General features: G+C 63.9%; 55 protein-coding genes, 1 other RNA gene, 1 pseudogene and 1 riboswitch (1 of these 58 running past the window's edge). Of the genes and pseudogenes, 32 read left to right on the top strand and 25 right to left on the bottom strand.

Going from position 1 to position 56,372, the window contains the following annotated elements; genetic code table 11:
* Positions 1-560: the 5' portion of a TasA family protein gene (locus NG697_RS12385; RefSeq protein ID WP_252614345.1), read on the bottom strand. It extends 85 nt beyond the left edge of the window; only the first 560 of its 645 coding nucleotides appear in the window; it begins with the start codon at positions 558-560; its stop codon lies beyond the left edge, outside the window.
* Positions 561-1,014: 454 nt separating this feature from the next.
* On the opposite strand from NG697_RS12385, the gene NG697_RS12380 reads away from it, so the two are divergent.
* Genes NG697_RS12380 through NG697_RS12370 form a run of 3 tightly spaced genes read left to right on the top strand, consistent with a single transcriptional unit; the run spans position 1,015 to position 6,880 of the window.
* Positions 1,015-3,717, top strand: a complete 2,703-nt coding sequence (locus tag NG697_RS12380) for a DNA methyltransferase (protein WP_252614344.1) — start codon at positions 1,015-1,017, stop codon at positions 3,715-3,717.
* On the top strand, positions 3,714-5,690 hold the full coding sequence (locus tag NG697_RS12375) for a DEAD/DEAH box helicase (protein ID WP_252614343.1): 1,977 nt from the start codon (positions 3,714-3,716) through the stop codon (positions 5,688-5,690). Before NG697_RS12380 ends, NG697_RS12375 begins: the two co-directional genes overlap by 4 nt.
* Positions 5,687-6,880, top strand: a complete 1,194-nt coding sequence (locus NG697_RS12370; protein WP_252614342.1) for a GIY-YIG nuclease family protein — start codon at positions 5,687-5,689, stop codon at positions 6,878-6,880. The genes NG697_RS12375 and NG697_RS12370 overlap by 4 nt, the downstream gene beginning before the upstream one ends.
* Before the next feature lie 151 nt (positions 6,881-7,031).
* Here the strand turns inward: NG697_RS12370 and NG697_RS12365 are convergent, their stop codons facing one another.
* Positions 7,032-8,111 carry a hypothetical protein gene (locus tag NG697_RS12365; protein WP_252614341.1) on the bottom strand — a complete coding sequence of 360 codons (1,080 nt, stop codon included), beginning with the start codon at positions 8,109-8,111 and terminating at the stop codon, positions 7,032-7,034.
* Between the two features lie 242 nt (positions 8,112-8,353).
* Positions 8,354-9,175, bottom strand: coding sequence for a hypothetical protein (locus NG697_RS12360; protein ID WP_252614340.1), 822 nt, complete (start codon positions 9,173-9,175; stop codon positions 8,354-8,356).
* Positions 9,176-9,466: 291 nt separating this feature from the next.
* Here NG697_RS12360 and NG697_RS12355 point away from each other — a divergent pair, with 291 nt between their 5' ends.
* From NG697_RS12355 to NG697_RS12280, 16 genes and pseudogenes are all read left to right on the top strand, one after another.
* Positions 9,467-10,228, top strand: a complete 762-nt coding sequence (locus tag NG697_RS12355; protein WP_252614339.1) for an NYN domain-containing protein — start codon at positions 9,467-9,469, stop codon at positions 10,226-10,228.
* 101 nt (positions 10,229-10,329) lie between these two features.
* On the top strand, positions 10,330-10,761 hold the full coding sequence (locus tag NG697_RS12350; RefSeq protein ID WP_252614338.1) for a hypothetical protein: 432 nt from the start codon (positions 10,330-10,332) through the stop codon (positions 10,759-10,761).
* Positions 10,762-10,990: 229 nt separating this feature from the next.
* Positions 10,991-11,299: pseudogene (locus tag NG697_RS12345) on the top strand (CpaF family protein); the annotation flags it as partial.
* Positions 11,299-12,153: a type II secretion system F family protein gene (locus NG697_RS12340; RefSeq protein ID WP_252614337.1), complete on the top strand. Its 855-nt coding sequence runs from the start codon at positions 11,299-11,301 to the stop codon at positions 12,151-12,153. The pseudogene NG697_RS12345 and the gene NG697_RS12340, both read left to right, overlap by 1 nt.
* The gene (locus NG697_RS12335) at positions 12,150-13,091 is read left to right on the top strand and encodes a type II secretion system F family protein (RefSeq protein ID WP_252614336.1); all 942 of its coding nucleotides are present in this window, start codon (positions 12,150-12,152) and stop codon (positions 13,089-13,091) included. Before NG697_RS12340 ends, NG697_RS12335 begins: the two co-directional genes overlap by 4 nt.
* A gap of 81 nt (positions 13,092-13,172) precedes the next feature.
* The gene (locus NG697_RS12330) at positions 13,173-13,439 is read left to right on the top strand and encodes a hypothetical protein (protein ID WP_252614335.1); all 267 of its coding nucleotides are present in this window, start codon (positions 13,173-13,175) and stop codon (positions 13,437-13,439) included.
* 24 nt (positions 13,440-13,463) lie between these two features.
* Positions 13,464-13,886 (top strand): TadE family protein, encoded by a 423-nt coding sequence (locus NG697_RS12325; protein ID WP_374209922.1) that lies wholly within the window; start codon positions 13,464-13,466, stop codon positions 13,884-13,886.
* A 73-nt stretch (positions 13,887-13,959) separates the two neighbouring features.
* A complete protein-coding gene (locus NG697_RS12320; protein WP_308293088.1) occupies positions 13,960-14,352 on the top strand; it encodes a hypothetical protein in 393 nt (130 codons plus the stop codon).
* 64 nt (positions 14,353-14,416) lie between these two features.
* Positions 14,417-14,830 (top strand): pilus assembly protein TadG-related protein, encoded by a 414-nt coding sequence (locus tag NG697_RS12315; RefSeq protein WP_252614423.1) that lies wholly within the window; start codon positions 14,417-14,419, stop codon positions 14,828-14,830.
* 63 nt (positions 14,831-14,893) lie between these two features.
* Positions 14,894-16,012: a peptide chain release factor 2 gene (gene prfB, locus NG697_RS12310; RefSeq protein WP_058931963.1), complete on the top strand. Its 1,119-nt coding sequence runs from the start codon at positions 14,894-14,896 to the stop codon at positions 16,010-16,012.
* Positions 16,013-16,187: 175 nt separating this feature from the next.
* Positions 16,188-16,982 (top strand): cell division ATP-binding protein FtsE, encoded by a 795-nt coding sequence (gene ftsE / locus NG697_RS12305; protein WP_252614333.1) that lies wholly within the window; start codon positions 16,188-16,190, stop codon positions 16,980-16,982.
* Positions 16,979-17,893, top strand: coding sequence for a permease-like cell division protein FtsX (ftsX, locus tag NG697_RS12300; RefSeq protein WP_252611675.1), 915 nt, complete (start codon positions 16,979-16,981; stop codon positions 17,891-17,893). The genes ftsE and ftsX overlap by 4 nt, the downstream gene beginning before the upstream one ends.
* 27 nt (positions 17,894-17,920) lie before the next feature.
* Positions 17,921-19,327 carry a peptidoglycan DD-metalloendopeptidase family protein gene (locus NG697_RS12295; protein ID WP_252611677.1) on the top strand — a complete coding sequence of 469 codons (1,407 nt, stop codon included), beginning with the start codon at positions 17,921-17,923 and terminating at the stop codon, positions 19,325-19,327.
* Positions 19,328-19,414: 87 nt separating this feature from the next.
* Positions 19,415-19,885 carry an SsrA-binding protein SmpB gene (smpB, locus tag NG697_RS12290; RefSeq protein WP_056343258.1) on the top strand — a complete coding sequence of 157 codons (471 nt, stop codon included), beginning with the start codon at positions 19,415-19,417 and terminating at the stop codon, positions 19,883-19,885.
* 87 nt (positions 19,886-19,972) lie between these two features.
* Positions 19,973-20,341, top strand: a transfer-messenger RNA (tmRNA) gene (gene ssrA / locus NG697_RS12285).
* Between the two features lie 203 nt (positions 20,342-20,544).
* Entirely contained in the window at positions 20,545-21,522 is a 978-nt protein-coding gene (locus tag NG697_RS12280) for a S1C family serine protease (protein WP_252614332.1), read from the top strand.
* A 4-nt stretch (positions 21,523-21,526) separates the two neighbouring features.
* On the opposite strand, the gene NG697_RS12275 is transcribed toward NG697_RS12280, so the two are convergent.
* The 11 genes from NG697_RS12275 to NG697_RS12225 form a co-directional block, all read right to left on the bottom strand.
* Positions 21,527-21,664 carry a hypothetical protein gene (locus NG697_RS12275; protein ID WP_185260969.1) on the bottom strand — a complete coding sequence of 46 codons (138 nt, stop codon included), beginning with the start codon at positions 21,662-21,664 and terminating at the stop codon, positions 21,527-21,529.
* Positions 21,665-21,745: 81 nt separating this feature from the next.
* The gene (locus tag NG697_RS12270; protein ID WP_056343264.1) at positions 21,746-22,114 is read right to left on the bottom strand and encodes a hypothetical protein; all 369 of its coding nucleotides are present in this window, start codon (positions 22,112-22,114) and stop codon (positions 21,746-21,748) included.
* Positions 22,115-22,157: 43 nt separating this feature from the next.
* Positions 22,158-22,553, bottom strand: coding sequence for a fluoride efflux transporter FluC (locus NG697_RS12265; RefSeq protein ID WP_252600147.1), 396 nt, complete (start codon positions 22,551-22,553; stop codon positions 22,158-22,160).
* Entirely contained in the window at positions 22,553-22,987 is a 435-nt protein-coding gene (locus NG697_RS12260) for a fluoride efflux transporter FluC (protein WP_252600123.1), read from the bottom strand. The genes NG697_RS12265 and NG697_RS12260 overlap by 1 nt, the downstream gene beginning before the upstream one ends.
* Positions 22,988-23,701 (bottom strand): metal-dependent transcriptional regulator, encoded by a 714-nt coding sequence (locus tag NG697_RS12255; RefSeq protein WP_252614331.1) that lies wholly within the window; start codon positions 23,699-23,701, stop codon positions 22,988-22,990. It lies immediately after the preceding gene.
* Between the two features lie 31 nt (positions 23,702-23,732).
* Positions 23,733-24,491, bottom strand: coding sequence for a class I SAM-dependent methyltransferase (locus NG697_RS12250; RefSeq protein WP_252614330.1), 759 nt, complete (start codon positions 24,489-24,491; stop codon positions 23,733-23,735).
* Positions 24,492-24,597: 106 nt separating this feature from the next.
* Positions 24,598-26,037, bottom strand: coding sequence for an aminotransferase class V-fold PLP-dependent enzyme (locus NG697_RS12245; RefSeq protein WP_252614329.1), 1,440 nt, complete (start codon positions 26,035-26,037; stop codon positions 24,598-24,600).
* Between the two features lie 35 nt (positions 26,038-26,072).
* Positions 26,073-26,186: riboswitch (SAM riboswitch) on the bottom strand.
* Positions 26,187-26,345: 159 nt separating this feature from the next.
* Positions 26,346-27,158 (bottom strand): histidinol-phosphatase, encoded by an 813-nt coding sequence (hisN, locus tag NG697_RS12240; protein ID WP_104061136.1) that lies wholly within the window; start codon positions 27,156-27,158, stop codon positions 26,346-26,348.
* A gap of 52 nt (positions 27,159-27,210) precedes the next feature.
* Positions 27,211-28,326 carry a ribosome small subunit-dependent GTPase A gene (gene rsgA / locus NG697_RS12235; RefSeq protein ID WP_058931974.1) on the bottom strand — a complete coding sequence of 372 codons (1,116 nt, stop codon included), beginning with the start codon at positions 28,324-28,326 and terminating at the stop codon, positions 27,211-27,213.
* Entirely contained in the window at positions 28,310-29,710 is a 1,401-nt protein-coding gene (gene aroA, locus NG697_RS12230; RefSeq protein WP_252614328.1) for a 3-phosphoshikimate 1-carboxyvinyltransferase, read from the bottom strand. The genes rsgA and aroA overlap by 17 nt, the downstream gene beginning before the upstream one ends.
* Positions 29,711-29,716: 6 nt before the next feature.
* On the bottom strand, positions 29,717-30,253 hold the full coding sequence (locus NG697_RS12225) for a DoxX family protein (RefSeq protein WP_252600117.1): 537 nt from the start codon (positions 30,251-30,253) through the stop codon (positions 29,717-29,719).
* A gap of 316 nt (positions 30,254-30,569) precedes the next feature.
* Between NG697_RS12225 and NG697_RS12220 the strand changes: the two genes are divergently transcribed.
* On the top strand, positions 30,570-31,394 hold the full coding sequence (locus NG697_RS12220) for a sigma-70 family RNA polymerase sigma factor (protein WP_252614327.1): 825 nt from the start codon (positions 30,570-30,572) through the stop codon (positions 31,392-31,394).
* Positions 31,391-31,651, top strand: a complete 261-nt coding sequence (rsrA, locus tag NG697_RS12215) for a mycothiol system anti-sigma-R factor (protein WP_185260958.1) — start codon at positions 31,391-31,393, stop codon at positions 31,649-31,651. The genes NG697_RS12220 and rsrA overlap by 4 nt, the downstream gene beginning before the upstream one ends.
* 167 nt (positions 31,652-31,818) lie before the next feature.
* Here rsrA and NG697_RS21345 read toward each other — a convergent pair whose 3' ends face one another.
* The 5 genes from NG697_RS21345 to NG697_RS12195 all read right to left on the bottom strand — a co-directional run bounded on the left by NG697_RS21345 (position 31,819) and on the right by NG697_RS12195 (position 38,122).
* The gene (locus tag NG697_RS21345) at positions 31,819-31,893 is read right to left on the bottom strand and encodes a 50S ribosomal protein bL37 (protein WP_104061284.1); all 75 of its coding nucleotides are present in this window, start codon (positions 31,891-31,893) and stop codon (positions 31,819-31,821) included.
* A gap of 154 nt (positions 31,894-32,047) precedes the next feature.
* Positions 32,048-32,659, bottom strand: a complete 612-nt coding sequence (locus NG697_RS12210) for a PadR family transcriptional regulator (protein ID WP_252614326.1) — start codon at positions 32,657-32,659, stop codon at positions 32,048-32,050.
* Positions 32,659-33,501, bottom strand: a complete 843-nt coding sequence (locus NG697_RS12205) for a DUF4097 family beta strand repeat-containing protein (RefSeq protein ID WP_252614325.1) — start codon at positions 33,499-33,501, stop codon at positions 32,659-32,661. Before NG697_RS12205 ends, NG697_RS12210 begins: the two co-directional genes overlap by 1 nt.
* 99 nt (positions 33,502-33,600) lie before the next feature.
* Complete coding sequence (locus NG697_RS12200) at positions 33,601-34,200, bottom strand: GDSL-type esterase/lipase family protein (protein WP_252614324.1); 600 nt, start codon at positions 34,198-34,200, stop codon at positions 33,601-33,603.
* Between the two features lie 121 nt (positions 34,201-34,321).
* Positions 34,322-38,122, bottom strand: coding sequence for a multifunctional oxoglutarate decarboxylase/oxoglutarate dehydrogenase thiamine pyrophosphate-binding subunit/dihydrolipoyllysine-residue succinyltransferase subunit (locus NG697_RS12195; RefSeq protein ID WP_252614323.1), 3,801 nt, complete (start codon positions 38,120-38,122; stop codon positions 34,322-34,324).
* Between the two features lie 500 nt (positions 38,123-38,622).
* Between NG697_RS12195 and NG697_RS12190 the strand changes: the two genes are divergently transcribed.
* The 5 genes from NG697_RS12190 to NG697_RS12170 all read left to right on the top strand — a co-directional run bounded on the left by NG697_RS12190 (position 38,623) and on the right by NG697_RS12170 (position 43,825).
* Positions 38,623-39,957: a hemolysin family protein gene (locus tag NG697_RS12190; RefSeq protein WP_252614322.1), complete on the top strand. Its 1,335-nt coding sequence runs from the start codon at positions 38,623-38,625 to the stop codon at positions 39,955-39,957.
* The gene (locus NG697_RS12185) at positions 39,954-41,024 is read left to right on the top strand and encodes a hemolysin family protein (RefSeq protein ID WP_252614321.1); all 1,071 of its coding nucleotides are present in this window, start codon (positions 39,954-39,956) and stop codon (positions 41,022-41,024) included. Before NG697_RS12190 ends, NG697_RS12185 begins: the two co-directional genes overlap by 4 nt.
* Before the next feature lie 115 nt (positions 41,025-41,139).
* A complete protein-coding gene (locus NG697_RS12180; protein ID WP_252614320.1) occupies positions 41,140-42,138 on the top strand; it encodes a metal ABC transporter solute-binding protein, Zn/Mn family in 999 nt (332 codons plus the stop codon).
* On the top strand, positions 42,135-42,950 hold the full coding sequence (locus NG697_RS12175; RefSeq protein ID WP_252614319.1) for a metal ABC transporter ATP-binding protein: 816 nt from the start codon (positions 42,135-42,137) through the stop codon (positions 42,948-42,950). Before NG697_RS12180 ends, NG697_RS12175 begins: the two co-directional genes overlap by 4 nt.
* Positions 42,950-43,825 (top strand): metal ABC transporter permease, encoded by an 876-nt coding sequence (locus NG697_RS12170; protein WP_252614318.1) that lies wholly within the window; start codon positions 42,950-42,952, stop codon positions 43,823-43,825. Before NG697_RS12175 ends, NG697_RS12170 begins: the two co-directional genes overlap by 1 nt.
* A 42-nt stretch (positions 43,826-43,867) precedes the next feature.
* Here the strand turns inward: NG697_RS12170 and NG697_RS12165 are convergent, their stop codons facing one another.
* On the bottom strand, positions 43,868-44,350 hold the full coding sequence (locus tag NG697_RS12165) for a Fur family transcriptional regulator (RefSeq protein WP_252614317.1): 483 nt from the start codon (positions 44,348-44,350) through the stop codon (positions 43,868-43,870).
* A gap of 110 nt (positions 44,351-44,460) precedes the next feature.
* On the opposite strand from NG697_RS12165, the gene NG697_RS12160 reads away from it, so the two are divergent.
* Positions 44,461-45,117: an MBL fold metallo-hydrolase gene (locus tag NG697_RS12160; RefSeq protein WP_252614316.1), complete on the top strand. Its 657-nt coding sequence runs from the start codon at positions 44,461-44,463 to the stop codon at positions 45,115-45,117.
* A 4-nt stretch (positions 45,118-45,121) separates the two neighbouring features.
* Here the strand turns inward: NG697_RS12160 and NG697_RS12155 are convergent, their stop codons facing one another.
* Positions 45,122-46,201 carry a PLP-dependent cysteine synthase family protein gene (locus tag NG697_RS12155; RefSeq protein ID WP_252614315.1) on the bottom strand — a complete coding sequence of 360 codons (1,080 nt, stop codon included), beginning with the start codon at positions 46,199-46,201 and terminating at the stop codon, positions 45,122-45,124.
* Between the two features lie 100 nt (positions 46,202-46,301).
* On the opposite strand from NG697_RS12155, the gene NG697_RS12150 reads away from it, so the two are divergent.
* The 3 genes from NG697_RS12150 to NG697_RS12140 are packed head-to-tail and all read left to right on the top strand — an operon-like array spanning position 46,302 to position 48,795.
* Positions 46,302-47,189, top strand: coding sequence for a sulfurtransferase (locus tag NG697_RS12150; protein WP_252614314.1), 888 nt, complete (start codon positions 46,302-46,304; stop codon positions 47,187-47,189).
* Positions 47,186-48,370: an NAD(P)-dependent alcohol dehydrogenase gene (locus NG697_RS12145; RefSeq protein ID WP_305884353.1), complete on the top strand. Its 1,185-nt coding sequence runs from the start codon at positions 47,186-47,188 to the stop codon at positions 48,368-48,370. Before NG697_RS12150 ends, NG697_RS12145 begins: the two co-directional genes overlap by 4 nt.
* A complete protein-coding gene (locus NG697_RS12140) occupies positions 48,367-48,795 on the top strand; it encodes an HIT family protein (RefSeq protein WP_252614313.1) in 429 nt (142 codons plus the stop codon). The genes NG697_RS12145 and NG697_RS12140 overlap by 4 nt, the downstream gene beginning before the upstream one ends.
* 65 nt (positions 48,796-48,860) lie before the next feature.
* Here NG697_RS12140 and hrpA read toward each other — a convergent pair whose 3' ends face one another.
* Both hrpA and NG697_RS12130 read right to left on the bottom strand, forming a co-directional pair.
* Positions 48,861-52,814: an ATP-dependent RNA helicase HrpA gene (hrpA, locus tag NG697_RS12135; RefSeq protein ID WP_252614312.1), complete on the bottom strand. Its 3,954-nt coding sequence runs from the start codon at positions 52,812-52,814 to the stop codon at positions 48,861-48,863.
* 207 nt (positions 52,815-53,021) lie between these two features.
* Complete coding sequence (locus tag NG697_RS12130; RefSeq protein WP_181037140.1) at positions 53,022-53,189, bottom strand: hypothetical protein; 168 nt, start codon at positions 53,187-53,189, stop codon at positions 53,022-53,024.
* A gap of 81 nt (positions 53,190-53,270) precedes the next feature.
* Between NG697_RS12130 and NG697_RS12125 the strand changes: the two genes are divergently transcribed.
* Complete coding sequence (locus NG697_RS12125; RefSeq protein WP_252600104.1) at positions 53,271-54,239, top strand: GlxA family transcriptional regulator; 969 nt, start codon at positions 53,271-53,273, stop codon at positions 54,237-54,239.
* 12 nt (positions 54,240-54,251) lie between these two features.
* On the opposite strand, the gene NG697_RS12120 is transcribed toward NG697_RS12125, so the two are convergent.
* Both NG697_RS12120 and NG697_RS12115 read right to left on the bottom strand, forming a co-directional pair.
* The gene (locus NG697_RS12120; RefSeq protein ID WP_252611714.1) at positions 54,252-54,575 is read right to left on the bottom strand and encodes a protealysin inhibitor emfourin; all 324 of its coding nucleotides are present in this window, start codon (positions 54,573-54,575) and stop codon (positions 54,252-54,254) included.
* Positions 54,576-54,635: 60 nt separating this feature from the next.
* Positions 54,636-55,694, bottom strand: a complete 1,059-nt coding sequence (locus NG697_RS12115) for a M4 family metallopeptidase (RefSeq protein ID WP_252600102.1) — start codon at positions 55,692-55,694, stop codon at positions 54,636-54,638.
* Positions 55,695-55,994: 300 nt separating this feature from the next.
* On the opposite strand from NG697_RS12115, the gene NG697_RS12110 reads away from it, so the two are divergent.
* On the top strand, positions 55,995-56,372 hold a 378-nt coding region (locus NG697_RS12110), incomplete at its 3' end, for a DUF222 domain-containing protein (RefSeq protein WP_252614311.1).

Here is a 56,372-nt window from a genome sequence, read left to right as displayed (position 1 = left end):
GCTGTGGAGGGCAACGAGATGACCGCGCGCAGGTTGTCGACCCCGCCACCAACGAGTGACTGCATGGTCGGGAGCGCCGTCGGGGCCTGAGCAGCCAGGGCAGCGATGGAGGTGGGAGGCACAACATTCCACTCATAGCCTGAGCAGAAGTCAGCGCCGGAGGGGTCGACCGTCCACGGGACGAGGCAGTTCGAGACGGAGACCTGAAGGCCGTTGACGGGGTCTGTGGTCAGGGCACTGGACTCATTGACGGTGACATCCAGGAGGACGTCCTTCAGCTCAGCGGTGCCCGGGTTGGTGAACGACGCGAGTCGCTCCACGGAGTCACCCGGCAAAAACCCGGATACAGGCTTATTGAAGGTGTTGTAGCCCATCGTGAGGCCGGCCGAGCCCGTGCTTACCTCTTGGCTGGCGTTGGTGCTGTTGGAGAAGTCGCCGAAAGTGCCGGCGCCGGCCAGGGCAGCTGCCGTAACGACGATGGCAACAGAACCCGCGATCTTCTTGCCGGTGGTCATGGAGAACTTCTTTGGAGCGGGGGCGGTGAGCGTTGAGGTGGTCATGTTGCCTTTCCGGGCGGCTGATAGACATTGCGCATGCCACAAATATGTTGCATATACAAAGTCTATCAAGGCAACTTAACTGTTGCAATAATCGAGCGAGGTCGAGCTGTCCAAGTATGGGCACCGCGACCCTGACCGATGAGTACAAGGACACCGCAGCCTTGAGTGAGGCTTCGGTGTGGCATCTGCCGTCGGGTCCTGACAAGTGCGCCTATCGGAGGCATGGATAACCGCTGCCCTCGTGTGACGCGCTGGATTGAAAACAACCGCCCCACAGTCCCGGATAAGATCACGAGGAGGTACTGGGCTTCCGCCCTGCCATGTAAGGAGTAACAATCGTGTGTGAACCGTGGTCGTCTGCCGACGGTATTTCAGCTTGCCTCAGGGAAAAGGGCCCAATCACCAAGAGCCCGGCGGCCCATGATGGGATCACGTTCGCGACGGTAACTCGTTCATGGTGAAGCTCAACCTGAAAGCCGTCGAGGAACGTGTTGCCCCGCTCGGGGGCCGTGAGTCTTACGATCAAGAGTTCATTTTCAGCTTGCTGCTGGCCTACGGCAAGCCACAAGGCAACGTGACCAGGTTGCGGAATGGCTCACTCAACGTCGCCCACGACCCGTCGACTGAAGTAGCACAGAAGAACGTCGTCTACTTCAAGGAGACGACCGGTGATCCTCTCGCGGTCATCGACGAACTGAAGACTTCACCGCTGGTCGTCCGGTACAACACCCGCTTCGTGATCGTCACCGACTACACGGAACTGCTGGCCATCGACACGAAGACCGGCGAGAACCTGATGATCCCGATCCGGAACGTCGACCAGCACTTCACGTTCTTCCTGCCCTGGGCCGGCATGGAAAAGGCACAATACGTCGCCGAGGCGCACGCGGACGTCAAAGCTGCCGAGCGGATGGGCAAACTTTTCGATGAGTTGCTGGCAGCAAACCCCGAAATGTTCGGCATGGCACACGGGCGTCATGCGCTCAACGTGTTCTTCACCAGGCTCCTATTCTGCTTCTTCGCCGAAGACACCGGGATCTTTGACGAGGGGGGTTTCACCAACTCAATCGGCTCGCATACTCAGCCCGACGGCTCTGACGTCGCTGACTTTCTCACGGAGGTCTTCAGGGCGCTCGATACTAAAGACGCCGCAAAGAAGCCAGTGCACCTGGCACGGTTCCCGTACGTCAACGGCCGGCTATTCACGATGTCACCAGAGCATGTTGTCCCGCAGTTCACGAAAAAGGCCCGCGACCTGCTGATTGAGTCGGGCACACTGATCTGGCGCGACATCAACCCAGACATTTTTGGCTCGATGTTCCAGGCCATTGTCACCCCGGGCAAGCGCAGCGACCTGGGCCAGCACTACACGTCGGTGCCGAACATCCTCCGTACCATCGAGCCGCTTTTCCTGGATGATTTGAAGGAACAGTTCGATGCAGGGTTCGACTCCGTCAAAAAGCTTGAAACACTGCTCGAACGTATCAGCGCAATCAAGGTTTTCGACCCTGCGTGCGGGTCCGGCAACTTCCTCATCATTGCCTATAAGGAACTGCGCCGTCTGGAGCATGCCATCCTGGAACGATTGTTTGAGATCGATCCGAAGCACCAGATGCTGTACGCCGAGTCGAAGATCAACATCGAGAACTTCTACGGGCTGGAGATCGACGACTTCGCTGTCGAGGTGGCGATCCTCTCCCTCTGGATTGCCAAGCACCAGATGAATTCCGAGTTCAAGGAGAAGTTCAACCTCTCCATCCCACTAATCCCCTTGAAAGAAACAGGGCAGATCCAAGCCGGCAACGCGACTCGCCTCGACTGGCAGCAAATTTGCCCAAACGATGGTTCTGGCGAGATATATCTCGTCGGAAACCCTCCCTATTCTGGCTACAGCATGCAAAGCAAGGAGCAGAAGATCGATTACGGGTATGTGTTTGGCAATCGCACATACTCGAAGACGCTCGACTACATTGCTTTGTGGTTCATCAAGGGAGTCGACTATATTCATAATACGCGCGCAGAACTTTCCTTCGTGACTACAAACTCTGTCACTCAGGGTGAGCATGTTGGCCTGATGTTCCCCATGATCTTCGAAATGGGAATTGAAATCGGCTACGCTTATACATCGTTCAAGTGGACGAATAGTGCCAAACGAAATGCGGGCGTGACCGTAGCAGTAATCAATCTGCGAAACACTCAGCTGAAACCCAAGTACCTCTACATTGATGGTGTGAGGCTTCAGGCAAGCAACATCAATGGGTATCTGGTGGATGGACTCAATACGTTTATTGGACGCCGTACGAAACCATTGTCTATTGCACTACCTGCTATGGGCAGGGGAAGTCAGCCGACAGATAACGGGACGTTGATACTTGAAACTCCGGAACGAGAGGCCTTGCTTTCAGAATACCCTGAAGCAGCGCCTTTTATTCGACGGTACATTGGCAGTCGCGAATACATCAACGATATTGAGCGCTGGTGTATATGGGTCGACCGGGAAACGCAGCATGCAGCTGAATGCATCCCGGCCCTCGCTAAACGCTTTGAGGACGTACGACTTTTCCGTTTACGAAGCCAGAAGGCTGCAACACGTGAAAAGAGCAAGACCCCCTGGAAGTTTGACGAGGTACGTTTCCAACGCTCAGAATTTGTGATTGTTCCGAAAACTTCATCTGAGCGCAGAGAATACATCCCACTGGGATACATGAGCGGCGCTGAAGTTGTTTCAGACCTAGCCTTCACTGTGTATAACCCGGCACCGTGGGTGTTTGCGTTCTTAACTTCGAGAATGCACATGACGTGGACTCGAGCTGTTGGCGGTCGTCTGAAAACGGACTATCGCTATTCGAACACGATCGTTTATAACAATTTTCCGGTACCGCCGCTTTCGGACACCGTGAAAGAGATGCTGACCTTTGCGGCGCTCCGTATTCTCGACGTACGTGAGTATCACTGTGAGCGGACGCTTGCGGAGTTGTACGACCCGGACTTGATGCCTGCCGACCTGCGCCAGGCACATGCCGAGGTCGACACCCTGGTGGATTCCATCTACTCCAAGCGCGTCTATGAAACCGATGAGCTGAGATTGTCAGACCTCTTTGCTATGTATGAGGCAATGACAGCAGCAGAATCTGTAAAAGGGAACAAAAAGAAGTGAACAAGCCGATAAACATCGTCAACGTGACCTATGCCCGCACTAAGGCATCGGTCAACACCGATGCCTTAGGTATGCGAGAGATGCAGCAGCGCGTCTTCGCCAAGAGAGATGCCCAGCACCTTCTGATCAAGGCTCCGCCGGCCTCAGGCAAATCGCGTGCGCTGATGTTCGTGGCGCTGGACAAGCTCTACAACCAGGGCCGCAAAAAGGTCATCGTCGCCGTCCCCGAGCGATCTATTGGAGCTTCCTTCTCCTCAACGAAGCTCACTTCACACGGATTCTTTGCCGACTGGGAAATCAAAGCCGAGCACAACCTCTGCGACGCCGGTTCCTCGCAGGGCAAAGTCGGAGCGTTCATCGACTTTCTTCAAGGTCCCGACGCCACGCTGGTCTGCACGCATGCGACGCTGCGGTTCGCTTTTGAAAAGCTCGCACCGGAAGCGTTCAACGGCACCGTGCTGGCAATCGATGAGTTCCACCATGTCTCCGCTGACACTGAAGCCAACCGCCTCGGTGCGCTCCTGCGTGAAGTCATGAACGGCTCGGACGTGCACATCGTCGCAATGACCGGCTCGTACTTCCGCGGAGACTCAGTACCGGTTCTGTCTGCTGAGGACGAGGCACAGTTCACGCCGGTCACGTTCAACTACTACGACCAGCTGAACGGTTATGAGCACCTTCACTCGCTCGGCATCGGGCACCACTTCTATCAGGGCCGCTATACGGACGCTATCGGTGAAGTCCTGCACTTGGACAAAAAGACCATCGTTCATATTCCGAACGTCAACTCGGGCGAGTCCACCAAGGACAAGATCGAAGAAGTCGGGTTCATCATCGATGCGATCGGCCACGTCGAAGCCACTGACCCCGATACCGGAATCATCAGCATTCGCCACAAAGACACCGGTGAAATTCTTCGCGTCGCCGACCTCGTGGATGACACTGACCAAAAAAAACGTTCTGACACGCTCCACTATCTCTCCCATGTCGCCTCGAAAGAGCGCGACGCCGTGGACATCATCATCGCCCTGGGCATGGCGAAGGAAGGCTTCGATTGGCCTTTTGCCGAGCACGCCCTGACCGTCGGGTACCGTGCCTCGCTGACCGAGGTCATCCAGATCATCGGCCGCGTCACCCGCGACAGCCCCGGCAAGGAGCATGCCCAGTTCACGAACCTGATCGCTGAGCCCGACGCCTCCCAAGGTGAAGTGAAGGTCTCGGTGAACAACATGCTGAAGGCCATTACGGCATCGTTGCTTATGGAGCAGGTACTGGCACAGAACTTCACCTTCAAAACCAAGAAGTTCGATGGTGACGACTCGAAGATCCCCGGTCAGCTGAAGATCAAGGGCTTCAAGGAGCCCTCGACGGAGCGTGTCAGGCAGATCGTCGAGACGGACCTGAACGACCTGAAAGCTACGATCTTGCAAGACGACACCTTCGCACGCGCAGCAGCGGGCTCGATCGACGCAGAAACCGCCAACAAGGTCCTGATCCCGAAGATCATCCGGGAAAAGTACCCGGACCTCAGCGACTCGCAGGTTGAGGAGGTGCGGCAGCAGGTCGTCGTGGACTCGGTGGTCAAGAACGGTGAGGTTCGCGAAGTCGGAGACAAACGGTTCATCAAGATGGCCGAGAAGTTCGTCAACATCGACGAGCTCACCATCAACCTCATCGACTCGGTGAATCCCTTCCAACGCGCCTTCGAGGTTATGTCCAAGTCGGTGACTCCCTCGGTACTCCGGATCATCCAGGACCAGATCACGGCCACCCGCGTCGAGTTCACCGAAGAAGAGGCGCTAGCACTCGTTCCCCGGATCAAGAACTGGATCAAGGTCAATGGTCGGCGACCGGACTCGAGGGCCGAGGAACCGACCGAGAAACGGTACGCGGACGCGCTGCTGTGGCTCCAGCGGGCCAAGCAGAAGCTCGAAGCCCAGAAGCGGGCGACTGAAATGGTGACGGACGAATGAGCGAGAACGACGACATCTTCGAGGCGGCACCGTCCTCCCTGCAGGACCTCATCGATAACGACCTCGACGGGCTGCTCAACGTTCCTGAGAAGCCCAAGAAGGTCACCTCGTCCGACCGGCTCGAGCGTGCGTTCCTGGAGATCGTGGAATTCCGCAGGACGCACGAGCGCCTGCCGAGCTCGGCGACGCGGGAGATCGCCGAGCGGAAGCTCGGGGCCCGCCTCGAGGGCATCCTCGCCAACGACGAGAAGATCGCGGCGCTCAGCCACCTCGACACGGAGTACGAGCTGCTTACTGTAGAGGCAGCTCCCGAGTCGCTGGACGAGCTTCTCGAGAGCGATGACCTGGACGATCTGCTGGGCGATGAGAGCGGCCTCCTCGACGTGTCGGATCTGCCCGTGATCAAGCGTCCCGAGTCTCCGGACTCTGTCGCTCAGCGGGTTAAGGCCGAGGACTTCGACTTGTTCGAGCCGCTGTTCAAGGCGAAGCACGCCGAGCTGGCCGAGGGCACGTACAAGCTGATGCCCTTCGCCGGCATGGATCTCATCCGAGAGGGCGTGTTCTTCGTGCTGAGCGGCGTCATGTGCTTCGTGGCTGAGGTCGGCGAGGACGTGGACCTGGTCGTCGGTGGCAAGCCCAGGCAGAAGCAGCGCCTGCGCGTCGTCTTCGAGAACGGCACGGAATCGGCGATGTACAAACAGAGCCTCATGACCCGCATGTACGAGGCGCAGGGCCAGGTCCTGGCGCGGACAAGCCACGATGCCACCGAAGTCCTCGATGCGGACGTGGAGAGCGGTCACATCTACGTACTGCAGTCGCTCAGCGAGGATCCTGTTGTCGCGGGGATGAAGGACCTCCACAAGATCGGCTTCTCCACTACCAACGTCGGGACCCGCACCAAAAACGCGGCGAATTCACCGACCTACCTGATGGCACCCGTGAAGGTACTGGCGGACTACCGACTTTACAATGTGCGTGCGTCGTGGCTGGAGCACCTCCTACACCGCGTGTTCGCCGAGGTTCGCCTGGACCTGACGCAGGTCGACCGGAAGGGACGCGACTACGACCCCTCGGAGTGGTTCGTGGTGCCGCTGGAGACCATCAACAAGGCTGTCGCAATGATCATGTCCGGCGAGATCACCGACTACGTCTATGATGCTCAGCTCAAGAAGCTCGTTGAACGCTCATAAGCTGAGTTCGGGATGGGCCAGGTCTCGCATGCCATGACTCCGCCTCTGGGCCCGTCTATACGAAGCCAATTCGAGGTCCACTCCTGAACCTCTAGCGCCGCTGCTTCTTGAATGTCACGCATGGGAAGTAATGACCGCGTTTGCCTCGGCATCAACAGGACCGAGTCGCCTCGGGTTCGCGATTGCTTAAATACGTCAGTGTCGCATCGATTAATTCAGTCAGATCCCGGGCTGAGGCCCGTTCGAAGTCGATGTCGACAATCGCCTGAAAGCGGAGTGCTCCATCACCGAAGAAGCCCGGGGTGACGGTCCTTCGGTTGTTGGTCTTCCTGCCTTGGAGAGGGGCAGCCTTCATCCCGTGGACGATGACCTGCTCCCAGTCACCCTTGGCTCCAGGACGGCTCCTCTTGTCTCGGCTCAGGAGTTCCGCGAGGTCTGGCCGCACTGTCTTCAGATAGGCATGGAGGCTCGCGAAATCGATGTCGGCATCCATGCTGATTGCCAGATCATAGGCGGCACGGCGCACTTCTTCATCCTCGACGCTGTCTGGTGGCCGAGCGTCAAAATCCACGCCGAACCGTAGTTCGCCGCCGCGCTTTGTTTCCCACCAGCGGACCTCAGCCATGAAACAGCGGTCATTTCCCTCGCCACGAATCGGTGTCCGGCCCTGGATGATTGGCAGTCCGCCTCCGCTGGTCACACCGGCCCAGGCCACTCGGTTGTGCTCCTTCAACTCGTGCGCGATCTGGCGGGTCACCACACGCGCCAGGAACTTCTGGTTCAGAGCGCTCAGGGGCAGCCAGCTCGCCTTGGATCTTGCTTCGAACACCGCCGAGATCATCTGGTCCCAGGTGCGTAGCACGCTGGCGGCCTCGCTCGCCAAACCGCAGGCCAGTTCGTCGTCGGCGAACTCCCAACGGTGGACGAGGTCGCTCAGGCCGAGGAAGCTCCATCGCCCGGCATTGTTTCTCAGCCTGAGCTTGTCCGAGGCCAAAGCGGCCAAGAAGAGGTCTGGGCGGGAAGATAGCGCCTCGTACTTCTCCTGCTGTTGATTGCTCATCAGGTGTCCAAGCTTCACCTCGACCACCGCTGATCGTGAGACGGAGGTCAGTAATAGGTCAGCGTTGTTGGCTTTCCGCACCTCGCGGGAGACCTCGTCCGGTACGAAACCGACGAGTTCAGCCCAGGGCGATGCGTCACGGTCGCTCAGGAATTGAATAAGATCGGACACGCTCGTCTCTTGAGCCAGAAGACGGCCCAAGCCTCTGTTCCGGACCCAAGGTGTGACAGATTTCCCCATAGGGTTAGCATGGCCCACGCGTCCCAGGATTTGCTGGCACGACACCTCCGCCAAGCACGTTCCGCATCACCTGCCAACGCAAGTGAGACCAGAGGATGTTCTCAGTTCCAGACCATTTGCTCGAACCTGCCCGACTCGTAACCGCGCAACAACCCTTGCAAACGGGCTGTGACTTAGGCCTTGTCCTTCGCCCACCACAGAAATTCGGCAGCATGCTGCTGGTGGCGGAAGCCGTCACCCAGAAGCGCACGCAGCAAATCATTGCTCCACAGGATCAGGCGTCCTTTAGTCCAGGTGGTCGTCTCAGGGGCGGGCAGTTCGAGGCCCCAGAGGGATCGGGCGATTTCTCGTTTACCGGCCAAACCGGTGTACATGAGGATTGTCAGGTACTCCTTGGGATAGACGATGCAGAGGACCTTCGTGAGCAGGGATTCCTTGAAACCCTTCATCGCATTAGGGGTAGCGTCGTTGATGAGCGCAGTAAGGCGGTCCTCCAGCGCGGACGGCGAAGGGCCGCGAAGCAGATACTCGATTGTCCTGCGAACTTGTGCAGCTGCGGCGTGAGCACCCATTTCGTTCCAGGCTTCATTGAAGACAGACATGTTTCCCGGGTTCGCGCCGACATTGGAGTTGGCGAAGTCCTTCAGATCCTGCGGGTTGGCCTTCGACAGGCCTTCGGCGCTGAACACCTGCTGATATTTGCTCCAGTAAGGGGCAACGTTCGGCACAGGTTCAGGTTCACGCCGCAGAAACTCCGCCTTGAGTTCATCGGCCCGTGCCAATTTCACCGTATCGACATCCCCGGGCTTAGGGAACTGCGCCTTTATCTCCTCCAAAGTAGGCAGCGGTCGCGTCTGCCGGGCGGCCTCACCGCGGAGCCACTCGTCGCCGCAGTTTGTGCACTTGACCTTCTTCTGCGTCCCGGTCAACCGTTCGACGAGCTCCACGTGCTCGTCTGTCAGGCAGCTGGCGCACTCGAGGAGATCAATTGCCATGGGAACTTACCTTCCGGAGACGAGGAGATGTGTGGGCAACCCAAACGTTAGCAGTCCCTGCCCCGCACAGTTTGGCGGCAAGGGCAACGGCCCGTGCCTGCAAAGCTGTCGTGCGGAGGTCGCATTTGCATTCCAAGATGCAAAGTTTGTCGATCAGAATGACTCCACGGGGGACTGGTTGGATCCGGCGGCAAGACCAGCCCGCTAGAGAAGCTCTTTCGGGAGCCAGCAAATTGCCAGGCACCGTGCGGCTGGTTTGACGGTGTCCCTGTCCGGCGGCATGCTCAACAGGTGAAGCCTGAAGAGAAGCGGATTGCCCTGCTCATCGATGCCGACAATGCGCCGGCCTCAAAAATAGATGTGGTCCTGGCCGAAGTGGCCCGTCACGGGGTCGCCAACGTCAGGCGGGCATATGGTGACTGGAAGAGCCCGCACCTACAGCAGTGGGAGGCCGCCCTCCACCCATATGCCATCAGGCCCATGCAGCAGTTCGCCTACAGCACTGGTAAAAACGCTGCTGACATGGCCATGGTGATTGACGCGATGGACTTATTGAGTGGAGGCTCGGTCGACGCCTTCGCTCTTGTCTCAAGCGATGCCGATTTCACTCCGCTGGTTATGCGCATCCTGGCAGATGGACTCAAGGTGTATGGGTTCGGCCAAAGAAAAACCCCCGAGCCCTTCGTCAACGCCTGCTCGCTCTTCACCTACGTTGAAGGACTGGGGCAGTCACCCACCAGCCTGGAGGCAATGGTGGAAGCGCCCGCTGAACCCAAAAAACTACGCGGGAACACGCGTCTGGTGCTCTTAATGCGTAACGCAGTTGAAGCCGCAAGCGGTGACGACGGCTGGGCGAACCTGGCTGCGGTGGGAAGCCAGATCGGAAACCAGGCGTCGCTCGACTCCCGCAATTACGGCTACAGGAAGCTAAGCGATCTGATTGAGGCAATAGGGCTCTTCGACCTCAAAAGAGAAAACCAAAAGCTCCTGGTCCGCGATAAGCGCTCAGTTTCCAAAAACTCTGCCGCAGTCGAGTACCCGTTGGCCCGGTAGGGCTGTCGTTCGAAGAAAGGGGAGCGCTGGGCATGGAGCGACAACCGGAACGGTACAGAAGGTGGTTCGGGCCTGGGGTGCGCGGGACGGTCTGGCTGGTAGTGGCCGCAATGCTGGGCTTTATCATCGTCAGATCCATCTTTAATCCGCTGAATTACCAGTCCGACAAGCCTCTGGCGATCCTGGCATTTTTTATCTTCCTGTGTGTGATGCTTCTGGTCTCCTTGCGCAGTGGCTACCGCGGCCTCCAGCGGTCCTGGAACAAGCTTCCCGACCCGGTTAGCCCATCTTCATTCCTGCTCAAGGCCACGTTTTTGCTGGCCCTCGCCGTCGTTCTGTTCTGCGCTGAAGTCGTCGCGGTCAGCGACCTGATTTCCGCGGAGAAGATAACAGTGGCGGGCACGCCGGACCTGCGGGCGCTGGTGTTCACCGTTGTGGTCGTATCGATTCCAGCCCTGGCCTTGGGAGCGGCCGGCACAGGCTACATCGTGTTGTACGTGGAGCATAGGACTGCGTTGAAGAAAGGCCAGTAATATCCGGTGGCTGGCCCGTCCGGTCTGAAGAAAAGAACCACCCTGTCCTTCCGGTCAGGGGGACACTCAGACCCGATCCCGTTTTGGCTCGCCTGTCCTGGGAAAACAGGAGAGGTTCCACCTTGAGCACAGTTGCAGGTTATAGCTGCGGTCTCTTGTTGCAGCCCTGAGTGCTACGCCGCGAAGTGAACTACTCTGGCGGGCAGGTACACGTCATGGTTGCACTATCCCTGACGCCGTCACCAAGATTTGCACGCTTCCGCTACTCGCAGGCGAAAATATCTCGTCTGCCTTCGTGGTTCCCACGGTGGCGTCCTGCATCGACCTCGTGGTCCACTGCAGCAGGCATGCCAATGGCCGCCGCCAGGTAACAGAGATCCTCTCCCTCGGCCGGAGGGTGGAAAACGGCATCATTGAGTCCTCCATGGTTTTCGCCATGGAGGACGGCCAGCTGCAGCCGCGGGCCAACTCCATGCCCGCGGCGGAGAAGTTTTCCCGGGCAGGGTACGACGTCGCGGCGCTGCTGGAGCCGCGCTGATGGCGCCTCTGTTAGGGGTGCTTGCGGGCGCCGGGCTCTTCCTGATCTGGTGGTCGTTCTGGGAAAAGCCGGCAGCGCTGAAGCGCCGGCCGAGGGCCAGCCGCCTCGAGGACCTGTTGGCCTCCGCCGGAATCGAAAAGGTCACGGGGACGGGCCTTGTGGCCTCATGCTTGGGATTGGGCATTTTTGTCGCTCTCATTTTCTTTGTGGTCAGCCGGTCCTGGCCGATATCCGTCTGCTTCGGACTCTTCGGCGCGTGGCTGCCCGTCAGCATTGTCCGGTGGCGGGCGAACAGGAGAACCGCCGTCCTACGCCAGCTCTGGCCGGACGTGGTAGACCACCTGCGCTCAGCCATCCGCGCGGGGCTTTCACTGCCGGAGGCCCTTATCCAGCTGGGGGAGAAGGGCCCCGAGGAGCTTCGGCATGTTTTCCGGGAATTCGGAGCCGACTACCGCGCCGGCGGGCAATTCGATGCATCTCTTAATAAACTCAAGGACCGGCTGGCGGACCCGGTGGCGGACCGGATCGTCGAGGCACTGAGGCTGACACGTGAAGTTGGCGGTTCGGACCTGGGGAAACTGTTGGGCACGCTCGCGGAATTTCTTCGAGAAAATGCGCGGACCCGAAGCGAGCTCGAGGCCCGGCAGTCCTGGACTGTCAATGCCGCCAGGCTCGCGGTTGCCGCTCCCTGGATCGTAATGCTCCTTCTGGCCACCAGGCCTGAAGCCGTGAACGCTTACAACACACCCATGGGAGCCGGCGTCCTCCTCGGCGGGCTCGTTGTGTCGCTGTTCTGCTACTCCATCATGCTCCGCATTGGGGCCCTTCCGCAGGACGAACGGGTGCTGCGATGAACGGGATCTCGGCGGCTGCGATTGTGTGCGGCATCGTCCTCGGGACGGGTCTGTGGCTACTCTTCGTCCGGTTGCCCTTTATGCGGCCGCTCACATTCGTCGAGCGCATCGATCCGCAGCTGAAATCGCAAAACCTTGAATCGCGGCTTTTGCGGGCCAGCGGACAGAACGCCACGCCATTCGGACCGTTGGAACGGATCGTGCGTCCCCTGCTCCACGACGGACTCGCAGCCTTGGGGAAGCTGAACCTAGGATCAAAGGCGCTGACCCGCAGGCTCGCCCAAGCCGGCATCAACAAATCACCCATAGATTTCCGGGCCGAACAGCTCCTCTGGGCCGCCGCTGGATTCGCCGCCGCCGTGGCCGCCGTGGTGCTGGGCGCGGTAGCCGGCCGGTTCAGTCCATTCCTCGCGGTTGTGGCCGTCCTCGGAAGCGCGCTCGGCGGCTTTCTCTTCCGTGACTTCTGGTTGGGCGTCCAGATCAGCAGGCGGGAATCCCGGATGATGGCGGAGTTTCCCAGTCTTGCCGAGCTCATGGCCCTGGCTGTCGGTGCCGGTGAAAGTGCCACGGGGGCCCTGGACCGCGTCTGTCGCAGTGCCAGTGGCGAGCTGGCCAAGGAGTTTTCCAAGATTCTTGCTGAGACCAGAGCGGGAAAACCGCTGGTGGAAGCGCTCCAGGAGTTTTCCTCGCGGACAGATCTGGGGCCGCTCGTCAGATTTGTCGACGGAATCATCGTCGCGGTCGAGCGGGGCACACCCTTGGCAGATGTGTTGAGGGCTCAGGCCCAGGACGTCCGGGACACGGCAAAACGGGACCTCATGGAGTCGGCGGGCAAGAAAGAAATTGCCATGATGGTTCCTTTGGTCTTTGGTGTCCTGCCCTTAACAGTGGTTTTCGCAGTGTTCCCCGGCATCGCGGCCATCAGCCTTGGACTTTAGCCATGAGCATCGCCAAGCCGTCACAGCCACTAACCGCCACATGACTTCCACCGCGTCATTTACACAACGAATGGGACCGAAATGAAAAACATGGGAATCTCGGGCAGCCTTCTGCTCCTCGCTTTGCTGGCCGGCCTGTGGGCATGGACCGGTGAAACTGTGTCAGGCCGGAGGTACGCAGCGACAGATCCCGACGTGCCGGCACAAGACCACCCGGAACGTGGCGACGTCCCCGGTTGGGTGATGATCACCTTAATGTCCGCAGTCTTAGTGGCGGCGTTGCTGGCTCTCGCCGGCCCAGCCCTCGAAACGATGTTCAACCAGGCCATGGACAAGGTAGGAAAGTAAGTCATGCTGGGCGCCAGCCAATGCATGCCCAGCCGGGAACCGTGCCAGTCCCGGATCGGCGCTGAGCCGGGCTGGCGCACGGATGAACTCGGTTCTGCCGTCGTGGACTTCGTCTTCGTGGGCGGCCTGCTCACCATGTTTTTTCTGGCGATAATCCAGCTGACCCTGGTCCTGCACGTCCGCAACACACTGATCGACGCGGCAGCCTCAGGGGCACGTTATGGAACCCTCGCAGACCGGGGAGCGTCAGATGCCCAGGAACGGGCGGCGACGCTCATCGAGACTTCCCTGAACGCTGAGTTCGCGCAGGACATCACAACTGCCGAAGTTACGTTCCAGGGCCTGCGGACCCTCGAAGTGACCATCAAGGCTCCCATGCCCGTCATCGGGCTGATCGGCCCCCGGGACCTGCTCGAGGTGAAAGGCCATGCCGCAATCCAGCCCTAACACCTGGCGTTCCTGCCTACGCAAGCGATTCAGCGAGGCGCTCCGCAACGAGCACAGGGAAGAGGGGAGTGCCGTGGTCGAATTCACCTTCCTCGCGCTGCTCCTGATGGTCCCATTGGTCTACTTCATCATCACCGTGGGACAGATCCAGGGTGGGTCCTTCGCCGTGGTCGGCGCCGCCGACCAGGCCGCGAAGGTGTTCGTCGCCCAACCGGATGCAGAGTCTGCCCAGGCTGCTGCCGAACAGGCAGCCCTCATCGCCCTCGCGGACTTCGGCCACGATGCCGAGCAGGCACGCGTATCCACCCGCTGCGACCCTGCCGACTGCCAGGCTGCGGGCACGGCCATCACCGTCACGGTCAACCTCACTGTCCCGCTGCCCTTCGTGCCATTCAACGAGGATTTCAGGCTCAAGGCCAGCGAAGTTGAAGCCTCGTCCACCCAACTGGTGGGCAGGTTCCGGTGACCCAAAAGTGACGCAGAAAGCGATCCCCGAAGCCACGCAGAGCGATCCAGGTGAGGGCGGCCAGATGACCGTCATGATCATCGGCTACGTCGCGCTGGCCCTCCTGGTGGTCACAGTGGTCATCGGCATCTCCAGCGTCTACCTCGAACACAAGCGGCTGTTGTCCCTGGCCGACGGCGCCTCGCTGGCCGCCGCCGACAGCTACACCTTGGGCGAGGTCAGGGGAGAGGGCGGGAGCCCCTCAACCGTACTGGGCCCTGGACGCGTCCGCAGCGTTGCGGCCGACTTTATCGCCCGGAGCCCGTCGTCGGCCCGGTTCGACGGGTTAGCCGTTTCAGCGGCGACCGGCAGCCCTGACGGGTCCACCGCCGTCGTGGTTCTCAGCGCTGTTGTCCACCCGCCGGTGGTGAACTTCCTGGTGCCTGATGGCATCAGAATTGAAGCGGCCTCCACGGCCCGTTCCCGGCTCACGCGCTGACCGGAAGCGGAGAAGCCAGGAGAAGTCCGGCACTCCAGCCGGATAGCGTAGGCTTAAACAACCATGGCCAATATTGATTTTTCCGCAGAAATCCGCGCTCTTCGCGCCACCTACACCTCCATCGAGCGAGTCAGCGATGTTGAGGCTCTGAAGGAAGACATCGCCGAACTGAGCGAACGCGCCGGCGAGCCGGACCTGTGGGATGACCCCGCCGCGGCGCAGAAGATCACCTCCCGCCTGTCGCACCGCCAGTCCGAGCTGGAGCGGCTGAACCGGCTGGTATCGCGGATCGATGACCTGGAAGTGCTGGTGGAGCTTGGCCAGGACGAGGATGACGCCGATTCCATGGGCGAAGCTGCAACCGAGTTGGAGTCCATCAGGAAATCCCTGAAGGAACTCGAGGTAGTGACGCTGCTTTCGGGAGAGTACGACGAACGTGAAGCCGTGGTGTCCATCAGGGCCGGGGCCGGCGGCGTGGACGCCGCAGACTTCGCCGAAATGCTCATGCGTATGTACCTTCGCTGGGCCGAACGCCACGGGTACCCCACCACCGTCATGGACACCTCCTACGCCGAAGAGGCGGGACTGAAGTCCGCAACGTTCGAAGTCAAGGCACCGTATGCGTTCGGCACGCTCAGCGTCGAAGCAGGAACCCACCGCCTGGTGCGGATCAGCCCGTTCGACAACCAGGGCCGCCGCCAGACGTCCTTCGCCGCCGTCGAGGTCATTCCGCTCATCGAGTCAACGGACTCCATCGACATACCGGACAACGAGATCCGTGTGGATGTGTTCAGGTCCTCCGGTCCCGGCGGGCAGTCGGTTAACACCACCGACTCCGCCGTCCGGCTGACCCACATCCCCACCGGCACCGTGGTGTCGATGCAGAACGAAAAGTCGCAGCTCCAGAACCGGGCAGCAGCCCTGCGCGTTTTGCAGTCCCGGCTCCTTCTCCTGAAGAAGGAGCAGGAAGACGCCGAAAAGAAGGCGTTCGCCGGCGATGTCAAGGCATCCTGGGGCGATCAGATGCGCTCCTACGTCCTGAACCCGTACCAGATGGTCAAGGACCTCAGGACCGAACACGAGGTAGGCAACACCTCCGCCGTGTTCGACGGCGAAATTGACGACTTCATCGACGCCGGGATCCGCTGGCGCACCGACAACCGGAACGCCGAGAAGTCGTAGCTGCAGTGCCTACCCGGTAGCCCTGATCGCGCGACACACCCCCGAAGCCCCCGAAAACCGGCCAAAAGCCTGCGTATAGTCGAGGAGCCGGAGCTCTACTTCCCCCAAACGAATGCCCGTGCGCCGGCTGCAGATCTGGGCTGTATCAGCCGTGCCCTGCAGGGTAATTAGGGCCATGATCCGATTCGAAAATGTCACCAAGGTCTACGACCATACGGCCCGGCCTGCGCTGGACGATGTCAGCCTTGAGATTGACCGTGGTGAATTTGCCTTCCTCGTCGGCGCTTCCGGATCCGGAAAGTCCACCTTCCTGCGGCTGGTGCTGAAGGAAGACCGGGCCTCCTCGGGCGCCGTGTACGTCGCCGGGCAAAACGTCGCCAAGATCTCCAGCTGGCGCGTGCCCAGGCTCCGCCGCGGCATCGGCGTGGTCTTCCAGGACTTCCGGCTCCTTCCGCAGAAGAGCGTGTTCGCCAACGTAGCCTTCGCGATGCAGGTCATCGGCAAGAGCCGCAGCGTCATCCGCGACACCGTCCCCGAAGTCCTGAAGACCGTGGGCCTGGAAGGCAAGGAAAACCGCCTTCCGCATGAGCTTTCCGGCGGCGAGCAGCAGCGTGTGGCCATCGCCCGTGCCGTAGTCAACCGCCCCGGCATCCTCCTCGCCGATGAACCCACCGGCAACCTGGACCCCACCACCTCCATGGGCATCATGGGCGTGCTGGACAAGATCAACCAGAACGGCACCACGGTGGTCATGGCCACGCACGACGACGACATCGTCAACGAGATGCGCAAGCGCGTTGTAGAGCTCAGGAACGGCATCGTCATCCGCGACGAGGCCAAAGCTTTGTATACCTCGATGATCCCCGTGGTGGGCCAGTCCCGCCGGCTCAGGGACGCCAGCGGCCGGGACGAATCCCAGCCGCCCGCATTAGGGGAACGCAATCCGGGCGCAGGGGAGGAGCAGCGATGAGGTTGGCTTTTGTCCTCGGTGAGATCGGCAGTGGCCTGCGGCGCAACGTCTCCATGGTGGTCTCGGTCATCCTGGTCACCTTCGTCTCACTGACGTTCGTTGGTGCCGCAGGCATGCTGCAGCTCCAGATCAACCAGATGAAGGGCTACTGGTACGACAAAGTCCAGGTTGCCATCTTCCTCTGCAGTGACGGTTCGACGGCGGCCGGTTGCGCCACCGGGCCGGTCACGCCGGAGCAGCAGGACAACCTGCAGACCCTGCTCGAATCACCCGCCGTGGCCCAGTACGTCAACGATTTCCAGTACGAGTCCAATGAAGAGGCCTACAAGCACTTCAAGGACCAGTTCTCCAATTCTCCCATCGTCGATTCCGTCACGCCGGACCAGCTCCCGTCATCCTTCCGGATCAACATGAAGGATCCGGAAAAATACCAGATCATCAGCGAGACGTTCTCCTCGCAGCCGGGCGTCGAAACCGTCATTGACCAGCGCCAGTTGCTCGAGCGGCTCTTCTCCGCCATGAACGCCGCTTCCCTAGTGGCCGTCAGCATCGCCGGCGTGATGATTGTCTGCGCCATCCTCCTGATCGCCACCACCATCAGGCTCTCGGCCTTCAGCCGCCGCCGCGAGACCGGGATCATGCGGCTGGTGGGCGCTTCCAAGATCGTCATCCAGCTGCCGTTCATCCTCGAGGGCGTGATTGCGGCGGTGATCGGCGCCGCCCTGGCATCCGGCACGCTGTGGGCCGTGGCGCACTTCTTCCTGGGGGAATACCTGTCCAAGCAGTATCCGGACACGGCGTTTATCTCACCGGGCCAGACGCTGATTCTTGCGCCAGCCTTGCTGATCCTTGGCGGATCTTTGGCAGGAATTTCGTCTCTCTTGACCTTGCGCAGATATTTGAAGGTTTAGGCTGTGCAAACCGAACAAGGAATCCTGATGAACGAATTGCACCGAACTGCGCCCCGGCACCGGGCCGAACGCCGACGACCTGCAGGCCGCCGCGCCGGCCTGATCAGTGGCCTCCTGGCCCTGCTCCTCGCCGCCAGCATGGGTGCGTCAGCCCCGGTGGCGCACGCCGATGAGCTCGATGACAAGCGTGCCGCCCTCGAAGCTGAGGCGGCCCGGGTTCAGCAGTCCCTGGAATTCGTGGACTCACGCATCGCGAAGGCCGCCGGCGACCTAGTGATCTACCAAGGCCAGCTGCCGGGCGCCCAGCAGGCACTCCTGGAGGCCCAGGGGCGCGTGGCCAGTGCGGTCAAGGAAGTCGAAGCCCTGACGGCGCGGGTTGACCTTGCACAGCAGAATAAGGCCATAATCACCCAGCAGCTTGAGGCTGACAAGCAGAAGATCGCGGACACCAAGAAGCTGATCGGCCAGATCGCCACCCAGGCCTATAAGTCCGGAGGCGTGCCGTCGAACCTGACCCTCTTCTTCGGGGCAAACAACGGCGGCAGCCTGACCGACACCATGGACCTCGCGGACCAGGCCATGCGCAGCCAGAACGCCGCCATGGACAAGCTGTCCCAGCAAAGCGCCACAAATGTGAACTCGCAGGCCCGGCTCGAAGCCGTTGAGGCAGAAATCAGGGACCTCAAAGCCAAGGCAGACGCCGCCTTGGAACGGGAAAAGGCTGCCCGTGACGAGGCGGCTGCCAAGAAGGCCCAGGTTGACCAGCTGATCGCCGACACAACAAGACTTGACGCTGAACTCCAGGCAGCGAAACCTGGCATTCAGTCCCAAATGGCGGCGGTTGCAGCAAGCCAGAACGCCATAGCCAACGAGATCGCCGAACGTGACCGCAGACTCCGGGAGGCCTGGGAAGCAGAGCAGCGCCGCCTCGCTGAGGCTGCTGCTGCCGCCGCACGGGCGCAGGGCCAGGCCGAGCAGCCGTACGCCCCGGTGACCGGATCGCCGTCGGCCTTTGGCTTGCGGCATCCCTTCTCGGGCGACGTGCCCATCACCTCCGGCTTTGGCTGGCGCTCAACCCCGCCGGGAACCATCGACTTCTACGGCACCGGCGGTTACCTCCACACCGGCATCGACTTCGGCGCCGCCTGCGGCACTCCGGTCTACGCAGGGGCAGCCGGCGAGGTCTTCTCCTCAGGCTGGAACTCCGCCGACGGCGGCGGCTGGCGCGTGAAGCTCTCCCACGGAGTGGTGCAGGGCAACTCGCTGACCACTATTGTTTACCACAACGCCAGCGTCGTGGTCTCCAACGGCCAGCAGGTTTCCGCCGGGCAGCTCATCGCCTACTCGGGCAGCACTGGCAACTCAACGGGCTGCCACGCACACTTTGAAACCTGGCTCAACGGGGCCGCAGTGGACCCGATGCGGCTGCTGTAACGCCGGTCCGCGCCTGCCGTACACTGGTATGACTCCGCGCCGGAACGGCCGGAGCCAACCAGGATCCAAGAACTGAGGAGTTCAACCGTGCCCAAAGAAAGTGGCCGTAAAGTAGTGGCCACCAACCGCAAGGCCCGGCATGACTACCACGTGCTGGATACCTACGAGGCCGGCATCGCCCTGATGGGGACCGAGGTCAAGTCGCTGCGCGAAGGCCACGCCTCCATGGTGGACGGTTTCTGCACGTTCTATAACGACGAGCTGTGGATGGAGGGCATCCATATCCCGGAGTACAACCAGGGGAGCTGGACCAATCACTCCGCACGCCGCCGTCGGAAGCTGTTGCTGCACCGTGAAGAGCTCAACAAGATCTCCGTGAAGATCCGGGAGTCCGGCTTCACAGTGGTGCCGCTGCAGCTGTACTTCCTCGATGGCCGGGCCAAGGTGGAGATCGGCGTCGCACGCGGTAAGCGGGAGTACGACAAGCGCCAGACCCTGCGTGAGCAGCAGGACAACCGCGAAGCCCTTCGCGAGGTCCGGGAACGCAACCGCAGGTAGGAATGATTTCCGCCGGGCATGCGTTATGATAGATAGTCCGGCAGGGATTTGTGCGTGCACAGCCCGGCCGGTTTGAAAACAAAATACGGGGATGATCGGTTTCGACGATGTTAGTCGCGACAGGTGAAGCGGGCCGAGGATGCAGAATTATCTCGTAAACGCTGTCTGCAAACCAATAAGTGCCAAATCAAACCGCACTGACTTCGCTCTCGCTGCCTAAGCAGTAAGACAGTCCGTCAGCCCGAGGTTGCTATTGCCCCGGATCCTGGCGTCATTTAGATAGCCACTGCTGCTTGCCTCCGTCATCGGGGCAAACGGGACTCTTAGATGACTGGGCCCGGATCAGCCACCTGTTTGCAGGAGGGCTGGGGCCGAGAAAGTCCGACGCAAACTGCGCCCGGAGAAGCCCTGTTAACACAACATCGGACGGGGGTTCAATTCCCCCCATCTCCACATTTTGAATGTCGCAAGACATTGCCAGAAGACCCGGACCCGCGTCCGGGTCTTCTGGCATTTAAGCGCGGTGTTGAGTGCCCTGTTCACCCACGGCGTAGCTTTTCCGGGACTACGCGGTGCTACCCCGTGGTTGTCGCCAATAAGCTCCGGCGCAGCAGCAGGTCTGGAAGCCGGGGGCAGCAACGCCAGCCAGGAGGTGTGCCATGGAACAGGCGCAGGAACCCAATGCAGCGGCCGACGACGGTCCGCTGGACTCGTATTCGGAGACCGTCATGCGCGTGGCTGAGACGGTCACCCCGCATGTTGCGGCCATTGAAATGACCGGCAACCGCCGTAACGGCCGGTTCCGCATGGGCGCAGGCTCGGCGGTGCTCTTCACTGAAGACGGCTACCTGCTCACCAATTCGCATCTGGTGGCCGGCACCCATCAAGGCCATGCCGCCTTTGCTGACGGCAGCCGGACCGATCTTGCACTGGTGGGGGCGGATCCTTTGTCCGACCTCGCGGTGCTCCACGGCAGGGCACCGAAAGTGGCCCCGGCGCAGTTCGGCGATGCCGAGACGTTGCGGGTGGGCCAGCTGGTCATTGCGGTGGGGAATCCGCTGGGCCTGGCCGGATCAGTTACAGCGGGTGTGGTCAGCGGCCTGGGCCGTGCCATTCCGGTATGGTCCAGTGGCAACCGGCGCGTGATCGAGGACGTCATCCAGACCGACGCAGCACTCAATGCCGGCAGTTCCGGCGGAGCACTGGCCGATACGCACGGCCGCATCGTGGGAATTAATACCGCAGTGGCCGGAGCGGGGCTGGGCCTGGCCGTGCCCATCAACACCACCACGCGGCGCATCATCTCAGCGCTGCTGAAGGACGGCCGTGTCAGGCGGGCTTATCTCGGCGTGGTCAGCACACCTTTCCGGCTCAATGCCAGCGCAGTGATCAGGACGGGACAACGGGACGGGCTGCGCGTGGTGGAGGTTCTGGCCGGTTCGCCTGCAGACCGCGGGGGCCTGCGGGCGGGTGACGTCATCCTGACAGCCGGAAGCCGCCCCGTCAGCAACGCCGAGAGCCTGCAGAAGCTGCTGTTCGCCGATGCGATCGGCCAGCCGCTGCCGATTCGAGTGCTGAGGGACGGCCAGGAAGTGGACATTGTGGCAGTGCCCGAAGAGATGGCCGGGAACGGGTAACCCGCTACCGGCGCTTCTTCAGGTGCGCTACCGGGTCCTGCGGGCCTTCAATCGGGCTCTTGGCCTTCTTTTCCGCGCGTTTTTCCTTGATGGTTTTGACCGGCTTCTTGTGCAGCTGCTGGTGTGGTGACTTGTCCGGCATGGCATGCTCCTTACGACGTGGGACGGGCTGCGTCCCACTTCGTAAAATACGCCTGTTCAGCCCCGAATGTAATGCCCGGAATCAGTCCGGAACTGCAACGTCCGCGATGCCCACGAAACGGGTGCCGACGCCGTCGAACTCGCTCCGGATGAGGCCCGGCCTCAGCGGCGGCACCTCGTCCGGGGCATGGTGCTCGCACACCACATACGTGAATTCCGGCCACCATTTTTTGGGCCGGGCCGCTTCCTCGTAGCCGCAGACGGCACATTCCAGATGCACCCAGACCGGACGCTTGCCGGTCCGGTTGGCCCGCGACTGGATCAGCCATGCCGGTGGGTTGTCCAGGATTTCGCCCAACTCCGCCTCGGTCAGTCGTTTCGGGATGCCATGGCGCTGGGCCATTTCCATCGGTACATCAAGGGCAATTGCTGCGTCGCGTCTGCTAATCATCAGAGTCAACGATACGGGACCGGGACAAACCTGAATGAGTCCCTTACGACGCCAGTGCGATGCCGACAGCCGCCGCGGCAAATCCGGCGGCCAGGTTGGCGCCGATGTTCAGGGCGGCGGCACTGAACCTCGACTCGCTCAGGAGCCGCACCGTGGCGGTGGTCCAGGAGCTGAACGTGGTGAGCCCGCCCGCCAGGCCGGTGGCGACAGCGGTCTGCCACTCGGGGGCAAGGCCGAGCCGTCCGGTGATGCCGATGGACAGTCCGATGATCAGGCACCCGGTGACGTTGACGGTGAGCGTGGCCCACGGCCAGTGCCGCAGCCTACCGCTCGGGCTGACGGCCGTGCGGAGCCCCTCGCGGTGGGCGAACCAGCTGTCGACGGCGAAGCGCAGCAGGGCGCCCGCCATGCCGAACACTCCCACCAGGACCGCGCCCATCACGGCGCTGTCCCCGCCCGGTCACCCTGCAGCCGGTCGGTGAGTAGCCGTCCGGTCCGCCAGCCACCGGCCGCGCCGCCCAGTCCCAGCAGCAGGGATAGCCCCAGGTAGGCGATCCACACGGGATGTTCGCCGGCCCTGGACAGCTGGTCACTCGAGAAAACGACTGCTGAGAACGTGGTGAACGAGCCCAGGAGTCCGGGCCCCAGGCCGGCGCGGAGCCAGAATGCCGTCTGCGGCCGGGCCATCCAGACCGTAGTGAGGGCAGCCAGCACAAAACTTCCGGTGACGTTGATGGCCAGGGTGGTCCAGGGCATTGCCCCCACGGTTTCCGGAAAGGCGAGTCCCAGCCCGTACCGGAGTTCCGTTCCGGCGAGGCCGCCTGCCGCCACGGCCAGCCAGGCCCGCCAATGCGGCGCGCGGACGTTCGTCATTCAGCTGCCGCTGAGGGTGCAGCCGGTATGGGGGTGGTCACTGTGGACCCAGAGCGCCGCGGTGACTTCATCCGCGAGATCGTAGTCCCGCTTCCTGCCGGCGTTGCTGATCCGCACCACCAGCGCTCCGCCAAACGGCTTACGGCCCACTACCTCCACCTCGTCGTCGAGGTCAATTTCCTCGGCCGAAAGATACCGCAGCAGATCAGGGTTCTCGTCGCTGATGCGGGTGATCCGGCCGGTGTGCCCGGGATCGAGTTCGCCGAGGAGGTGGGCCTCGGGCAGGCGCACGGTGCCGTCCGCGGCGGGGATCGGGTCACCGTGCGGGTCGCGTTGCGGGTTGCCCAGTTTTGCCGCCATGCGCTCAATAAACGTGTCCGACACCGCGTGCTCCAGCAGTTCGGCTTCGTCGTGGACTTCGTCCCAGCTGTAACCGAGCTCCTGCACCAGGTAGGTCTCAATGAGCCGGTGCCGGCGCACCATGGACAATGCCAGCCGGACCCCGGAGTCTGTAAGGGTGATGGCGCTGTATGGCTTGTGGTCCACCAGGCCCTGGTCCTTGAGCTTGCGGACCATCTCCGAGACCGAGGAATTGGCCACCCCCAGGCGCTGCGCGAGCTGCGAGGACGTGATGGGTTTGTCCTGCCACTCCGTGAAGCCGTAGATGACCTTGACGTAGTCCTCGATCGAGGAGGAGGGCGCGCTGGTCTTCACGTTTCCAAGCCTACCCGGTGGTCAGCGCCCGTCACGCCTTCGTGGCCCGCCACGTCAACGTCAGGTACGGCAGGCTGATCTCCTCTTCGGCGGCGTGCCCCAGGTGTTCGTGCAGGTACCAGTCGAGGTTGGCGAGGACCTTGCCGCGCGTGGCTTCGCCGGCGCGCAGGTAGTAGCTGCGGGACTTCGTCAGTTCCATGATGTCCGCCGTGCTGAGGCTGTCCTCCCACCGCGTCACATGGCTCTCGAGCCCTTCAAACTCCGGCCCCACCACCGGGCGGAACCCGGGCTTGTAGACGTCGCCCGCGTGCATGATGCGGGACAACCGGTGCACCCACGGAACGGACGTGTCCAGCTGGTTCCAGATCAGCCCCAGCGTTCCGCCGGGCCGCAGGATCCGCGCCAGTTCGGTGCTCGCCGGCAGCGGATCGCACCAGTGCCAGGCCTGCGCCACGCTTACGACGTCGAACGAGGAGTCAGCGAGTCCCGTCGCCTCTGCCGTCCCCTGCGTCGCGTCCGCCGCCGCGTAGTGGGCCCGCAGCTGTTCGAGCATGTCCGGCGACGGATCCACGGCGGAAACCGCCAGGCTGCGTTCCAGTAGAAGGGCGGTGAACTTGCCGGTTCCGGCGCCCACGTCCACGGCGTCCGTGGCCCCGGCAGGGATCAGCCAGTCCGCTGAGTCGGCAGGGTAGCCAGGGCGTACGCGCTGGTAATGTTCGCCGCCGTCCTGGAAACTCTGTCCGAGTTCCAGGCGGCGTCCGTGCTCAAGTCTGGGGCCACCCCGTGCCACGTGCGGCCTCCTTCAACTGAGCCCATCGGTATCCTTCGAATTTACCGCATGGGCCGCAGCCGGGTGGGCAGCGGTCAGGTCAGGAACCAGGGGAGGAAAGCGTCAGTCAGTCGTCAAGGCACGGAGCCGCGCCGGCGGTGCCCGGCGTGTTGGGAGCCCAGTGAGGGTACGTGCGGGAGTCGTTGGCCGGAACCCAGCGGCCCGCGTCCACCACGTAGTCCCAGCCCAGGCCGGTCCGGCGGAGTTGCTCCAGGCCGGCAAGGAGCCGCTGGGCATCCTCCAGCCGTGAGCCCACGCCGAAGCTGGCCCGCAGGGAACCGGAGGGAAGGCCGAGGCGCTTGAGCAGCGGGTGCGCGCAGAAGCGGCCGTCCCGGAGACCAACGCCATGCTCGGCCGACAGGTACGCGGCCACAAGCCCGGCGTCGTACCCTGCCACGGAGAAGTTCACCACGCCGATGGTGCCCGCTTCAGCGTCCGTGTCCGAGAAGATCTGGTGCACGGTGACGCCGTCGATCTTCCCGAGCCCTTCCACCAGGAATGACCTGATGGCTGCCTCGTGGGCGTGCCAGCGGTCGTGGTCCAGGGACGCGATGACCTGGGTGGCGCGGGCCAGAGTGGCCGCGCCGAGGACGTTGGGGGAGCCGCCCTCGTGCCGGGCCGGACCGGTGGCCCAGCTGACGCCGTCGAGCCTGGCCTCGCGGACGGCGCCGCCGCCGGCCAGGTGGGGCGTGCCAGCGTCGAGCCAGTCGGTGCGGCCCACCAGGACGCCGGAGCCGAAGGGCGCGTAGAGCTTGTGCCCGGAGAAGGCGAGGTAGTCGACGTCGTCGGTGCTGATATTGATGCGCCGGTGCGGCGCCAGCTGCGCGGCGTCCACCACGATCCGCGCTCCGTACTCATGGGCGAGGGCGGCCAGGGCCTTGATCGGGAGGATCTCGCCGGTGACGTTGGAGGCGCCCGTGACCGCGAGGAGGCTGACGTTGCCCTGCTCAAGTTCGGCGCGGAGGACCTCGAGGGTCCCCACGATGGTGTCCGCGGCGACAACGCTGCGGTGCGGGACTCCCTGCCACGGAAGCAGGTTGGCATGGTGTTCGATGTCCAAGTAGAGGACATCGCCATTGGGCCGTCCGTCCGTCGCCGGCAGGCAACCCGCCAGCAGGTTCAGCGAGTCGGTGGTGTTCCGGGTGAAGATGACGGAGTCGTCCGGGCGCCCGCCCACAAAGTCGCGCACGATGTCCCGGGCGTTCTCGTAGACGGAGGTGCTGATCTGCGACGCGTAGCCGGCGCCGCGATGGACGCTGGCGTAGAACGGCAGGATCTCGTTGAGGTAGGCCGACACGACGGAGAGGGCGGGAGCGGATGCGCCGTAGTCCAGGTTCGCGTACCGGACATGGCCGCCCTGGATCAGCGGTGCCTGGATTTCCGCCCCGGTGACCGCAGAGAGGGGGCGCCCTGCAATAGCGGCGTCATCGTGGATCAGCGCAGTGGCATTGGCGGGGGCGGCGTTGCTGGGAGAAACAGTGTTAGGGGAGACGGTGGCAGTTGTCACGGAGACCTCACTCTAGAAGGACTCCCGGTAACGGGAATCCGCGCTTGCCGTGTCCATTCCGGACCGGCCTGGTCGTCACCCGGGGCACCCCACCGCGAATGGAGGGTTGCCGGCCAGCAAACCGGGGTTTCGCGCTGGCACTCGTGACCTGTTAAGAAGCCTAGAACATCCGCCGCTGCAGAAAGGAAGCTCGGCCCAATGTTAAGGACTTTGTTACGCGCGTTTGAGGAACAGCCTCATTTGTCGAAGATACGACGGCGGACGCCCCCTTGAGGAGGCATCCGCCGTCGATAATTCGAAGAAAGTGCCTAGAGGAGATCGTCCAGATCCGGGTTCAGCCGCTTGAGCACCTCTGAGTGCAGGATGGAGTTCGTGGCCAGGGCGTTGCCGCCGAACGGCCCGTCCTGTCCCTCCAAGGAGGTGAAGCGGCCGCCGGCTTCCACTACGATGGGCACCAGGGCAGCCATATCGTACAGGTTCAGTTCGGGCTCGCAGGCGATGTCCACGGAACCTTCGGCCACCATGCAGTAGGACCAGAAATCGCCGTAGGCGCGCGTGCGCCACACGTCCTCGGTCAGGCCCAGGAACTCATCCAGGTTGCCGCGTTCCTTCCAACCGCCCAGGCTGGAGTAGGACAGGGAGGCATCCGAAAGTTTGGAGACGTCGGAGACGCGGAGCCGCGTTGCGGCGGCAAGGGACTTGCCCATGTACGCGCCGGAACCCTTGGCGGCCCACCAGCGTTTGCCCAGCGCGGGCGCGCTGACCACTCCCACCACGGGTTCGCCTTCGTCCACGAGGGCGATCAGGGTGGCCCAAACCGGGACGCCGCGGACAAAGTTCTTGGTGCCGTCGATGGGATCAATGATCCAGCGGCGGGAGCCATGGCCCGAACTGCCGAATTCCTCGCCCAGCACGGCGTCGCGCGGACGCGAGCGGGACAGCTGGCCGCGGATGGCTTCCTCCGCGGACTTGTCCGCGTCCGTTACCGGCGTCAGGTCCGGCTTGGTCTCGATGCGGAGGTCCAGTGCCTTGAAGCGGCTCATGGTCTGGTCATCCACGGAATCTGCCAGCACATGGGCAAGGCGCAAGTCATCGTTGTAGCTCGAAGCGGGTTGGATCATGGTTCCAAACTACCGTCTCAGGGCCGCAGTGTTGGGGACATCGGCGTCCCGTCTAGCCGATGCTGCCGAGTTCCTTGGTTTCCTGGCCCACCAGGCGGGGATCCGTGCCCAGCAGCCGTCGCAGGGACGCGAGCCGGGCCGGGCCGGTGGGGCCCGCGTGGCCGGCGGACACCCAGGCATCCACGCCGCAGTTGACGGCCGCGGTGTTGTGCTTGCAGCCACGCTCGCAGGCATCCGTACCCGGCTCCAGGTCCGGGAAGGACCGCAGGATCCGGTCCGGGTCCACGTGGGCCAGGCCGAACGAACGGATGCCAGGGGTGTCGATGATCCAGCTTCCGGCGGGAGCTCCGGTCAGCTTCAGGGCTAGGGCCGACGACGACGTGTGGCGGCCGCGGCCGGTCACGGCGTTCACACCACCGGTGGCCCGTTCGGCCCCGGTGAGCGCATTGACCATGGTTGACTTGCCCACGCCGGAATGACCCAGCATCACCGAGACCTTGCCCTCGAGGTACGCGCGGAGCTGCGAAACTGCGTCACTGTCCAGGCGGGCCGAGAGGCCGTCGTCGGAGCGGGCATCGATACCTGAGGCTTCGGAGTCCGACGTGCGGCTGATGATCACCGGGAAGTCCAGGTGCTCGTAGTTGGACAGCAGTTCCGCCGGATCCTTGACGTCCGCCTTGGTGACGAGCAGCAGTGGCTCAATGCCGGCGTCGTAAGCGGCCACCAGGGCGCGGTCGATGAAGCCTGTGCGCGGCTCCGGGTTTGCGGCGGCCACCACCACCACCAACTGATCTGCGTTGGCCACCACCGCACGCTCGATCGGATCAGTGTCATCGGCGCTGCGGCGCAGCAGGGTCCTGCGGTCCTGGATCCGGACCAGGCGGGCCAGCGTGTCGGGTTCCCCGGAGACATCTCCAACGAGGGAGACGAAGTCGCCGGCAACCACGGGGGAGCGGCGGAGTTCGCGGGCCCTGGCTGCGATGATGATCCGCTCGTCGCCCGAGTCTTCGCCGACGACGGCGGTGTACCGGCCGCGGTCCACGGTGATGATGCGGCCCGTGACGGCGTCGTCGTGGCTGGGGCGGTCCTTCGTGCGCGGCCGGGAGCCCTTTTTGCTGGGCCGGATCCGGACGTCGGACTCGTCCCAGGAATCAGTGCTGCGTGCCACCGGGCGAACCTTCCATGCCGTCGGCGGCAGCCGCGCCCTGGGCCAGCATGTCGGCCCACATCTGCGGGAATTCCGGCATGGTCTTGGCAGTGGTAGCGATGTCCTGGACTTCGATGCCCGGCACCGCGAGGCCGAGGATGGCACCGGCGGTGGCCATTCTATGGTCCGCGTAGCTGTGGACGACGCCGGCGTGCAACTTTGCCGGGCGGATCACCAGGCCGTCGCTGGTCTCCTCCGCGTCGCCGCCGAGGCGGTTGATTTCGGTGACCAGCGCGGCCAACCGGTCCGTCTCGTGGCCGCGAAGGTGCGCGATGCCGGTCAGCCGTGAAGGTCCGCTGGCCAGGGCGCAGAGGGCCGCCACGGTAGGGGCGAGTTCGCTGGTTTCGTCAAAATCCGCACCCTTGATCTCTGGCCCGGCAGTGACGGTCAGGACGCCGTCAGCCAGGCTGACGTCCGCGCCCATGTCCGCCAGGATGCTGCGCCAGAGGTCTCCCACCTGGGTGGTGCCGGCGGGCCAGTCCGGGATCCGGACGGTGCCGCCGGAGGCCAGCGCGGCGGCCAGGAACGGGCCGGCGTTGGAGAGGTCCTGCTCAATGCGCTGGTCAAAGGCGCGGATGGGGCCTGGTGCCACTACCCAGTGGTTCGGCACGGAATCGTCAATTGATACACCGACGCCCCGGAGTACTGCAACGGTCATGTTGATGTGGTCCAGGCTCGGCACCGGTTTGCCCACGTGCTCCAGGTGGAGTCCGTCGGTAAACCTGGCGCCGACCAGCAGGAGGGCCGAGACGAACTGTGACGACGCACTGGCATCGATCACCAGGTGGCCGCCCCGGACTTCCCCGGTGCCTTCCACGGTGAACGGCAGCGACGAGGGGGTCCCGCCGTCGTCCGCGGTCAGGGCCACCCCGAGGGCTTTCAGGGCCTCGATGATGGTGCGCATGGGACGCTTCCGGGCGTGGGGGTCGCCGTCGAAAACGCTCACGCCGTTGCGCAACGCCGCAAGCGGCGGAACAAAACGCATTACTGTTCCGGCGAGGCCGCAGTCAATGTGCGTCCGTGACGACGGCGCCTCCTGGCTCAGGGGCATGACCTCAAGGTCCGGCCCGAACGCGCCGTCGCCGGGCACCTCCGTGATGGTGGCTCCCAACTGGCGGAGGGCGTCGATCATCAACGCAGAGTCCCGGGAATGCAGGGGGGCGCGGAGGCGGGACGGCCCGTCAGCCAGCGCGGCCAGCACCAGGAACCGGTTGGTCAGGGATTTTGAACCCGGCACCGTGACGGTGGCGTTGATGGGCCTGCTGGCGAAGGGGGCCGGCCAGTGCGGAACGGTGCCGGTGGAGCTGTGTGAGTCGGTGGCTGCGGGCGGGGTGGAACCGGTCATCCGTCCTTACGCCCCCGTTGCGTGTTCGACGGCGCGGCGCACGGCCTTGTCTGCCTTGTTAAGCTTTTGGCCGGTGGTCTTGCGGGCGCCGGCGGCGCTCTTCCGGGCGTCCGCGGCGAGGTGCCCGGCACGCCAGGCCAGGCCCGGCTTGCCAGCGGTGTCCACCGAGGCCAGCAGGGCGCCGCCGCTGAGGGAAATGTTCTTGAGCAGCTGGTTCCGGCGGGCCTGGCGGCCTTCCTTGGTGCTGATGTCTGCGCTGCGCCATTCCACAAAGGTGTTCAGGAGCGAGATGACTGTCAGCAGCGTTGCCGAGAGGCGGCTGAACTTGCCCAGGCCGAACAGTACGCCTGCACCCACCTGCGTTCCTCCGATCACCCGTGCCAGCATCTTTTCGTCGGCCTGGAACGGCAGCGACGCGGCTGCCTTCTGCAGGAGCGGCGAGAGCTGGGTGGCGGTGTCATCGGCATTCTTCAGCTTGTCCAGTCCGGCGACTACGAAACTGGAAGCCAGCATGGGGCGGGCGAGAGTACGGACAAAGGACATGGATTTCCTCCTGGCTGGACGAACCGCACCGGATGCGGCGGAGTCCGTTCTAGTCTTGCACTTTTGGGGAATATTTGCCTGCCGCCAGCGGTTATGGTTTGCGGGTCCGCCGAACACCGGACGAATTGACTCATCATGGATTCCCCGGCAGGTATTTGCCTGGAACACTATGGCCTGACACAGACTGGAGTTGCCCTTGAGGTTACTGAAGGACGGGACGGAGCCCGCCGGACCCGTAGCACTGCAGACTCTGGAATCCGATCCTCCGGAGTACGGATCGCCGCGTGCCAAGGCCGTCACAGTAGACTTGAACGCAATGAGCACCCTGGATCCGGCCCTCGAGGCCATGTATGAGGCCTCCGTACGCGAAGCCAAAACAAGCAGCGAAGCCAATGCCCGCAGCGATGCGCCGGCAGGGAGTGACTCGCGGCCGGCAGACGCGCAGCCTGCAGGGGATGTCCCTGCGCCCGCTGAGCCTGTGCCCGCTGAGCCTGCGCCCGCCGAGCAACCCGTGGATGTGGCCACCGAATCAGCGGAAGAACGCCGGGTCCGTTTTGAGCGTGATGCCATGCAGTACGTGGATCAGCTCTACTCGGCCGCCATGCGGATGGCCAGGAACCCCGCAGATGCGGAAGACCTGGTCCAGGAGGCCTACACCAAGGCGTTCTCAGCGTTCCACCAGTACAAACCCGGCACCAACCTCAAGGCCTGGCTGTACCGGATCCTGACCAACACGTACATCAACCTCTACCGCAAGCGGCAGCGGGAACCGCTGCAGTCGAACTCGGACACCATCGAGGACTGGCAGCTGGCCAGGGCCGAGTCGCACACGTCCCGCGGCCTGCGCTCGGCCGAGGCTGAGGCGCTGGACCACCTGCCGGACTCGGACGTCAAGCGGGCGCTCCAGGCAATCCCCGAGGAGTTCCGGCTGGCGGTGTACTTCGCCGACGTCGAGGGCTTCGCGTACAGGGAGATCTCGGACATCATGAACACGCCCATCGGGACTGTGATGTCACGGCTTCACCGCGGCAGGAAAATGTTGCGGGACATGCTGGCGGACTATGCCGCCGAACGAGGATTCAAAGGCGCCGTCGAATCACAGGACACGGCCGCGAACACACAACAGGAGAACAGGAAATGAGCGACTGCCAGGGATTGGGCGACTGCGATGACGCCCGGATGCAACGCATCTACGAATACCTCGACGGGGCATTGACCCGCGAGGACATCACGGAAATCAAGACCCACCTTGATGAGTGCCCTGAGTGCACGGAGCAGTACGACCTCGAGTGCGTGATCCGCACCATGGTGAAGCGCTCGTGCACCGAGGCCGCTCCGGAAAACCTGAAGAACGCCATCCTGGACCGGATCCACTCCATTCGCCCGGTGGACGCCTGACGCAAGCGGTACCCGTCTGCAGGGACCCACGTGACCGCATCGACGCCGGACTGCGTCGATGCCCGTCAGCAGAACCGCAGGCGCCAAAGACCAGCGCAAAGACGAAGGACCCCGAAAGCCGTTTGGCTTCCGGGGTCCTTCGCTTAAACCGTTTTCCAAGCTTTAGCTTAGGCGTTGGGGCGCTTCCCGTGGTTCGCGCCGCCACGCTTACGGTCACGACGTTTACGTGCACGCTTGCTCATAGCTGGCCTCCTTAAATGTTGGTACTCAAAAGAGCTGCCCTCAAGTCTCCCACACCATGGGACACGCCGCGAAACCGAAACGGGCTGTGACCGGGGGCAACACCGGTCCGGCGGCGCAGTCCGGCTGCTCAGCCGGGCTGCTCAGCCGGGCGGCTCAGCCGGGCAGTGAGTTGCGGATGGAGATGCGCGCCTGGTCCAGCACGGTCCTGACAGTTTCCAGCGTGACGGCGCTGAGCGGTTGCCGGGTGGCCTGCAGCCGCAGTTCCACGCGCAGGTCGTCCCGGAACGCCTGCAGCAGCATCTCCGCTTCCTTCAGCTCCTGGAACCCTTCCGAAGACTGGCGGCCGGCTTTCCGGAAATCGGCGGCCCGCGCCGTGGAACGGGCCGCCTCGGCCGTGGCCGCCAGGTCTGCCCGCAACCCGCGCATGTTGGCGCGGATATCCGCCCGCAGGTTGTCCGCCAGGCGGCGGACGGAAGCGGAAATGTCGTTCTCGACTCCGGCGAGTTCCTCCCGGCGCTTGTTGAGTTCAGCAAGCCCCGCCGCGGTGATGCGGTAGTTCGTGCGGCGGCCTTCTGATTCAGTGGCGACGAGCCCTTCTTCCTCCAGCTTCCCAAGCCGGGGATAGATGGTTCCCGCGCTGGGGGAGTAGGTGCCGCCGAACCGTTCGCTGAGGGCTTTGATCAGTTCATAGCCGTGTTTGGGCCCCGACTCCAGCAGTGCGAGCAAGTACAGCCGGAGCGCACCATGGGCGAACACCGGAGGCATCAGTGCCCCGTTTCCGGGCTACTTGCGTCGTCATTGCGGGCCGGCTGGCCATGAAAGATGGACGTTTTGCCGGACACCGAGTTGGTCCGCACCAGCATCAGCTTGCCGTCCGGTCCGGCAATGGTTTCCACCTTGCCGCCGGGCTGGGAGTACTGCTGGTCATCAATCACCACAACGCCGCTGGCCGATTTCGCGACGATGTCCACGCCGACGTCGTGCGGCAGCCTGATGGTGAGGTCGCCGGAGACTGAATTGGCACCGAAGTCGTGGGTAAAGCCGAGCAGGTCAAAACTCATGTCGCCGCTGACCGTGTGAGCCCTGATGTTGCTGAACCGGCCGGATGCGGTGACCTCGCCGGAGACGCTCTTGGCGGTCAGGACGCCGTCGTGGTTTCGCGCGATGACTTCGCCGCTGACGGTGTTGACGTGAAGTTCCCCGGATGTGCCGTCTGCCATCACAGAACCCGAGACGGTATTGAGCCGCGTGCGCCCGCTGATTCCGGACACGAGGCCATCGCCGCTGACCGTGCCGGCCTCCACCTCGACGCCGGCCGGCAGAGCGATGCTGATCACCGCTGAGTTGTTGCTGTTGTGGTTGACCGTGCCCATCAGGTTCTTGAACCAGCCCTGGGGGCCGTGCAGCTGATGGCGGACCTCAAGCCTGCCGTCCGTCAGTGTCACCGACACGGGATCGCCCTGGACGTCGTTGATCTCCACACGGGCCACGGCGTCGGCGTGCGTGACGACGTCGAACCTGCCGCGGACCATGCCCAGCTTCAGCGACCGGACGTGGTCAACGTCGATGGTTTGCGGACCTGTGACGGTCCAGCTGTCCTCTGTCATGAATCCTCCAAAACCGCGATATATCGTGACTGATATCTCAAGATATAACGGACCGCTGGACCCGTCAAGATATATCGCGACTGGAAGGGTTGGCGAAGCCTACTCGGGGGCGTCCATGCCCAGCCACTGGAACCAGCCACGGTGGAGGACCAGCCAGGCCATCAGGCCATAGCCCGCCTGCCCCGGCGTGCCGGTGTTCGCCGCAAGGTCCTGGCGCCACTGTTCGTGGTTCAGAAGGGGGGAGAACGTGTCCACATAGAGGTGCTTGCGCCTGGTGGTGACGTCAGCGAAGGCCGTGTTCAGATCGGCGAGCCGGCGGTTCTGTACCGGGTCCAGCGTGGGCGGCGGGCCCACCACAAACACCTCGATCCGGTTCTGCGTGGCGGTATCCAGGATGTTGGCCAGGTTCAGGCGGCTGCGGGCGGTCGACAGGCCGAACTCGATGTCCCGGCCCGAGAGGCCAATCACCAGGCGGTTCTCGTGCTGGTCGCCGAACCGCCGCCCGGCCTCCTCCTGCCAGCGGGCAGCCAGCCCCTCCGTTCCTTCCTGGGGACAGGGGAGGGCATACGCTTCCAGGACCATGCCGTCCTGCGGAGTGCGGGCCAACACGCGGCCCAGCCAGCCGAGGGCCCTGGGATCGCCTAGCCCGGCCAGCAGTTCATCTCCAACAGCTGCGATCCGCAGCTTCCTGTCTTCCACAAGTCCCTCTTTACGTCCGTGCCGATTCAGGCCAATCGGCGTGGCTATGATCCATCTTCATTAAACAGAACTGCCCGGCCGGAGTCTGGTATTTCGACGTCCGGCCGGGCAGCCACTGGGACTACTTCCGCGCAAATGCCTGCTTCAGCAGTGAATCCTGCTCAGCTGCGTGTCGCTTCATGGAGCCAGCCGCCGTGGAGGCCGATGCGGGACGCGACACCAGGCGAACGCGCCGGTCCAGCGCCTCCGGGAGGTTCAGGCCCATAAACGGCCACGGTCCCTGGTTGGCGGGCTCGTCCTGTGCCCAGACAACCTCCGCGTTCGGGTACTTGGCCAGTTCCGCTGCGATTTCTTCGTGCGGCAGCGGGTAGAGCTGCTCCACACGGACAATCGCGGTGGTCTTGTCACCGGTCTTCTGCCGGGTGGACAGGAGATCGTAGTACAGGCGGCCGGAGACCAGCAGTACGCGTTCGACGGCGTCTGCCGCCAGCTGCTCGTGGTCACCTATGACGGGGCGGAAGGAGCCCGTGGTGAAGTCCTCGACGGACGACGCGGCTGCCTTGAGGCGCAGAAGCTGCTTCGGCGTGAAGATGATCAGCGGCTTGCGCGGCCGGCTGTACGCCTGGCGGCGCAGCAGGTGGAAGTGTGATGCCGCCGTGGTGGGGTTGGCGACGATCATGTTCTCTTCGGCGCACATCAGCAGGAAGCGTTCGATGCGTGCCGACGAGTGGTCCGGGCCCTGGCCTTCGTAGCCGTGCGGCAGCATCAGGACCAGGGAGGAGCGCTGGCCCCACTTCTGCTCGGCCGAGGAGATGAACTCATCGATGATGGTCTGCGCGCCGTTGACGAAGTCACCGAACTGCGCTTCCCACAGCACCAGGGCATCCGGGCGTTCCACCGAGTAGCCGTATTCGAAGCCCATGGCCGCGTATTCGGACAGCAGGGAGTCGTAGATCCACAGCTTCGCCTGGTCATCCGAGAGGTGGCCCAGGGGCAGCCACTCGCCGCCGTTGGCGCGGTCGTGGAACACTGCGTGGCGCTGCACAAACGTGCCGCGGCGCGAGTCCTGGCCGGCAAGCCGGACGGGAACGCCTTCCATGATCAGCGAACCGAAGGCCGCGATCTCGCCAAAGCCCCAGTCGATGCCGCCTTCGCGGGACATCTGCTCGCGCTTTTCGAGGAGCTGCTTGAGCTTGGCGTGGACGGTGAAGCCCTCGGGGATCTGGACGTGGGCCTTGCCGATGTGTGCCAGGGTCTCCGGAGAAATGGCAGTGGACGCCGGGGCGTTGGTGCCGAAGTCAGCCTGCTGGGCGATGGGACGCTCAATGTCGGAGACGGCGGCGGAGTCCGCGGTGATGATCGGGATGGGCGAGGTCTGGGCCGCGTGCGTTTCGGCGAAGACCCGCTCCAGCCGTTCCTGGTAGTCGCGGAGCAGCTGCTCCGCTTCTTCCTCGGTGATGTCGCCACGGCCGATGAGTGCCTCGGTGTACAGCTTGCGGACGGAGCGCTTGGCTTCGATCAGGTTGTACATCATGGGCTGGGTCATCGAGGGGTCGTCACCCTCGTTGTGGCCACGGCGGCGGTAGCACACCATGTCGATCACAACGTCCTTGTGGAACCGCTGGCGGAACTTGTAGGCGAGCTGGGCGATGCGAACCACTGCCTCGGGATCGTCACCGTTCACGTGGAACACCGGCGCCTGGATCATCTTGGCGACGTCCGTGGAGTAGGTGGACGAGCGCGACGACGACGGCGCCGTGGTGAAGCCGACCTGGTTGTTGACCACCACGTGGATGGTGCCGCCGGTCCGGTAACCGCGGAGCTGGGACAGGTTCAGCGTCTCAGCAACCACGCCCTGGCCTGCGAACGCAGCATCTCCGTGGACCATGAGGGGCAGGACCGGGAAGGCCTCGCCCTGGTCCAGGCGGTCCTGCTTGGCGCGGACGATGCCTTCGAGCACCGAGTCGACAGCCTCGAGGTGGGACGGGTTGGCGGCGAGGTAGACCTTGGTCTCGTTGCCGTTTTCCGAGGTGAACGTGCCTTCGGTACCGAGGTGGTACTTCACGTCGCCGGAGCCCTGCACGGAGCGGGGATCCTGGGTGCCTTCGAATTCGCGGAACACCTGGGCGTAGGTCTTGCCGGCGATGTTGGTGAGGACGTTCAGGCGGCCGCGGTGGGCCATGCCGATTGCAACTTCGTCCAGTCCGTCGTCAGCGGCATCGGAAATGATGGCGTCCAGCAGCGGAATCAGGGATTCGCCGCCTTCTAGGGAGAAGCGCTTCTGGCCGACGAACTTGGTCTGCAGGAAGGTTTCAAACGCTTCGGCCGCGTTGAGCCGGGACACGATGCGCAGCTGCTCTTCGCGGCTCGGCTTCGAGTATGCGTGCTCCAGCTGGTCCTGGAACCACTTGCGTTCTTCCGGCTCCTGGATGTGCATGTACTCGATGCCCGTGGTGCGGCAGTATGCGTCGCGGAGTACGCCGAGGATGTCGCGGAACTTGAGCATGGGTGCGCCGCCGAAACCGCCGGTGGGCCACTGACGGTCCAGGTCCCACAGCGTCAGCCCGTAGGTGAGGACGTCAAGGTCCGGGTGCTTGCGCTGGACATACTCCAGGGGATCGGTGTCCGCCATCAGGTGGCCGCGCACGCGGTAGGAGTGGATCAGCTGCTGGATCCGGGCAACCTTGTTGATCTCGTCAGCGGGGTCCACCTGCAGGTCGGGGCTCCAGCGGATGGGCTCGTACGGGATGCGCAGTGACTCGAAGATGTCGTCGTAGAAGTTCTGGGCACCGAGCAGCAGCTGGTGCACAAGCTTCAGGAACTCGCCGCTGCCGGCTCCCTGGATGACGCGGTGGTCATAGGTGGACGTCAGCGTAAGGACCTTGCTGATGGCATTCTGCGCGATGATCTTTTCACTGGCGCCCTGGAACTCGGCCGGGTAGTCCAGCGCGCCGACGCCGATGATGGCGGCCTGTCCCTTGGACAGACGCGGCACGGAGTGAACGGTGCCGATGCCGCCGGGGTTGGTCAGGGACACCGTGGTGCCGGAGTGGTCATCAGCGGTCAGCTTGCCGCTGCGGGCACGCTTGATCAGGTCTTCATAGGTGTGCCAGAACTCGGAGAAGTTGAGGGTCTCCGCTTTCTTGATGTTGGGCACTATGAGCAGGCGGGTGCCGTCCGGCTTGGGCATGTCAATGGCGATGCCGAAGTTGACGTGGGCCGGTTGGACAGCACTGGGCTTGCCGTCGATTTCGTCGTAGTAGACGTTCATCGACGGGAACTGGGCGAGTGCGCGGATCACGGCGTAGCCGATGAGGTGCGTGAAGGAAACCTTGCCGCCGCGTGCTCTGGCCAGGTTGGAGTTGATGACCACGCGGTTGTCGATCAGCAGCTTTGCCGGAATAGCCCGGACGCTGGTGGCCGTGGGGACCTCAAGGCTGGTGACCATGTTGGTGGCGATGGCCTTGGCCGGGCCGCGAAGAACGGAGACCACGTCCTCTTCCGGAGCCGTGGGTGCCTTGACGTTTTTGGGAAGCTGGGCAGGGATCGGCTGGGCCGTGCTTCCGGGCTCGGTCTTCTTCGCGCCATCGCGGGCGACCGTAGCGGGAGCTTTCTTTGCCGCCGCGGGGGCGGCGGCCGGCGCTGCGGGCTGTGCGGCCGGCGACGTTGCCGGTGCAGCAGTTGCAGAAGCCGGAGGCGCCGGTGGTACAGCCGGCATTTCGCGGGTTGCTGGGTGGGCCACGGCTACCGCCGTGCTTCCGTTGGAAGAAGAACCGCTGCCTGAATCGAAGGACTCGAACAGGGGCCACCATTTGGTATCCACCGTGTTCTTGTCTTTCTGATACTGCTCGTACAGTTCGTCAACGAGCCACTCGTTTCCGCCAAATTCCTCTGGTAGACGGTGGCTTGGCTGCTCTGGCACTTGAAATACGCCTCTTCCATGAGTTTGATTTCTCTCTGGCCGCCACGGTGCCGCAGCACAACATTCGAACCAGTCTCTGCGTCCTGAACCCGGACCTTTGCCAGTCTAATGAGCATTCTGTGTTAACTGCCAATAACGGTGACCCAAATCATGGCAATGACGCGGAGATCGCGGATTGTGGCATCCGGAAGCCGTCCCGGCGCGGGTGCGCCGTGACCTCAGTGCGGCCATCCGAAAGGCGCAATCTGCTCCTGTAGACTGAAATTCTTATGGACAGTAAATCTAGGTGCCGGCCTGGGGGCTGTCAGCGGAGTATGAAGTACAGCACCGCGCAGTCCACCCGCAGAGCCGGCAAACCCCGAACACGCGCCCATCATTTTCCGTCAGCCCACCCCGGCGGAGCCCCTATGGAAACAGCGTCGGCTTCGGCCGATCATCCTCCGCCGGTCCGTTTCCCCCGGCTTCACACAATTTCTCCCGGCTTTCGGGCGGGATTCTGAATGGAGTGGTTGCTCCTCGCGGCAGGCCTCCTGCTGATCGCCGGCACCGGCTTTTTCGTCGCCGTCGAATTTTCCCTGATTGCCCTTGACCAGGCCACGGTCCAACGTGCCATCGATAACGGTGACACGGGTGCCGTCCCACTGCTCAAGTGCCTGAAATCCCTCTCAACCCAGCTTTCCAGCTGTCAGCTCGGCATCACTCTGACCACCCTTCTGACCGGTTACGTGATGGAACCGTCGGTAGGACGCCTCCTCGAGGGCCCGTTGGCCGCCGTCGGAATTCCCGAAGTGGCTGCCGCGTCCGTTTCCCTGGTCATAGCGATGGCGCTGGCAACGCTGCTGTCCATGCTGCTTGGCGAACTGGTGCCCAAGAACATGGCCATTGCGCTGTCCTTCCAAGTGGGCAAGGCGCTGGCGCGGCCGCAGCTGGTCTTTACCGCCATCTTCAAACCCGCCATCGTGGTGCTCAACGGCTTTTCCAACAAGGTACTGAACGTCTTTGGCCTGGAGGCCAAGGAAGAGATTTCCGGTGCCCGGACGCCGGCCGAGCTCGCCTCCCTCGTGCGGCGCTCCGCCGCCATGGGAACGCTCGACGCCGGGACGGCCAACTTTGTGGCCCGCACCCTGAACTTCTCGGCCCGGACGGCCGCCGATGTTATGACGCCCCGGATCCGGATGGAAACCATCGACGCCGACCAGCCTGTCTCGGACATCCTGGACGCCGCCCGGCGCACCGGGTACTCCCGTTTCCCCGTCATCGGGGAGTCCTCCGACGACATCAAGGGCCTGGTCCACGTCAAGAAGGCCGTTGCCGTGCCGTGGGACCGGCGGGCCAACCTGGAGGCCGGAGCCATCATGACCGATGTCCTCCGCGTGCCGGAGACCATCCACCTCGATGCCCTCCTGGCCGAGCTGCGCGAGGGAAACCTCCAGCTCGCCATTGTCCTGGACGAATACGGCGGAACCGCAGGCATCGCCACCCTTGAGGACCTGGTGGAGGAAATCGTCGGTGAAGTGTCCGACGAGCACGACAAGGTACGCCCGGGACTGCTCCAGAGCGCCTCCGGGGACTGGTACTTCCCCGGATTGCTGCGCCCCGACGAGCTTTCCGAACAGATCCCGGGGCTGACCGTTCCGGACGAAGCCGCCTACGAAACCGTGGGCGGGTACGTCATGAGTGAACTGGGCCGGATCGCCGCAGTGGGGGACACCGTCGACGTAGGCGGAGGCACGCTGAGCGTGACCAGGATGGACGGCCGAAGGATCGAGCGGATCTCCTTCCATCCGGCGGCGCCTGAAGCGGAGCCTGCTCCGAAAGACGGGAGTGAACGATGAGTGACTGGGCCGGAATTGCCTGGCTGATTGTCCTCCTGCTGGGTAACGCGTTTTTTGTCGGCGCCGAGTTCGCCGTGATGTCGGCCAGGCGCAGCCAGATCGAACCCCTCGCCGAGGCCGGTTCCAAGCGGGCACAGACCACGTTGCGCGCCATGGAAAACGTCTCATTGATGCTGGCCTGTGCGCAGTTGGGCATCACCGTGTGCTCGCTGCTGATCCTGCAGGTGGCCGAACCGGCCATCCACCACCTGATGGCGGCTCCCCTGGAAGCTGTCGGGCTGCCGGTGGAAGTTGCCGACGTCGCAGCGTTCGCCATTGCCCTGATGGTGGTGACCTTCCTCCACGTGACGTTCGGCGAGATGGTGCCGAAGAACATCTCGGTATCGGTGGCGGACAAGGCTGCCTTGCTTCTGGCGCCGCCGCTGATGTTCGTTGCGAAGCTGGTCAACCCGGCCATCGTCGCGCTGAACTGGTCCGCCAACCACATCCTCAAGCTCCTGCGGATTGAGCCCAAGGATGAGGTGAACTCGTCCTTTACGCTCGAAGAAGTCCAGTCGATCGTGCAGGAATCCACCCGTCACGGGCTGGTGGATGATGACGCGGGCCTGATCACCGGCGCCCTGGAATTTTCCGAATACACGGCCTCGGACATCATGGTTCCGCTGGACGACCTGGTCATGCTGAAGGCGGCCACCACGCCGGTGGAGTTTGAAAAAGCCGTCAGCAGGACCGGTTTTTCGAGGTTCCCGATGCTGGACGATGACGGCATGCTGTCCGGGTACCTCCACGTGAAGGATGTGCTGTCCATTCCCGAGTCGGACTACCAGCACCCCATCGCCGAGAGCAGGATCCGCTCGCTGGCCAACCTTGCGCTGGACGACGAAGTTGAAACGGCCATGTCCGTCATGCAGCGCACGGGCTCACACCTGGCCCGCGTGATCGGCGCGGACGGGCAGACCCATGGGGTCCTGTTCCTGGAAGACGTGATCGAGCAGCTGGTGGGAGAGATCCGGGACGCCACGCAGGCCACCGGCATCAGGAGGCTGGGCCAGCCGAACGGTGACTGAGCGCGGCCGGGTCCGAAAGGGACCGGCCCGGCTATCCTAAATAGGAATCATTCACATTTAGGGGTAAGCTTTTTGGAGACGCAAAAGTCCATCCCTGTACTGAACTGAGGTTTCCGTGCGCCACCCCGCCGCCATCCGAACGTCCCTCGCAGCCCTCGCCGGCGTGAGCCTGCTGCTCACCGCCTGCGGCTCCGGAGGCGGTGCACCGTCGGCGACGTCCGGCCCGGAGTCATCTGCCGGCGTCGTCGAGGTGGTGGCGTCCACCAACGTGTACGGGGACATCGCCGCGATCATCGGCGGGGACAAAGTCAACGTCACCTCCATCATCACCAAGACCAGCCAGGACCCGCATTCGTACGAGGCCACCGCGCAGGACCGGCTGCTGGTGTCCAAAGCGGAATTGGTGATCGAGAACGGCGGCGGCTACGACGCCTTCCTCCACAAGATGGCCGACGACAGCAACATCCCGCACAGCAATATCGTCACGGCCGTCGAAGTGGCTGGCCTGGCTCCGGAGGAAGGCCACACCGATTCATCGTCGGCGGCGAGCGAGTCAGCTGACGGCCACCACCACGAGTACGGTGAGTTCAACGAGCACGCCTGGTACAGCCTGGATGCCATGGGTAAGCTCGCTGATTCACTGGCGGCAAAACTGGGTGAACTCGAACCGGGATCAGCCGCCCTGTTCACTTCCAATGCCGCAACCTTCAAAGCCGGGGTGGACGGCCTGGCCGTCAAGCTCGCCGCGCTGAAGGCCAACGGAACAGGCGCAGCCGTGGCCGTGACCGAACCTGTCCCGCTGTACCTGCTCGAGGCAGCCGGGCTGGAGAACAAGACTCCGGCCGACTACACCGCCGCGATCGAGGAAGGCTCGGACGTTCCGCCCGCGGTGCTGAAGGCAGCCACGGACCTGGCGGGATCCAAGGACATCAGTTTCCTGGCCTACAACGCGCAGACAGAGGGATCACAGACACAGGCGCTGAAAAAGGCAGCCGAAGCAGCCGGCGTTCCCGTCATTGACTTCAGCGAAACCCTGCCCGAAGGCAAGACGTACCTGCAGTGGATGACGGACAATGTTGACAACGTCAGCAAAGTTTTGGAGAAAAATAGTTGAAACCGGTGGTCAGCCTCCGCGGGGCGTCCCTGCAGTTCGGCAAACGCTTGCTCTGGGAGGATCTCGACCTGGACATCAGGCCCGGTGAGTTTTTCGCCGTCCTGGGCCCCAACGGCAGCGGAAAGACCAGTTTCCTCAAGGTTCTTCTGGGCCTGCAGGAACTGCAGTCCGGCCGGGCCACGCTCGGCGACCGTCCCGTGGAGCGGGGCAGCAACCTGATCGGCTACATTCCGCAGCAGAAATCCTTCGCTCCGGACACCCCCATGCGTGCCCGGGACCTGGTGGGGCTCGGCGTGGACGGCCACCGCTGGGGGCTGCGGCTGGGCAAGTCCCGGGCAAACCGCAGGATCGATGAGCTCCTGGAACTGGTGGGCGCCAGCGACTACGCTAAAGTCCCCGTGGGCCAGCTCTCCGGCGGTGAGCAGCAGCGCCTCCGGGTGGCCCAGGCGCTGGCCACGGACCCCAAGGTCCTCCTCTGTGACGAACCGTTGCTGTCCCTGGACCTGCACCATCAGCAGGCCGTCAGCGCGCTGATCAACAAGCAGTGCCACGCCCAGAACAGCGCGGTGGTTTTTGTCACCCATGAAATCAACCCCATCATCGACTACGTTGACCGTGTGCTGTACCTGGTCGGCGGGCGGTTCCGCGTGGGGACCCCGGAAGAGGTCATGACCACCGAGGTCCTGACCGAGCTCTATGGCAGCCACGTGGAAGTCATCCACGCGAACGGGCGCATCGTCGTCATCGGCCTGCCCGACGCGACCACGCACCATCACGCAGATGTCCACGCCACGGTGGGGGAGGTGGCCTGATGGATGCGGACAGCATCATCGCAGCGATCTTCAGCTTCGAGAACTACGGAGAGCTGCTGGTGCTGGTCCAGAACTCCATCTGGGCCGGGGCCGTGCTGGGCCTGCTGGGCGGGCTGGTGGGCACCTTCGTGATGAAACGGGACCTGGCCTTCGCCGTCCACGGCATCTCGGAGCTCTCCTTCGCCGGGGCGGCGTTTGCGCTCCTGATCGGCTCGGACATCGTGTTTGGCTCGCTCATCGGCTCGGTGGCGGCGGCGCTGCTCCTGGGCCTGATGGGCGTCCGGGCCCGGGACAAAAACTCCATCATCGGGGTCATCATGCCCTTCGGCCTGGGGCTCGGCATCCTGTTCCTGTCGCTCTACGAAGGCCGGGCCGCCAACAAATTCGGCCTGCTCACGGGGCAGATCGTGTCCGTGGACACCGTCCAGCTCCAGGTCCTTGCCGGCGCCGCTGTGCTGGTCATTGCAGCACTGGCAGCCATCTGGCGCCCGCTGAACTTTGCCAGCGTTGATCCCGAACTGGCCGAAGCCCGCGGGGTGCCCGTACGGACGCTCGCGCTGATCTTCATGGTCCTGCTGGGAGTCAGCGTAGCGCTATCCATCCAGGTGGTGGGGGCGCTCCTGGTGCTCGCATTGCTGATCACCCCGGCAGCCGCGGCGCTCCGCGTGACGTCCGCTCCCGTGGCCGTCGTGGCGCTCAGCGTTGTTTTCGCCGTCACGGCCACGGTGGGCGGAATCCTGCTGGCCCTGGGCGGCCGGATCCCCATCAGCCCTTACGTCACCACGCTGTCATTCCTGATCTACGTGGCGTGCCGCGTCGTGGGCAGTGTCCGGGCCAAGAAGGGCATCAACGGCCGGCTGGTGCACGCCCGCTGACGCGGTCCAACGGCGTGCGTCCGGTTGTTGCGGCTCAGGCCGTCAGAGTTTGCCGGCGGACCTGAGGGCTGTGCAGTCCGGGCACAGCCCGAAGATCTCCACGGTGTGCGCCACCTCGGTGTAGCCGTGTTCGGTGGCGATCCGGGCGGCCCAGGTTTCCACCGCCGGGGCCTCGACTTCCACGGCCTTCCCGCAGTTGCGGCACAGCAGGTGGTGGTGGTGCCCGGTCACGGCGCAGCGCCGGTAAACGGCTTCGCCCTCGCCGTTGCGCAGCACGTCCACGAGGCCGTCATCGGCGAGGGACTGCAGGATCCGGTACGCCGTTGCCAGGGAAACCGACACGCCCTTGTTCTGCAGGATGCGGTAGAGCTCCTGCGTGCTGACGAAGTCATCCAGCTCGTCCAGGGCAGCGCCGACGGCCACACGCTGCTTGGTGACGCGCTGCTCCTTGCCGGGCACACTGGCGGTGCCTGCGCCGGATGCGGCGGTCGACGGCGTGGCGTCAGCTTTGGTGCCGAACGGCATGAAGGTACTCGCTTCCCTGAGGGACGGTGGCAATCATCAAGATTACCAGCCGGGGCTGAACAGCCGGACGCCCCTTGGACAGGCTTGGGGCCTGACCCTAGGCTGGCGCTATGAAGCTGACAAAATACACCCACGCGTGCGTCCGGCTTGAGAAGGACGGCGGGGTGCTGGTGCTGGATCCGGGAACATACTCCGAGACGGCCGAAGCCCTGTCCGGGGCGCAGGCCGTGCTGATCACGCACGAGCACGCCGACCATGTGGATGTGCCAGCCATGGTCAACGCACTGCGCCGCTCTCACGTCCTGGCGGTCTTCGCGCCGGCCGGAGTGGCCGCCCATCTGCGGGAGGAGGCGCCGCAGGCCGCAGTGCGGATCCACACTGTTGAACCCGGTTCCAGTTTTGACGCGGCCGGCTTCAACGTGCGCAGCTTCGGCGGACAGCACGCACTGATCCACCCGCAGGTTCCCATCGTGGCCAACATCGGCTACCTGGTAAACGGCAACGTCTACCACCCGGGGGACTCTTTCATCATCCCGGACGGTCTCAGCGTACAGACGCTGCTGGTTCCGCTCCACGCGCCGTGGAGCAAGGTCAGCGAGGTGGTGGATTTTGTCATTGCCGTCCGGGCCCCGCGTGCGTTCCAGATCCACGACGGGCTGCTCAACGAAACGGGCCTGAAGGTCGCAGAATCCCATGTTGCCCGGCTGGGCCGGAAATACGGCACCGAGTACACCCGCCTTGCCCCGCGGGAATCAGTGGAGGTCTGACCGGCTACGCGTTCCAGACGCCGGTCTCGAAAAACCGGCGGATGACTTCCTCATACGGCTCGGGGTCCAGGCCCTGCCCTGACAGCCACGCGGGATTGTAGTAGTTGCCCGCATAGCGGTCGCCGCCGTCGCACATCAACGACACAATGCTGCCGCGCTGTCCCTCGGCCACCATTTCCCCCACAAGCTGCCAGACACCCCACAGGTTGGTGCCCGTGGACGGTCCGGCATGCAAGTCGGCGACCGTGCGCAGGTGCCGCATGGCTGCGACGGAGGCGGCATCGGGAACCTGAATCATGTGGTCGATGACGGCGGGCACAAAGCTCGGTTCCATCCGCGGCCGGCCGATCCCTTCGATCCGTGACGGCATTCCGGTGCTGGCCTCACCCGCACCGCTCAGCCAGCCGGGGTAGAACGCGGAATTCTCCGGGTCTACCACCGCAAGGCGCGTGTCGTGGCCGCGGTAGCGCAGGTAGCGGCCAATGGTCGCACTCGTGCCTCCGGTCCCCGCACCCACCACGATCCAGCGGGGGACGGGGTGTTCCTCCAGCGCCAGCTGGCCGAAGATGGACTCCGCGATGTTGTTGTTGCCACGCCAGTCTGTGGCCCGCTCCGCGTAGGTGAACTGGTCCATGTAGTGGCCGTTGGATGTGGCAGCGACGTCCGCCGCCGCAGCATAAACTTCTGAGGCGTGGTCAACCAACAGGCACGTGCCGCCGAACTGTTCGATCAGCGCGATCTTCTCCGGGCTCGTCGTGCGGGTCATGACTGCTACGAACGGCAGGCCCAGGAGCTGTGCGAAATATGCCTCCGAAACAGCGGTGCTGCCGCTGGACGCCTCCACGATGGTGGTACCTTCGCGGATCCAGCCGTTGACCAGGCCAAAGAGGAACAGCGAGCGGGCCAGCCGGTGCTTGAGGCTCCCCGAACGGTGAGTGGATTCGTCCTTGAGGTAAAGCTGGACGCCCCAGTGCTCCGGGAGCGGCACCGAGTAGAGATGGGTATCGGCGGACCGGTTGTTTTCTGCATTGACTTTTCTGATGGCCTCGTCAGCCCAGGCCCGGTCCGCGCTCGCGTTCTTCACCGGACCAGCCTACCGTCGGCCCTCCGTGCAGGGCGCTCTGCCGCAGCTAGAGTTGGATCAGCGACTGCACACCTCACAAGCACAATTGCCAAGGAGAACGATGGGTCCACTGATGGCTGTCCCGGCTTTGGCGGCGCGTTTCGACGCCGGACAGCGGACCGTGGTGCTGGACATCCGCTGGGCGCTGGGCGACCCGCACGGCCGCGAACACTACCTTGGGGGCCACCTCCCGGGGGCAGTTTTTGTGGACCTGGCCACCGAGTTGGCGACGCCGGCCACGCCCGCCCGCGGCAGGCACCCGCTGCCCACCCACGCGGAATTCCAGGAAACTGCCAGGCGCTGGGGGATCAACAACGGCGACGTTGTGGTGGCCTATGACAACAGCGGCAATATGGCTGCCGCCCGCCTCTGGTGGATGCTCCGCAACGCCGGGTTCCAGGCCGTGTACCTGCTCGACGGCGGCCTGGCCGCGTGGCGGGACGCCGGACTGCCGCTGGACACCGGACCCGTGGACGCCGCCGTCGGGCGTGTTTCCTTTGATGTTTCCCCTGCCGGAGGCAGGATGCCCAGCATTGACGCGGCCGGAGCGGCGGACTGGCCGGCAACGGGCGTCCTCCTGGACGCCCGGGCGGGCGAAAGGTACCGGGGCGAATTTGAACCCGTTGACCCCCGCGCCGGCCACATTCCGGGCGCCCGGAGCGCACCCACAACGGAGAACGTGGACGGGGCCGGGCATTTCCTGCCCGCGGACCTGCTGCGGCATCGGTTCGAGGACCTCGGCGTCCGCGACGACGTCCCGGTGGCCGTGTACTGCGGCTCGGGCGTGACCGCCGCCCACGAGGTGGCCGCTCTCGAAATCGCAGGATTCCGGGCCGCCCTCTATCCGGGATCCTTCTCGGAATGGTCCAACAATCCCGCGCTGCCGGTGGCGACGGGCAGCCGGCCGAATGGCCATGCGGCGGCCCGCGGGGGTAGCGTCGAAGGATGACCCCAGGACGCCCCGTACCGCCGCCCCTTGCCCGCCCCGTATTGCCGAACGACGATGGTGTTGCTGCTCATCCTGCTACGGACCTGGACACCGCTCCGGGCACCGGCGTGCTGGCAGCCGCCTATGGCGCGGTTTCCGCTGACAGCGGCATGGTGCCCCTGACGCTTGCCCGGCGTGCCCCGAAGGAAGATGACGTCGAAATTGCCATCGAATTCTGCGGCCTGTGCCACTCGGACGTGCACGCCACGCGAGGCGAATGGGGCAGCCAGAAATATCCGCTGGTCCCCGGCCACGAGATCGTCGGAACCGTCAGCCGCGTCGGCTCGGCCGTGACTGACTTCATACCGGGGGACCGCGTGGGCGTCGGGTGCATGGTTGATTCCTGCCGCGAATGTGAGAGCTGCCTGGACGGCCTGGAACAGTACTGTGAAAACGGGCTGATCGGGACCTACGGCGCCAAGGATCCACGCAACGGCGATACCGTCACTCAGGGCGGTTACTCGTCCGCCGTGGTGGTGGACCGGCGCTACGTGGTCCGAGTGCCTGGCAACCTGGACCCGGCCGCCGTCGCCCCCATGCTCTGCGCCGGTGTCACCACGTTCTCTCCCTTGCGGCACTTCGACGTGGAGGAAGGCGACGTGGTGGGCGTGGTGGGGCTCGGTGGGCTCGGACACATGGCCGTGAAGCTGGCCAAGGCCATGGGGGCGCGGGTGGTGGTGTTCACCACCTCCGAAGGCAAGGTGCCGGCCGCACTGGAACTCGGAGCGGACGACGTGATCCTGTCCCGGGACAAGGACGCCATGGCCGCCGCGGACCGCACCGTCGACCTCATAATCGACACTGTGGCCGCTCCGCACGACCTGAATCCGTTCTTCCGCACGCTGCGCGTGGACGGCGCCCTGTTCCAGCTGGGCCTGCCCTCCGACGCCATGCCGCCGGTGAATCCGGGGGCCCTGATCCGGCGGCGGATCGCGTACGCTGGCTCGCTGATCGGCGGCATCGCCGAAACTCAGGAGATGCTCGACTTCTGCGCCGAGCATGGAGTGGTGGCGGATATCGAACTGGTGCGCGCAGACCAGCTGAATGAGGCCTACGACCGCATGGTGGCAGGCGACGTCAAATACCGGTTTGTGCTGGACACCAGCACCCTGCAGGCTCCGGCCGCGAAGGCAGACGTATGAGCACTCTGTTCACGAAAATCATCAAAGGCGAGATCCCCGGACGCTTCGTCTGGCGGGAGGCTGACGTTGCGGCCTTCCTGACCACGGGTCCCCTGGCCGACGGGCACACCCTGGTGGTCCCCACCGAGGAGGTGGACCGCTGGACGGATGCGTCCCCGGAAACCCTCGCGAAGGTGATGGAAGTGGCCCGCCGGATCGGTGCGGTGCAGCTGGACGTCTTCCCCGCCGAGCGGGCGGGGCTGATTGTGGCCGGGTACGAGATCAACCACCTGCACGTCCACGTGTGGCCGTCCAGGACCATGGCTGATTTCGATTTCGCCTCTGCCGACCAGAACCCGGATCCCGCGGTGCTGGACGCGAACGCCGAAAAGCTGCGCGCCGGGCTTCGGGCCGCCGGCTACGCGGAATTCGTTCCCGCCAGCTGAGCCTGACGCTCGCGCCGGTTTGGCCCGTCCAGGTCTTTGCCCGCGCCAGCCGTGGGCCGGCAGGCCTAGGCCGGCGCGAGCGCCTTGTTAAGGACAGCCCTGATCCGCTTTTCGGAGACGGAATAGGCCGTTCCGAGTTCGACGGCGAAGAGGCTCACGCGCAGCTCTTCGATCATCCAGCGGACCTGCGTCAGTTCTGCACCGACCCGACGCCCGGGCAGCAGCGCCGACACGGCGTCGTCGTAATCGTCTTCCAGCCGCTGGACCGCGGCCATGCTCAGGCCATCCCGCTGGACGTTGCCGGGGAGCTTTTCGAGGCGTTTCTCGATGGCGGCAAGGTAGCGGGGGAGCTGGCTCAGCTGCATATAGCCGGTGCGGGCCACGAATCCCGGGAACACGAGCTGCTCGAGCTGGCTCCTGACATCGTTCAGGGCGCTGATCAGTGCCAAACTGGTGGTGCCCTTCAGCATTTTCTCAATCCGCCGGGTGCTGGCCAGGACGCGCTCCACCACGGCCGTCACACTGAAGACGGTATCGATCAGTTCCGCCCGGACCTGTTCGTAAAGGGCGTCGAAGGACCCCCGGTCCCACGGGAGTTCCGCCGGGGTCAGTTTGTCCACGGCAACCAGGGCACAATCGGCAATGAGGGCTGACACCGAACCGTGCGGATTCTGGCTGAACGTCAGCTTTTCGGTGTTGTTGAGGTGCTCCAGGACGTAACGGTCCGGTGCCGGTACCCTGAGGGCGAGGAGCCGGATCACACCGCCGCGCATGGCCTCGAGCTGCTCCGACGAGGTCTGGAAGACGCGCAGCGCCACGGATGTTCCTTCATCCACCAACGCCGGATAGCCGGTGACCATGTGGCCGTTGACGGTGTTGCTGACCTGCCGCTGGACCGTGCCGAAGGCCCACTCGGTCAGGCCGGTCTGTTCCTGGAAGCCTGTGCCGCTGCCGGCTGCATTTCCGCCAGTAGATGACGCGGGTACTGTTCCGCCGGCCTTTCCGGGTGTCTTCGAATTTCCAAGAGACTGCGGCGCGGTGGTTCCCGGCGTCGCCCCCAAGGATTCAGCGATGGCGCGGCGGGTTGCCGGGGCCAGCCGCTCCTGAAGGACCGCGAGGTCCTTGCCCTCATCCAGCACCTTGCCCCGCGTATCGACAACCTTGAAGCTCACCCGCAGATGGGACGGCACAGCGTCCCAGTTCCAGGAATCTGGCGGGATGACGTGGCCGCGGATCCGGCGCAAGGCCAGTTCCAGTGAAGCTTCCAGCTCATCGTGCGCCGGATCGAAGTCCGAATCCAGGGCAGCAACGGCCTGCCGGGCCACATCCGGAGCGGGGACGAAGTTCTTGCGGACCTGCTTGGGGAGTGACTTGATCAGGGCAGCCACAAGCTCCGCGCGCTGGCCCGGGATCAGCCAGCGGAAGGCGGCATCATCGAGCTGGTTAAGGAAGAGCACCGGGACTTCGGCTGTGACGCCGTCGGACGGGTTGGGTGGTGACCCGGGCGCCACCGGGTGGAACTCGTAGCTGAGCGGGAGCTCGAAGCCCTTGTGCAATAGCGTCTTCGGATAAGCGGCTTCGTCCAGGCCATCGGCGTCGTTGTTGAGCAGCAATGACTTGTCGTAGTCGAGGAGGTCCGGATTCTGCTGCCGGGCCTCCTTCCACCATTTGTCGAAGTGCCGTTCGGATACAACGTCGGGGCCGATCCTGGCGTCGTAGAACTCAAACAGCGTTTCGTCGTCCACCAGCAGGTCGCGGCGGCGCATCCTGGCTTCGAGCTCCTCGACCTCCAGAAGCAGGGCGCGGTTGCGGTGGAAGAACTTGTGGTGCGTTTTCCAATCGCCTTCCACCAGGGCGTGCCGGATGAACAGCTCGCGGGCCAGCACAGGATCCACTCGGCTGTAGTTGACCCGGCGCTGCGGGATGATGGGCACGCCGTACAGGGTGACCTTCTCGTACGCCATGACCGCGCCCATTCTGGTGGACCAGTGCGGCTCGCTGTAGCTGCGCTTAACGAGGTCCGGCGCCACCTGTTCTGCCCAGACGGGATCGAACTTGGCTGCGACCCTGGCCCAGAGGCGGCTCGTCTCCACGAGTTCGGCAGCCATCACAAACGTGGGGGACTTCTTGAAGAGCGACGAACCGGGGAAGATTGCGAACCGGCTGCCGCGGGCACCGGCGTATTCGCGCTTGCGCTCGTCCAGGATGCCGATGTGGCTGAGGAGGCCCGACAGCAGGCTCATGTGGATGCCCTCGTGGTTGCCCGCAGGATCGGCAAGGCGCTTGTTGTCCAGACTGATCCCGAGCGGGCGGGCCATCTGGCGGAGCTGGGCGAAGAGATCCTGCCACTCCCTGACCCGAAGGTAGTTGATGAACTCGGTCCGGCACAGGCGGCGGAACTGGGTGGACGAGAGTTCCTGCTGTTTCTCCTGCAGGTAGTTCCACAGGTTCAGGAAGCCGGTGAAGTCCGAGTTTTCATCGCGGAAGCGGGCATGCTTCTCGGCGGCGAGCTGCTGCTTGTCCGTGGGACGCTCACGCGGGTCCTGGATGGTCAGCGCCGCGGCCAGGATCATTACCTCGCGGACGCAGCCGCGCTTGCCGGCCTCCACGATCATCCTGCCGAGGCGGGGATCCACCGGCAGCTGGGCAAGCTGCTGTCCGACGGCGGTGAGTCCGCCGCTCTTGGCGTCACCTGGCCGGACGGCATTCAGGGCGCCGAGCTCGCGCAGGAGCGTAACGCCGTCGTTGATTGCCCGCGAGTCCGGCGGCTCGACGAACGGGAAGTTCTCCACGTCCTTGGGCCCGCGGGCAACGCCCATGGCGGTCATCTGCAGGATGACGGCCGCCAGGTTGGTGCGCAGGATTTCCGGATCCGTGAACAGCGGCCGGGACCCGAAGTCCTCTTCCGAATAGAGCCGGATGGCGATGCCGTCCGACACACGGCCGCACCGGCCGGAGCGCTGGTTCGCCGAAGCCTGCGACACGCGCTCGATGGGCAGCCGCTGGACCTTGGTGCGGTGCGAGTAGCGGGAGATGCGGGCCGTGCCGGTGTCGATGACGTACTTGATGCCCGGGACCGTCAGGGACGTCTCGGCCACGTTGGTGGCCAGCACAATCCGGCGGTTTTTGCCGGGGTGGAACACCTTGTGCTGTTCCTGCAGGCTCAGGCGGGCGAACAGCGGGAGCACCTCGGTGCCGGCCAGGCGCCGGTTGGACTGGATCCTGGCGTTGAGTGCCTCTGCTGCGTCGCGGATTTCGCGCTCGCCGGAGAAAAAGACCAGGATGTCGCCGGGGGCCTCGGTGGCGAGTTCGTCAACGGCGTCGCAGACGGCGTCGAGCGGATCGCGGTCCTCTTCGAGTTCGTCATCGGAGGCGTCTGCATCTTCGCGATCGGCGGGTCCGCCGGCCGGCTGGGACAGCGGCCTGTACCGGATCTCCACCGGGAACGTGCGCCCGGACACCTCGATGATGGGGGAGGGCTCGTCGTCGGACCCGAAGTGTTTCGCGAACCGCTCCGGATCGATCGTGGCCGAGGTGATGATGATTTTCAGGTCCGGCCGCTGCGGCAGGATGCGCTTGAGGTAGCCCAGGATGAAGTCGATGTTGAGGCTGCGCTCGTGCGCTTCGTCAATGATGATGGCGTTGTATTTGCGCAGCAGCTTGTCCCGCTGGATCTCGGCGAGCAGGATGCCGTCGGTCATGAGCTTGACCTTGGTGGCGCGGCTGACTTCGCCCGTGAACCGCACCTGGAAGCCGACTTCCTGGCCGATCTCCACACCGAGTTCCTCGGCGATGCGCTCAGCGACGGTGCGGGCTGCGAGCCGCCGCGGCTGGGTGTGCCCGATCAGGCCGTTGTCGCCCAGGCCCAGCTCGAGGCACATTTTGGGGATCTGGGTGGTCTTGCCGGAGCCGGTCTCGCCGGCGATGATGGTCACCTGGTTCGCTGCAATGGCAGCCTTCAGGTCCTCGCGGCGCTCGGAAACGGGCAGCTCAGCAGGGTAGGAGATATGAAATGTCATGGCTGCAGCCAGTCTACTGGGGCGGCGCCTGTTTCCCACGCTTGCTGCTGGCAACCCCGACGCCGGCCCGGCCGTTGATCCCACCTTCCCCGCCCTCCCGGACGCCACTCAATCAGAACATGAGGAAGGGACCCGGCTCACATGAGCCGCGTCCCTTCGTGTTAGTACGGATGGGTTAACAATGGCGGGTTGAGGCATGCCTTCTGGTTAGAAAATGCGCAGGGTGTAGTTAACGCTGGGCAGGTCCAGGGCGGACCAAGGCTGGTCGGAGGTGATGGGCGGGGTGTGGCCGCGGCCATCACGCAGGAGCGCTGAGACGGTGGCGGCGAGAACAACGAGGAGCAGGACCACTAGGGCGATTCCGAAGATTTCCATGACTCAATGCTGCTCCCGTGGGCTGTGAAGAAACAGTGGCAGAAATGCCCAAAAAGCTCGAATTTCTGCCATAATGGAAGCATGCTCAAATCAGTGGCAGTCATCGTAGTTCCCAACTTCTCTGTCTTCGAGTTCGCCACCGCCTGCGAGGTTTTTGGTATCGACAGATCAGGACGCGGCAGCAACGTTCCGGCGTTCGACTTCCGGGTCTGCGCACCCGAACCTGGTAACGTCCGGATGAAATCGGGACTTTCCTTGAATGTTTCGCTGGGATTGGAGGCAACGGCGGACGCGGACCTCGTGATCATGACCCCCTTCGGACGCGACGACGACGTTCCGGAATCCGTGCTGGAGGCATTGCGCGCCGCGCACGCCCGTGGAGCCTGGGTGATGTCCATCTGTTCCGGAGCCTTTGCCCTGGCCCGCGCCGGTCTGCTGAACGGGCGGCGTTGCACCACGCACTGGCACTATTCCCATGAACTCGCAAACCGGTACCCGGAAGTGCAAGTCGATGAAAACGTGCTCTATGTGCAGGACGGCAACCTGATCACCAGCGCCGGAACAGCGGCAGGAATTGATGCCTGCCTTCATCTGGTGCGCGTTGAGTTGGGCGCCAATGTGGCTGCCGCCATTGCGCGGGACATGGTGGTGCCGCCGCACCGCGACGGTGGCCAGGCTCAGTTCATCGACCGGCCCGTGCCAGCCTGTGGATCGGCGCCGATGGAAGAGTTGTTGCGCTGGATGGTGCAGAACCTGGAGCAGGAGCACACCGTCGTTGAGCTGGCGTCCCGCGTCCACATGTCAGCCAGGACCTTCGCCCGCCGCTTCCGGTCCGAAACGGGGGCCACCCCTGCTGCCTGGCTGAACTCGCAGCGTGTCCTCCGGGCGCAGGTGCTGTTGGAATCCACTGACCTGAACATCGACGAGGTTGCCCGGGAATCCGGCTTTGGCCACCCCGTCCTCCTTCGGCATCACTTCGCCAAGGTGCTGGACACCAGCCCGCAGTCCTACCGCCGGGCCTTCCGGGGGCAACTGGTAACAGCAGGCTGACTGGAGACGCAGCTAAGCCTGCACAGGACCCCGCCGGTCGGGGCTGTCCCCGGCTGCCGCCCGGGTGGTGTCCACCAGCACACGCCATGGTCCGGTGACAGCCTGCTCCGGCAGCGCCGCCCGCCGCTGGCCGGCCCGGATCGAATAGATAAATCGGTCGGGCTGGTTGTCCTGCACCTCCGCGGCTGCGGCCCGGACGGTCTTGGGCACCGCGTCCCAAGGGCATGCTTCCACAATGGGTTGCCACTGGCTTTTGGCGCTCGCGGTCTGGGCATGCACTGTCCATACGCGGGTCAGGGCTGCGATGCCGCCGCTGCGCTCCACACTGATCTTCATGGCCTGGGTCCTGGGCTTTCCTGCAGCCTGGCCGCCGGCTCGCGGCGGGCAGGCGTTCAACTAAAGCTTGACCTTCACAGTTTCCCACGCCTGCCGCACGGCGTCATGCTCCGGCGAATCGGTGCCGAACAGGTCGACGGCAGATGCCGCCGTCGCCCTAGCGAAGACGCGGAAGGTGGCGGTGGCAGGCAGCGAGCCGCCCGTCAGTGTGTCGTACCAGATCCGTCCCGGCGCCTCCCAGGCGTTGCCGCCCAGGGTCTCCGCCGTGAGGTAGAAGGCCCTGTTGGGGATCCCGGAGTTGATGTGGACGCCGCCGTTGTCCGCGCTGGTCCGCACGTACGAGTCCATCGAATCCGGCTGGGGGTCCTTACCCAGCACGTCGTCGTCGTACGCTGTGCCCGGGGCCTTCAAGGATCGGAGAGCCGATCCCTCAACCTGGGGCGTGAAGAGCCCTTCGCCGATCAGCCAGCTGGCGTCGGTCACGGACTGGCTGTTCAGGTACTGCTCCACGAGCGCGCCGAAAACGTCGGACATGGATTCGTTGATGGCACCGGCCTGGTTGCGGTAAGCCAACCCCGCCGAGTACTGCGTGACGCCGTGCGTGAGTTCGTGCCCGATGACGCTGAGCGACCGCGTAAAACGGTCGAAGACTTCGCCGTCGCCGTCGCCGAAGACCATCTGCCGGCCGTCCCAGAAAGCATTGTCGTAGAGCTTGCCAAAGTGCACCGTGGCATCGAGCGGCAGGCCTTCCCCGTCGATGGAGTTACGGCCGAAGACGTCGGCAAACAGGCGATGCGTGTGCCCAAGGCCGTCGTACGCCTCATCAGCGGACTGATCGCCGGAGGCCGGTTCGCCTTCCTTGCGCATGAGCTTTCCGGGCAGGTTCTCCGAACCGCCGGCATCGTAGACGCTCCTGTTGGGCGGGCCCGGGCGGACGTCCCGCAGTGCCGGGGGAGCGGCAGGCGCCGGCTGGGTACGGGCTGATTGGACGTACCGGACGTGGCTTAGCGCTTCCTTGGCAGCCCGTGCGGCGGCTGAAAACCTCGGCTCGTCCAGGCGGGCCAACCGCCGCAGCAAGTAAGGCGGAACGATCGAACAGAATGTGGCTGGAATGTGCATGGTCTACCTCCTCGCGTTCGTTGAATCAGCCTACGAGGGGGCGCCGACAATCCGACGAAGGCGCACTCAATCCAGCGCGAACGGACACTTGGGGCCCCGTGCGCGAGGGGACAGCTGTGGCCCTGAACTCCGCGGCGGCTGGAGGCACGGATCGTTGTTTCGCGGAGTTGTGCACATAGCCGTTTAGGCTGGCCGTTATTGTCAGACCCTCGCGGGATCATTTGAGTATGGATACCAGAGCAGCTGTGGTGACGGCGGAGGCACTTGCGGTGTCTTTCGCTGAGCTGGCTGTTGTGATCAGTGAAGGNCGCGAAAAGTGCCGCCCTGAAGGCCTGGCTGGCTGCCGGTTACGGCGCCGCTGCCGAGGCCCTGGCGGGTCCGGCCGAGTCGCCGCAGGACCACACAGGTCAGGAGATGGCTGTCGTCGCTGAGGTCGCTTGCGCCCTGACGGTGAGTGAACGCAGTGCCGGTGCCCTGCTCGCCGAATCCCACGTACTGACCACGGCCTTGCCGCTGACGTTTGCGGCATTGCAGGCCGGGACGATTTCGTGGCAGCACGCCCGGATCATGGTCGACGAAACCACCAACCTTGACCTCACCGGGGCGCAGGCGTTGGAGGCACATTTCCTGGACCCCTTCGTCGTGAATCCGGCACGTGGCCGCGCCGGTGAGCTCATC

It is taken from the genome of Pseudarthrobacter raffinosi (genome assembly GCF_023913835.1).
GTDB lineage: Bacteria > Actinomycetota > Actinomycetes > Actinomycetales > Micrococcaceae > Arthrobacter > Arthrobacter raffinosi.
This window is presented reverse-complemented; position numbering and strand designations above follow the sequence as displayed.

Excerpts from the sequence above, each read along its gene's own strand:
- NG697_RS12205 (WP_252614325.1), bottom strand. The coding sequence starts at position 33,501 with ATGACAGAGGACAGCTGGACCGTCACAGGTCCGCAAACCATCGACGTT.
- NG697_RS12325 (WP_374209922.1), top strand. The coding sequence starts at position 13,464 with ATGCCCAGCCGGGAACCGTGCCAGTCCCGGATCGGCGCTGAGCCGGGC.
- rsrA (WP_185260958.1), top strand. The coding sequence starts at position 31,391 with ATGAGCGACTGCCAGGGATTGGGCGACTGCGATGACGCCCGGATGCAA.
- NG697_RS12120 (WP_252611714.1), bottom strand. The coding sequence starts at position 54,575 with ATGAAGATCAGTGTGGAGCGCAGCGGCGGCATCGCAGCCCTGACCCGC.
- NG697_RS12220 (WP_252614327.1), top strand. The coding sequence starts at position 30,570 with ATGAGCACCCTGGATCCGGCCCTCGAGGCCATGTATGAGGCCTCCGTA.
- NG697_RS12145 (WP_305884353.1), top strand. The coding sequence starts at position 47,186 with ATGACCCCAGGACGCCCCGTACCGCCGCCCCTTGCCCGCCCCGTATTG.
- NG697_RS12340 (WP_252614337.1), top strand. The coding sequence starts at position 11,299 with ATGGCGCCTCTGTTAGGGGTGCTTGCGGGCGCCGGGCTCTTCCTGATC.
- NG697_RS12265 (WP_252600147.1), bottom strand. The coding sequence starts at position 22,553 with ATGGGCGCGGTCCTGGTGGGAGTGTTCGGCATGGCGGGCGCCCTGCTG.
- NG697_RS12150 (WP_252614314.1), top strand. The coding sequence starts at position 46,302 with ATGGGTCCACTGATGGCTGTCCCGGCTTTGGCGGCGCGTTTCGACGCC.
- NG697_RS12330 (WP_252614335.1), top strand. The coding sequence starts at position 13,173 with ATGAAAAACATGGGAATCTCGGGCAGCCTTCTGCTCCTCGCTTTGCTG.
- NG697_RS12140 (WP_252614313.1), top strand. The coding sequence starts at position 48,367 with ATGAGCACTCTGTTCACGAAAATCATCAAAGGCGAGATCCCCGGACGC.
- NG697_RS12210 (WP_252614326.1), bottom strand. The coding sequence starts at position 32,659 with ATGCCTCCGGTGTTCGCCCATGGTGCGCTCCGGCTGTACTTGCTCGCA.
- ftsE (WP_252614333.1), top strand. The coding sequence starts at position 16,188 with ATGATCCGATTCGAAAATGTCACCAAGGTCTACGACCATACGGCCCGG.
- NG697_RS12380 (WP_252614344.1), top strand. The coding sequence starts at position 1,015 with ATGGTGAAGCTCAACCTGAAAGCCGTCGAGGAACGTGTTGCCCCGCTC.
- aroA (WP_252614328.1), bottom strand. The coding sequence starts at position 29,710 with ATGACCGGTTCCACCCCGCCCGCAGCCACCGACTCACACAGCTCCACC.
- ftsX (WP_252611675.1), top strand. The coding sequence starts at position 16,979 with ATGAGGTTGGCTTTTGTCCTCGGTGAGATCGGCAGTGGCCTGCGGCGC.
- NG697_RS12130 (WP_181037140.1), bottom strand. The coding sequence starts at position 53,189 with ATGGAAATCTTCGGAATCGCCCTAGTGGTCCTGCTCCTCGTTGTTCTC.
- NG697_RS12370 (WP_252614342.1), top strand. The coding sequence starts at position 5,687 with ATGAGCGAGAACGACGACATCTTCGAGGCGGCACCGTCCTCCCTGCAG.
- hisN (WP_104061136.1), bottom strand. The coding sequence starts at position 27,158 with ATGATCCAACCCGCTTCGAGCTACAACGATGACTTGCGCCTTGCCCAT.
- NG697_RS12170 (WP_252614318.1), top strand. The coding sequence starts at position 42,950 with ATGGATGCGGACAGCATCATCGCAGCGATCTTCAGCTTCGAGAACTAC.
- NG697_RS12115 (WP_252600102.1), bottom strand. The coding sequence starts at position 55,694 with ATGCACATTCCAGCCACATTCTGTTCGATCGTTCCGCCTTACTTGCTG.
- NG697_RS12275 (WP_185260969.1), bottom strand. The coding sequence starts at position 21,664 with ATGCCGGACAAGTCACCACACCAGCAGCTGCACAAGAAGCCGGTCAAA.
- NG697_RS12295 (WP_252611677.1), top strand. The coding sequence starts at position 17,921 with ATGAACGAATTGCACCGAACTGCGCCCCGGCACCGGGCCGAACGCCGA.
- NG697_RS12160 (WP_252614316.1), top strand. The coding sequence starts at position 44,461 with ATGAAGCTGACAAAATACACCCACGCGTGCGTCCGGCTTGAGAAGGAC.
- NG697_RS12260 (WP_252600123.1), bottom strand. The coding sequence starts at position 22,987 with ATGACGAACGTCCGCGCGCCGCATTGGCGGGCCTGGCTGGCCGTGGCG.
- prfB (WP_058931963.1), top strand. The coding sequence starts at position 14,894 with ATGGCCAATATTGATTTTTCCGCAGAAATCCGCGCTCTTCGCGCCACC.
- NG697_RS12360 (WP_252614340.1), bottom strand. The coding sequence starts at position 9,175 with ATGGCAATTGATCTCCTCGAGTGCGCCAGCTGCCTGACAGACGAGCAC.
- NG697_RS12190 (WP_252614322.1), top strand. The coding sequence starts at position 38,623 with ATGGAGTGGTTGCTCCTCGCGGCAGGCCTCCTGCTGATCGCCGGCACC.
- NG697_RS12125 (WP_252600104.1), top strand. The coding sequence starts at position 53,271 with ATGCTCAAATCAGTGGCAGTCATCGTAGTTCCCAACTTCTCTGTCTTC.
- NG697_RS12270 (WP_056343264.1), bottom strand. The coding sequence starts at position 22,114 with ATGATTAGCAGACGCGACGCAGCAATTGCCCTTGATGTACCGATGGAA.
- hrpA (WP_252614312.1), bottom strand. The coding sequence starts at position 52,814 with ATGACATTTCATATCTCCTACCCTGCTGAGCTGCCCGTTTCCGAGCGC.
- NG697_RS12335 (WP_252614336.1), top strand. The coding sequence starts at position 12,150 with ATGAACGGGATCTCGGCGGCTGCGATTGTGTGCGGCATCGTCCTCGGG.
- NG697_RS12185 (WP_252614321.1), top strand. The coding sequence starts at position 39,954 with ATGAGTGACTGGGCCGGAATTGCCTGGCTGATTGTCCTCCTGCTGGGT.
- NG697_RS12225 (WP_252600117.1), bottom strand. The coding sequence starts at position 30,253 with ATGTCCTTTGTCCGTACTCTCGCCCGCCCCATGCTGGCTTCCAGTTTC.
- NG697_RS12280 (WP_252614332.1), top strand. The coding sequence starts at position 20,545 with ATGGAACAGGCGCAGGAACCCAATGCAGCGGCCGACGACGGTCCGCTG.
- NG697_RS12165 (WP_252614317.1), bottom strand. The coding sequence starts at position 44,350 with ATGCCGTTCGGCACCAAAGCTGACGCCACGCCGTCGACCGCCGCATCC.
- NG697_RS12315 (WP_252614423.1), top strand. The coding sequence starts at position 14,417 with ATGACCGTCATGATCATCGGCTACGTCGCGCTGGCCCTCCTGGTGGTC.